This window comes from Ensifer sp. ENS06 (assembly GCF_014852205.1).
Lineage (GTDB): Bacteria > Pseudomonadota > Alphaproteobacteria > Rhizobiales > Rhizobiaceae > Ensifer > Ensifer adhaerens.
In genome coordinates, this window is sequence record NZ_JACVBC010000017.1 from 56561 (window position 1) to 112340 (window position 55780).

The 55780-nt window shown below is 58.4% G+C and carries 56 protein-coding genes and 7 pseudogenes (1 of these 63 only partly in view); 28 read left to right on the top strand and 35 right to left on the bottom strand.

What is annotated here, in order from left to right:
* The first annotated feature begins 361 nt into the window (after positions 1-361).
* Positions 362-928: a TetR/AcrR family transcriptional regulator gene (locus IB279_RS32820; protein WP_113505577.1), complete on the top strand. Its 567-nt coding sequence runs from the start codon at positions 362-364 to the stop codon at positions 926-928.
* A gap of 55 nt (positions 929-983) precedes the next feature.
* A pseudogene (locus IB279_RS38030) lies at positions 984-1960 on the top strand (quinone oxidoreductase).
* Positions 1961-2251: 291 nt separating this feature from the next.
* Here IB279_RS38030 and IB279_RS38235 read toward each other — a convergent pair.
* The 10 genes from IB279_RS38235 to IB279_RS32870 all read right to left on the bottom strand — a co-directional run bounded on the left by IB279_RS38235 (position 2252) and on the right by IB279_RS32870 (position 12087).
* Positions 2252-2647, bottom strand: a complete 396-nt coding sequence (locus IB279_RS38235) for a DUF6894 family protein (protein WP_371590207.1) — start codon at positions 2645-2647, stop codon at positions 2252-2254.
* Positions 2648-2755: 108 nt separating this feature from the next.
* Positions 2756-4090: a sorbosone dehydrogenase family protein gene (locus tag IB279_RS32830; protein WP_113189690.1), complete on the bottom strand. Its 1335-nt coding sequence runs from the start codon at positions 4088-4090 to the stop codon at positions 2756-2758.
* 48 nt (positions 4091-4138) lie between these two features.
* Complete coding sequence (locus IB279_RS32835; RefSeq protein ID WP_063891187.1) at positions 4139-5206, bottom strand: c-type cytochrome; 1068 nt, start codon at positions 5204-5206, stop codon at positions 4139-4141.
* Complete coding sequence (locus IB279_RS32840; protein WP_113189677.1) at positions 5206-5835, bottom strand: cytochrome c oxidase assembly protein; 630 nt, start codon at positions 5833-5835, stop codon at positions 5206-5208. The genes IB279_RS32835 and IB279_RS32840 overlap by 1 nt, the downstream gene beginning before the upstream one ends.
* The gene (locus IB279_RS32845) at positions 5832-6212 is read right to left on the bottom strand and encodes a hypothetical protein (protein ID WP_034800322.1); all 381 of its coding nucleotides are present in this window, start codon (positions 6210-6212) and stop codon (positions 5832-5834) included. Before IB279_RS32845 ends, IB279_RS32840 begins: the two co-directional genes overlap by 4 nt.
* The gene (gene ctaD / locus IB279_RS32850; RefSeq protein ID WP_113189676.1) at positions 6212-8728 is read right to left on the bottom strand and encodes a cytochrome c oxidase subunit I; all 2517 of its coding nucleotides are present in this window, start codon (positions 8726-8728) and stop codon (positions 6212-6214) included. The genes IB279_RS32845 and ctaD overlap by 1 nt, the downstream gene beginning before the upstream one ends.
* A complete protein-coding gene (gene coxB / locus IB279_RS32855) occupies positions 8725-9597 on the bottom strand; it encodes a cytochrome c oxidase subunit II (RefSeq protein ID WP_234798837.1) in 873 nt (290 codons plus the stop codon). Before coxB ends, ctaD begins: the two co-directional genes overlap by 4 nt.
* 597 nt (positions 9598-10194) lie before the next feature.
* The gene (locus IB279_RS32860) at positions 10195-11130 is read right to left on the bottom strand and encodes a DUF3618 domain-containing protein (RefSeq protein ID WP_060606898.1); all 936 of its coding nucleotides are present in this window, start codon (positions 11128-11130) and stop codon (positions 10195-10197) included.
* Positions 11127-11546: a phage holin family protein gene (locus tag IB279_RS32865; RefSeq protein WP_034800315.1), complete on the bottom strand. Its 420-nt coding sequence runs from the start codon at positions 11544-11546 to the stop codon at positions 11127-11129. The genes IB279_RS32860 and IB279_RS32865 overlap by 4 nt, the downstream gene beginning before the upstream one ends.
* Positions 11539-12087 carry a nutrient deprivation-induced protein gene (locus IB279_RS32870; RefSeq protein ID WP_113294193.1) on the bottom strand — a complete coding sequence of 183 codons (549 nt, stop codon included), beginning with the start codon at positions 12085-12087 and terminating at the stop codon, positions 11539-11541. Before IB279_RS32870 ends, IB279_RS32865 begins: the two co-directional genes overlap by 8 nt.
* 638 nt (positions 12088-12725) lie before the next feature.
* Here IB279_RS32870 and IB279_RS32875 point away from each other — a divergent pair.
* The 5 genes from IB279_RS32875 (at position 12726) to IB279_RS32895 (ending at position 16366) form a co-directional block, all read left to right on the top strand.
* Positions 12726-13103 carry a hypothetical protein gene (locus tag IB279_RS32875; protein ID WP_034800313.1) on the top strand — a complete coding sequence of 126 codons (378 nt, stop codon included), beginning with the start codon at positions 12726-12728 and terminating at the stop codon, positions 13101-13103.
* A gap of 368 nt (positions 13104-13471) precedes the next feature.
* The gene (locus tag IB279_RS32880) at positions 13472-13792 is read left to right on the top strand and encodes a PepSY domain-containing protein (protein ID WP_029742951.1); all 321 of its coding nucleotides are present in this window, start codon (positions 13472-13474) and stop codon (positions 13790-13792) included.
* A 22-nt stretch (positions 13793-13814) separates the two neighbouring features.
* Positions 13815-14420, top strand: a complete 606-nt coding sequence (locus IB279_RS32885) for a general stress protein (RefSeq protein ID WP_029742952.1) — start codon at positions 13815-13817, stop codon at positions 14418-14420.
* A gap of 225 nt (positions 14421-14645) precedes the next feature.
* Entirely contained in the window at positions 14646-15539 is an 894-nt protein-coding gene (locus IB279_RS32890; protein ID WP_113189025.1) for a Ku protein, read from the top strand.
* Positions 15540-15553: 14 nt separating this feature from the next.
* Positions 15554-16366: a Ku protein gene (locus IB279_RS32895; RefSeq protein ID WP_112977423.1), complete on the top strand. Its 813-nt coding sequence runs from the start codon at positions 15554-15556 to the stop codon at positions 16364-16366.
* Positions 16367-16412: 46 nt separating this feature from the next.
* Here the strand turns inward: IB279_RS32895 and IB279_RS32900 are convergent, their stop codons facing one another.
* From IB279_RS32900 to IB279_RS32910, 3 genes and pseudogenes are all read right to left on the bottom strand, one after another.
* Positions 16413-16970: a DUF4334 domain-containing protein gene (locus IB279_RS32900; protein WP_113189024.1), complete on the bottom strand. Its 558-nt coding sequence runs from the start codon at positions 16968-16970 to the stop codon at positions 16413-16415.
* 484 nt (positions 16971-17454) lie between these two features.
* Positions 17455-17592 (bottom strand): annotated as a pseudogene (locus IB279_RS32905) (hypothetical protein); the annotation flags it as partial.
* 119 nt (positions 17593-17711) lie between these two features.
* Positions 17712-18605 (bottom strand): SDR family oxidoreductase, encoded by an 894-nt coding sequence (locus IB279_RS32910; protein WP_034800441.1) that lies wholly within the window; start codon positions 18603-18605, stop codon positions 17712-17714.
* Between the two features lie 147 nt (positions 18606-18752).
* Between IB279_RS32910 and IB279_RS32915 the strand changes: the two are divergent.
* Positions 18753-19222: pseudogene (locus IB279_RS32915) on the top strand (NUDIX hydrolase).
* A 358-nt stretch (positions 19223-19580) separates the two neighbouring features.
* Complete coding sequence (locus IB279_RS32920; RefSeq protein ID WP_113189022.1) at positions 19581-19769, top strand: hypothetical protein; 189 nt, start codon at positions 19581-19583, stop codon at positions 19767-19769.
* 80 nt (positions 19770-19849) lie between these two features.
* On the opposite strand, the gene IB279_RS32925 is transcribed toward IB279_RS32920, so the two are convergent.
* Positions 19850-20077 carry a hypothetical protein gene (locus IB279_RS32925; RefSeq protein ID WP_113189021.1) on the bottom strand — a complete coding sequence of 76 codons (228 nt, stop codon included), beginning with the start codon at positions 20075-20077 and terminating at the stop codon, positions 19850-19852.
* A 232-nt stretch (positions 20078-20309) separates the two neighbouring features.
* Between IB279_RS32925 and IB279_RS32930 the strand changes: the two genes are divergently transcribed.
* From IB279_RS32930 to IB279_RS32945, 4 genes are all read left to right on the top strand, one after another.
* Positions 20310-21617 (top strand): hypothetical protein, encoded by a 1308-nt coding sequence (locus tag IB279_RS32930; RefSeq protein WP_029742848.1) that lies wholly within the window; start codon positions 20310-20312, stop codon positions 21615-21617.
* Positions 21604-22383 carry an ATP-dependent Clp protease proteolytic subunit gene (locus IB279_RS32935; protein ID WP_113505555.1) on the top strand — a complete coding sequence of 260 codons (780 nt, stop codon included), beginning with the start codon at positions 21604-21606 and terminating at the stop codon, positions 22381-22383. Before IB279_RS32930 ends, IB279_RS32935 begins: the two co-directional genes overlap by 14 nt.
* Before the next feature lie 422 nt (positions 22384-22805).
* Positions 22806-23042, top strand: a complete 237-nt coding sequence (locus IB279_RS32940; RefSeq protein WP_060607017.1) for a DUF6894 family protein — start codon at positions 22806-22808, stop codon at positions 23040-23042.
* Between the two features lie 148 nt (positions 23043-23190).
* On the top strand, positions 23191-24285 hold the full coding sequence (locus tag IB279_RS32945; RefSeq protein WP_113505554.1) for a PHB depolymerase family esterase: 1095 nt from the start codon (positions 23191-23193) through the stop codon (positions 24283-24285).
* Between the two features lie 234 nt (positions 24286-24519).
* Here the strand turns inward: IB279_RS32945 and IB279_RS32950 are convergent, their stop codons facing one another.
* The 12 genes and pseudogenes from IB279_RS32950 to IB279_RS33005 form a co-directional block, all read right to left on the bottom strand.
* Positions 24520-25287: a hypothetical protein gene (locus IB279_RS32950; protein ID WP_146243026.1), complete on the bottom strand. Its 768-nt coding sequence runs from the start codon at positions 25285-25287 to the stop codon at positions 24520-24522.
* A gap of 536 nt (positions 25288-25823) precedes the next feature.
* Entirely contained in the window at positions 25824-28256 is a 2433-nt protein-coding gene (locus tag IB279_RS32955; protein ID WP_246802216.1) for a PAS domain-containing protein, read from the bottom strand.
* The gene (locus IB279_RS32960) at positions 28253-28891 is read right to left on the bottom strand and encodes a chemotaxis protein CheX (protein WP_113189018.1); all 639 of its coding nucleotides are present in this window, start codon (positions 28889-28891) and stop codon (positions 28253-28255) included. Before IB279_RS32960 ends, IB279_RS32955 begins: the two co-directional genes overlap by 4 nt.
* On the bottom strand, positions 28888-29334 hold the full coding sequence (locus IB279_RS32965; protein ID WP_309142327.1) for a response regulator: 447 nt from the start codon (positions 29332-29334) through the stop codon (positions 28888-28890). Before IB279_RS32965 ends, IB279_RS32960 begins: the two co-directional genes overlap by 4 nt.
* Positions 29331-29579: a hypothetical protein gene (locus IB279_RS32970; protein ID WP_060606930.1), complete on the bottom strand. Its 249-nt coding sequence runs from the start codon at positions 29577-29579 to the stop codon at positions 29331-29333. Before IB279_RS32970 ends, IB279_RS32965 begins: the two co-directional genes overlap by 4 nt.
* Positions 29576-31522, bottom strand: coding sequence for a chemotaxis protein CheA (locus tag IB279_RS32975; RefSeq protein ID WP_192340593.1), 1947 nt, complete (start codon positions 31520-31522; stop codon positions 29576-29578). Before IB279_RS32975 ends, IB279_RS32970 begins: the two co-directional genes overlap by 4 nt.
* Positions 31515-32390 carry a protein-glutamate O-methyltransferase CheR gene (locus tag IB279_RS32980; RefSeq protein WP_113189017.1) on the bottom strand — a complete coding sequence of 292 codons (876 nt, stop codon included), beginning with the start codon at positions 32388-32390 and terminating at the stop codon, positions 31515-31517. The genes IB279_RS32975 and IB279_RS32980 overlap by 8 nt, the downstream gene beginning before the upstream one ends.
* The gene (gene cheB / locus IB279_RS32985; protein WP_060606936.1) at positions 32387-33451 is read right to left on the bottom strand and encodes a chemotaxis-specific protein-glutamate methyltransferase CheB; all 1065 of its coding nucleotides are present in this window, start codon (positions 33449-33451) and stop codon (positions 32387-32389) included. Before cheB ends, IB279_RS32980 begins: the two co-directional genes overlap by 4 nt.
* Positions 33448-34872 carry a chemotaxis protein CheW gene (locus IB279_RS32990; protein ID WP_113189016.1) on the bottom strand — a complete coding sequence of 475 codons (1425 nt, stop codon included), beginning with the start codon at positions 34870-34872 and terminating at the stop codon, positions 33448-33450. The genes cheB and IB279_RS32990 overlap by 4 nt, the downstream gene beginning before the upstream one ends.
* A gap of 3 nt (positions 34873-34875) precedes the next feature.
* A complete protein-coding gene (locus IB279_RS32995; RefSeq protein WP_060606942.1) occupies positions 34876-36807 on the bottom strand; it encodes a methyl-accepting chemotaxis protein in 1932 nt (643 codons plus the stop codon).
* Positions 36808-36925: 118 nt separating this feature from the next.
* A complete protein-coding gene (locus tag IB279_RS33000; RefSeq protein WP_060606946.1) occupies positions 36926-37303 on the bottom strand; it encodes a response regulator in 378 nt (125 codons plus the stop codon).
* Positions 37304-37981: 678 nt separating this feature from the next.
* Positions 37982-38254, bottom strand: a pseudogene (locus tag IB279_RS33005) (cytochrome P460 family protein); the annotation flags it as partial.
* A 262-nt stretch (positions 38255-38516) separates the two neighbouring features.
* Here IB279_RS33005 and IB279_RS33010 point away from each other — a divergent pair.
* Both IB279_RS33010 and IB279_RS33015 read left to right on the top strand, forming a co-directional pair.
* Positions 38517-38771, top strand: a complete 255-nt coding sequence (locus IB279_RS33010) for a type II toxin-antitoxin system HicA family toxin (protein WP_060607022.1) — start codon at positions 38517-38519, stop codon at positions 38769-38771.
* Positions 38768-39124, top strand: coding sequence for a type II toxin-antitoxin system HicB family antitoxin (locus tag IB279_RS33015; protein ID WP_060606947.1), 357 nt, complete (start codon positions 38768-38770; stop codon positions 39122-39124). Before IB279_RS33010 ends, IB279_RS33015 begins: the two co-directional genes overlap by 4 nt.
* Before the next feature lie 246 nt (positions 39125-39370).
* On the opposite strand, the gene IB279_RS33020 is transcribed toward IB279_RS33015, so the two are convergent.
* The 3 genes from IB279_RS33020 to IB279_RS33030 all read right to left on the bottom strand — a co-directional run bounded on the left by IB279_RS33020 (position 39371) and on the right by IB279_RS33030 (position 41058).
* Positions 39371-40024 (bottom strand): hypothetical protein, encoded by a 654-nt coding sequence (locus IB279_RS33020; RefSeq protein WP_110819440.1) that lies wholly within the window; start codon positions 40022-40024, stop codon positions 39371-39373.
* Between the two features lie 306 nt (positions 40025-40330).
* On the bottom strand, positions 40331-40657 hold the full coding sequence (locus IB279_RS38240) for a hypothetical protein (protein WP_192340595.1): 327 nt from the start codon (positions 40655-40657) through the stop codon (positions 40331-40333).
* A gap of 158 nt (positions 40658-40815) precedes the next feature.
* Positions 40816-41058 carry a hypothetical protein gene (locus tag IB279_RS33030; protein WP_113189015.1) on the bottom strand — a complete coding sequence of 81 codons (243 nt, stop codon included), beginning with the start codon at positions 41056-41058 and terminating at the stop codon, positions 40816-40818.
* A gap of 438 nt (positions 41059-41496) precedes the next feature.
* Between IB279_RS33030 and IB279_RS33035 the strand changes: the two genes are divergently transcribed.
* A complete protein-coding gene (locus tag IB279_RS33035) occupies positions 41497-42033 on the top strand; it encodes a YidB family protein (protein WP_113189028.1) in 537 nt (178 codons plus the stop codon).
* Between the two features lie 204 nt (positions 42034-42237).
* Here the strand turns inward: IB279_RS33035 and IB279_RS33040 are convergent, their stop codons facing one another.
* Positions 42238-43158, bottom strand: coding sequence for an adenylate/guanylate cyclase domain-containing protein (locus IB279_RS33040; RefSeq protein WP_113189027.1), 921 nt, complete (start codon positions 43156-43158; stop codon positions 42238-42240).
* Positions 43159-43414: 256 nt separating this feature from the next.
* Positions 43415-43717, bottom strand: a complete 303-nt coding sequence (locus tag IB279_RS33045) for a DUF982 domain-containing protein (RefSeq protein WP_162741325.1) — start codon at positions 43715-43717, stop codon at positions 43415-43417.
* Between the two features lie 329 nt (positions 43718-44046).
* On the opposite strand from IB279_RS33045, the gene IB279_RS33050 reads away from it, so the two are divergent.
* From IB279_RS33050 to IB279_RS38245, 5 genes are all read left to right on the top strand, one after another.
* On the top strand, positions 44047-44250 hold the full coding sequence (locus tag IB279_RS33050; RefSeq protein WP_029742764.1) for a CsbD family protein: 204 nt from the start codon (positions 44047-44049) through the stop codon (positions 44248-44250).
* Positions 44251-45969: 1719 nt separating this feature from the next.
* Positions 45970-46152, top strand: coding sequence for a hypothetical protein (locus IB279_RS33055; RefSeq protein WP_029742765.1), 183 nt, complete (start codon positions 45970-45972; stop codon positions 46150-46152).
* Between the two features lie 264 nt (positions 46153-46416).
* Complete coding sequence (locus tag IB279_RS38040) at positions 46417-46800, top strand: hypothetical protein (RefSeq protein ID WP_309142328.1); 384 nt, start codon at positions 46417-46419, stop codon at positions 46798-46800.
* 784 nt (positions 46801-47584) lie between these two features.
* On the top strand, positions 47585-47839 hold the full coding sequence (locus IB279_RS33065; RefSeq protein ID WP_060606996.1) for a hypothetical protein: 255 nt from the start codon (positions 47585-47587) through the stop codon (positions 47837-47839).
* Positions 47840-48067: 228 nt separating this feature from the next.
* The gene (locus tag IB279_RS38245) at positions 48068-48274 is read left to right on the top strand and encodes a DUF6766 family protein (protein ID WP_375292970.1); all 207 of its coding nucleotides are present in this window, start codon (positions 48068-48070) and stop codon (positions 48272-48274) included.
* A gap of 223 nt (positions 48275-48497) precedes the next feature.
* Here the strand turns inward: IB279_RS38245 and IB279_RS37495 are convergent.
* Positions 48498-48686 (bottom strand): annotated as a pseudogene (locus tag IB279_RS37495) (hypothetical protein); the annotation flags it as partial.
* A gap of 385 nt (positions 48687-49071) precedes the next feature.
* Here IB279_RS37495 and IB279_RS33075 point away from each other — a divergent pair.
* The 3 genes and pseudogenes from IB279_RS33075 (at position 49072) to IB279_RS33085 (ending at position 50645) form a co-directional block, all read left to right on the top strand.
* Positions 49072-49266, top strand: coding sequence for a hypothetical protein (locus IB279_RS33075; protein WP_060607002.1), 195 nt, complete (start codon positions 49072-49074; stop codon positions 49264-49266).
* Positions 49267-49658: 392 nt separating this feature from the next.
* The gene (locus IB279_RS33080; RefSeq protein ID WP_029742772.1) at positions 49659-50048 is read left to right on the top strand and encodes a hypothetical protein; all 390 of its coding nucleotides are present in this window, start codon (positions 49659-49661) and stop codon (positions 50046-50048) included.
* A gap of 81 nt (positions 50049-50129) precedes the next feature.
* Positions 50130-50645, top strand: a pseudogene (locus IB279_RS33085) (DUF4142 domain-containing protein).
* A gap of 188 nt (positions 50646-50833) precedes the next feature.
* On the opposite strand, the gene IB279_RS33090 reads toward IB279_RS33085, so the two are convergent.
* Positions 50834-51451 (bottom strand): flavodoxin family protein, encoded by a 618-nt coding sequence (locus tag IB279_RS33090; protein ID WP_112975839.1) that lies wholly within the window; start codon positions 51449-51451, stop codon positions 50834-50836.
* Positions 51452-51526: 75 nt separating this feature from the next.
* Entirely contained in the window at positions 51527-52123 is a 597-nt protein-coding gene (locus tag IB279_RS33095; protein WP_192340597.1) for a cysteine hydrolase family protein, read from the bottom strand.
* A gap of 404 nt (positions 52124-52527) precedes the next feature.
* On the opposite strand from IB279_RS33095, the gene IB279_RS33100 reads away from it, so the two are divergent.
* The 4 genes and pseudogenes from IB279_RS33100 (at position 52528) to IB279_RS33120 (ending at position 55059) form a co-directional block, all read left to right on the top strand.
* A complete protein-coding gene (locus IB279_RS33100) occupies positions 52528-52821 on the top strand; it encodes a hypothetical protein (protein ID WP_162728758.1) in 294 nt (97 codons plus the stop codon).
* A 796-nt stretch (positions 52822-53617) separates the two neighbouring features.
* Positions 53618-53932, top strand: coding sequence for a hypothetical protein (locus IB279_RS33105; protein WP_029742638.1), 315 nt, complete (start codon positions 53618-53620; stop codon positions 53930-53932).
* Positions 53933-54195: 263 nt separating this feature from the next.
* Positions 54196-54488: pseudogene (locus IB279_RS33115) on the top strand (DUF892 family protein); the annotation flags it as partial.
* Positions 54489-54756: 268 nt separating this feature from the next.
* Positions 54757-55059, top strand: a complete 303-nt coding sequence (locus IB279_RS33120) for a hypothetical protein (RefSeq protein ID WP_029742639.1) — start codon at positions 54757-54759, stop codon at positions 55057-55059.
* A 176-nt stretch (positions 55060-55235) separates the two neighbouring features.
* Here IB279_RS33120 and IB279_RS33125 read toward each other — a convergent pair whose 3' ends face one another.
* A protein-coding gene (locus tag IB279_RS33125; RefSeq protein WP_113189012.1) for an AI-2E family transporter crosses the window boundary here: on the bottom strand, positions 55236-55780 show its final stretch. 562 nt of this gene lie beyond the right edge of the window; only the last 545 of its 1107 coding nucleotides appear in the window; its start codon lies beyond the right edge, outside the window; the stop codon is at positions 55236-55238.

Below are 55780 nucleotides of genomic sequence, written 5' to 3' on the forward strand. Positions count from 1 at the left end.
GGCGCATGTCCGTGAGGACTGGCGCTGCCAGGCGGCAGGCTGCCCTTCACGCAAGATCTGGTCGATGCGACGGCGATAAGAGGTGACCTAGACCTCGCTCAGAAAATTTGCCCCCAAGCCAAAGGATCATAGCCAAAGGCGGGGCAAAGGCGAGGTATCTTGGCCGTGGCATTCCGCCGATCGCCAACGAGAAAGGCCCGCCCCTCACCTACTAGGGGCCTCGCCGTCGAGCGATATCGATGACGTTGTCCCGCGACGCGCTCGACTCCTCGAAATCAAGATCGCCTGTGCGTTGCCGCATAGACTACAGATCACAATGTCATTTCTTGACAGATCGTTCCAGAATAGCTATTTCACGGCGATGGCGCGAAAAAAGGAATTCGACAAAGACAAGGCGGTGGGTGCCGCAATCGATGTGTTTCGCGAACACGGCTTCGAGGGCACATCGACCGAGATGCTGGTGCGCGCCATGAAGATCGGACGACAAAGCCTCTACGACACCTTCGGAGACAAATGGGCACTCTACCAATCGGCGGTGGAACGTTATGCATTCGAAGAAACTGAAGCCCACGTGACGATGTTGCGCAGCCAGCGACGGGCCGTCGACGGGATCGCGGCAATGATAGAACGAGTGGTTGAGCGCGCCCATTACGCCTGCCTCGGCGTCAATTCGATTTGTGAATTTGGCCAGAGCCGGCCGGAACTTAACGCGCTCCATCATGCTGCCGACAATCGCTTGAGGAAAGCGGCAGTGGAGTGCATCAAGCAAGCCCAGACCGAAAACGATGTCGAAAAATCGCTGTCGGCAGAGGCTGTTGCCTCCTTCCTCATTACCAGCATCGCTGGCATTCGTATCGCGGCCCGTGGAGGTAGCCCTCGCGCGGAATTGGAATCTCTCGGAGAACTGGCAATCCGTGCAATCCGGTAGCACCCCAAAAAAATTTGCACAATTCTGGAACAATCAGTCAAGAAAGGAGCTGACTATGAAAGCTGTGGTCATGAACGGCATGGGCGATAGCGACGTTATGGAATTCGTCGAGCGCCCAGAGCCTGTGGCAACGCCCGGACACGTTATCGTTGAGGTCCGCGTGGCAGGTGTGAATTTCATGGATATCGGCGTTCGGCAGGGCATGGCGTGGACGGAAACCCCGAACCCGAAAGTGCTTGGCGTCGAGGGCGCCGGCCGCGTGCTCAGTGTTGGCGACGGCGTTACGGATCTTGCCGTGGGCGATCACGTCGCCTGGGTCTATGCCCCCGGAAGCTACTCCGAGCGGCTGTCGATCCCGGCAACGTCGCTCATCAAGGTCCCCGACTTCATTGATGACCGAACGGCCGCAACAATCATGATGCAGGGCCTGACCGCCAGCCACTTTGCCACCGATTTCTATCCCGTCCAACCTGGGACATCGCGCTCGTTCATGCTGCAGCGGGCGGCGTAGGACTGCTCCTGACGCAGATCATAACGCTCCGAGGCGGGCGCGTCATCGGGCGCGTGTCATCGAAAGACAAGGTCGCCATCGCGCAAAATGCCGGCGCCGAGCACGTGATCGTCGATACAGAAGGAGAGTTTGTCAACGAGGTGCTCCGCTTCACCGGTGGTCGGGGAGTGGACGTGGTCTATGATGGCTCCGGTCCCAAGACATTCAAAGCGTCCCTCGAAGTACTGCGGCGGTCAGGAACGCTCTGTTGGTATGGCCCGGTGCTGGGTGGGCCGGGCCCGCTCGACATCATGAGCCTGCCGAAAAGCGTCAAGATCGGCTATGGCGTCTTCTTCGACCATATCCACTCACCCGAACTCTTTCGCGAGCGCGCCGGCCGGCTTTTCGATTGGATCGCGGACGGGTCGTTGAAGGTCACTGCAGGGGGAAGCTACCCTCTCAAGGATGCTGCGCAGGCACATAAGGACATGGCCAGCCGCAAGACAACTGGCAAGCTGCTCCTGATTCCAGGAGGGTCGTGAACAACCCACGTTTGGATGAGCAGTCGACAGCCCCGACAACCATTCTTCCGTGTCGCTTGTTTGTAAATTGGCCGCGATATCCTGAGAGTTACATCCAACAGGTCGCGACGGGAAACAGGCGGACTGCGAGCATCGCTCCTCGGGCGGGGTCGCCAGGTTAGGTACCGCCGCCGCGCTCAGCTCACTTTGACACACCAGTGAACGAGCAATATCGATGATCTCCCCGGAGATGCTGCGAAAACTCCATCCTGTCCCTTAGCGATCGGGAGAGATTCTCACTGAAGATAATGCTCAATGCAATGAAACTTGGCGCGTCGGCTGGCTCACGGGACGCATGGGCGGAGCGTTGCGCGATATAAGTCGCGCAACCAACCGTCCAGATGCCGTGACCACATCTATTATGGCGTCGTAATATTCCTCATCCTTGGTCAGCTCATCTACGACCCGTTGACCGTAAGCGACGGCAGCCCCATCCGATGAATACTTTCGACCGACTTCGTCGCGGCTAACGACGCCTGCTGTATGGATATTAAATAGATAGCGGCGCATGAGATCCCACTCCGTACGTGATGCCGCTGCGCTGATGAAACAAAGCGCGCTGCCAGCGACAATTCGAGGCTTGACATGAGCGCGCAACTTATCGGGCCCTGACCGCCTTGTCGCGTGACAGGAGCGTGACGGTGACATTTACGGCTATCGGGCCATGGTGCACTGGAAAAGCGGTGACCACCGTGCAACGCCGCATTCCTCCAGCCCAGGGGCAAGGTCAGCCGAACGCTGCGGTGATCCCGACACTCAATTGGCGTGGGGTGCTACGCGCCACACCTTGTTTCCGACATCATCGGCGACCAGCAACGCGCCGTCGCGAGCAATCGCAACGCCCACCGGCCGACCCAAAGCCTTACCTTCGGCGCTTAGGAAACCCGTGAGGATATCGCGCGGCGGGCCGGACGGCCGGCCGGCGGCAAAAGGCACGAAAATGACCTTGTAGCCGCTGCGCGGGATGCGGTTCCATGAGCCGTGTTGACCGACAAAGGCACCGCTTTTCATCTCGGGCCCGAACAGATCGCCGGTGTTGAAAGTCAGGCCGAGTGACGCCGTGTGAGGCCCGAGCGCGTAGTCAGGCTTGATAGCGACGGCCACAAGCTCCTGGTTCTGGGGTTCGACGCGATCATCAACATGTTGGCCATACCAGCTATAGGGCCAGCCGTAGAAGGCACCATCTTGTACGGACGTCATATAGTCGGGCACGAGGTCAGGGCCGATCTCATCGCGCTCGTTGACGACGACCCAGAGCTGGCCTGAATCAGGCTGCCAGGACAACCCATTGGGGTTGCGAAGACCGGATGCGAACAGCCGCGTCTGTCGGCTGGCGAGGTCGATCTCGTGGACCGCGGCTCGTCCTTTCTCCTCATCCATGCCATTCTCGGCTACGTTGGAATTGGAGCCCACGGTGGCATAGAGCTTTGTTCCGTCGCGGCTGGCGATGACATCCTTTGTCCAGTGATGGTTGCGACCTGAAGGCAGGTCGACGATCTTGTCAGGCGCCCCGGTGATTTGCGTTGCGCCTTCCTGATAGGGAAAGGCGACGATGGCGTCGGCATTGGCGACATAGAGTGTGCTGTCGAGCAATGACATTCCAAAGGGGGAGTAGAGCCCAGTGATGAACGGTGTCTTGGTTTCCGCAACGCCGTCACCATCTGAATCACGCAGAAGCGATATGCGGTTGGCGCTCTTCGTCTCGGCACCGGCTCTAGCCTGGAAGAGGCCCATGAAGAAGGCCCGGATCGAAAAGCCCGCGTCGGGCTTCGGCGGCGCATTGCTTTCGGCCACCAGAACATCGCCATTGGGCAGCACATGAAACCAGCGTGGATGCTCCAGATCGCCGGCGTATTCCTTGACTTCAAGCCCTTGCGCCGCGACGGGCATTTGCCCATTGGGCCAGGGCGTGGCCTCGGCGACGTTCACGGAAGGCAACCACTCCGCTTTCGGTTCAACGAGAACCGGATCCGGTCCATAGGTCTGCTCGATCGGCACCGTGGCTTCATGCCGGGACAGCGCAACTAAGCCCCCACCCGCGGCAACCACAAGCGCAGCGACAACAAGAACGGTGATCAGCAGCTTTTTCATGACCGGCTCCTCAATGACCGAGCCAAACGATTTCGGCACGAAGGTGTTTCAATCCTCAGGAGGCAAACTCGAAAAATATGCCGAAACATTCTCGATATCTGCGTCAGACAGGTATTCTGCCGCACTCTCCATCAAATGGCTGAACGGAGTTCCCGATCGCGAGCCTTCGCGAAAGAGCTTCAGTTGTGCCGCGAGAAATGCCTCGGGCTGACCGTCAAGCCTTGGGTAGGACGGGTTACGTTGCGAATTTTGGTGGCAGCCCAAGCATGCCGGAACTTTTTGGGCGGGACGGCCGTGCTGCGCAATCTGCTCGCCCTGCCCCACCCGATCGTCTTTTAGTGGTTGCACCACCGCATTGCGCTTCAAAGCTGCGAAATGGCTGGCAAGAGCGCGAAGATGCCCCGGATCCACCGACTGCACGGGAAGTTGCATCATGCCGCTTGGTCTACGTCCCTCGAGATAGGCGTTGAGGCTTTCGAGCAGATAGGCCTCCTTCTGTCCTGCAAGAACAGGCGTGAGCGGGCTAAAGCCCATCCCATCGGTCCCATGGCAGCGGGTACATTCTGCCAATGCATCTTCGAATCGGAACGCATGCATGGGTGGCTGTGGCCTCTCGCGATAGGCGAGCAAACGATAGGTGGCCGCATCCATAGCCGGAAGCTTTCGCAGGAACGCAACCATGCTCCAGATTTCGTCGTCGCGCGCCTGGGTCGGCCACGCCGGCATGCCGGTGAAGCGAACCCCGTGCTTCACGATGCGAAACAGTTCTGCGTCCTCCCATTGCTCGACTACAGCGGAAAGATCCGGCGGTCGCGGCAACATCGCAAGTGCTGCTGGGGACCGCGGTTCGCCCGGCGCACCGTGGCAGGTAGCACAGCCACGGGCAAAGTGACCGGCTGCCGGTGGGATGCCGTTATCAGGTAGCCTCTCCGGGGCATCAACGGCGAGCGCATAGGTGCGAACGGCCGAACGCATGGCAAAATGCAAAAACCACTCGGTTATCCTCCAATGGCCGGAAGACGCACCGACGTTGAAGAAGCCGATCCAGGTGGCAAAAAGGACGACGATCGGCAGGATGGCGAGCCCGACGGCCAGGTGCTTCCATCGAACATGCATCAGGCGACCCTCCGGTTTGGCTCTGCAAGCAGACCGGAAAGCAAGGCGACCCCACCTGCGAGATAGGCTGCGGCGCCAACCATCAGCATGACAACGGCGCCGAGTTGCTGATCCTGAGCCGCCGTCAAGGTCGTGCCGAAACAGGTGACATCGCCAAATTGATAGAGCGTGCGTGGGCTGAGCGCCAAGAGGGCGCCGAGGAGCGTCATATGAACGCTCGTCAGCAGCAAACCGAAGGCGCCTGCCGCATTGCTTGAAGACCTGTTCGTGCTCCCGGCCGCAAGACACGTGGACCATAGGAACAACCCGGCGGCTAGAAAGCAGGCCTGCTCAAGGGCGGTGCCCCAAAGCGAACTCTCCGCCAACCGACGTGCAGCCGGTGCATGCCAACCCCAGACCACCAGGAGTTCGACGAGCGAGGCGACGATCGGCAACCCGGTGAGCACGGGCCGGCGACAGCTGGCGAGACGGGGAGCAACACCTATAGCGATCAGAGGTGCTGCGACTGCTACGACCCCCATGTGCGCGAGCATGTGGGCGGTAACCGAGCCGCGCCACGCACTCAAAAGCGGGCCAAGCCAGATAACGGCCAAAAGGAGGCAACCATTCGCAAGCCAGAGCACCCTCATCGCAAGCACTCCGAAACAAAGATCGTCGGCAGTGCCGTCATCAGGACGGCGACGAAACTCAAGCCGGCAAGCAGCAAGGTTGCAAATCCCTGAAACAGAAGGCGATCGTGGCGCGTCGGATCGTCATGCGGAGGATCGTGCGCGCCGAAGCCCCACTGGCGCCACGCAAGGAACGCCGAAAGCCCAATGGCTGCGAGCGCTAAAACCGTGATGACGGCGATGCCTAGGCGCAAGGATTTGAACTCCATCGCGAACAACGCTGGTTTGGCACAGAAAATCGCCGCGCTGGCGTAGCATATCAGGAAGTGCCCGGCCCAGATGGCCGGCCCCGTGAACAGCGTCCAGAACGTTTCGATTTCCCTTGGCAGCAGACGCATTAAAGTGCCTCCGGGAAAAGACCGATCACGAAGAAGGTGATGAGCGCCGTAATTGCCAGGAAATGCCAGTAGAGGGCCACGTTGCGCAGGTCCATGTCGTGGGTTTTCGTAAGGCGCCCGGCAAGGCTTCGCGCAAGACAATAGGCTAGCATGACAGCGCCGACACAAGCGTGAACGACTGTCCAGCAAACCAGCACCCAGACGATGGCCGGGTAAACATGGGCGGTCGGGTTCATGGCGTGCAACCAGGGGCCCGCGATGCCAGCCGCGGATGCGACGACCGTCAGGGCGAGCGCCACGATCAAAGCGGCACGCGCGAACGCCGTACGCGCGAGGGCGTTGAAATGTCTTGCAGCTAAGGTGGCGAGCCACGCAAAGACAAAGAGCGCTGCCGAAACCAGTGGCCAAATCATTCCGGGACCAGCTGATCCCGCCGTGAAGTCTTCGTGTATCGTCCAATAGAAAAAATAGCCGAAGATCAGGCTCGCAAAGGCGGTGCTGTCGCCCACCATCGTGATGAACATGGCCCACCAGCCGACTGAGGACGGACCGGATGCGTAAAGCGGCAAGGCGAGCCCAACGCCGACGTCCTTCTGCGGCTTCTCGGGAATTTCCCCGGTCCCCGTCCAGAGCCAATAGAGGATCGCACAGAAACAGGTGAAGGCGGCGATTGCCCCTGCGATCCACCACTTAAACGTCAAAGCGATGAACACGGCACCGAGCGAGAAAGCCGAGAGGATGGTGACCTTTGAGGTGCCGCCAACGCGCAAGACCTGTTCCGGCCGTGCATCGAGCACGGAGGTGACCAGACCTTCGCGACGCCCTTCCTTGGCGTCGGGAAGATACCATCGCCCCTCGCTGATCTCGCGAGCAAGCGTCGGTTGATCCCAAAGTGGATAGCGGCTCGAAACGAAGGGAACGGAGCGCACACCCCAGTTTTCCTCAGGCTCGCTGACCCATTCAAGCGTACCGGCATTCCATGGGTTTTGTTCGGCGCGAGGCTCCCGGTGCTTAGGGCGCAGGACATCCCACACCACGATCAAAACGCCGAAGGCAAACACGATGGCGCCGACAGACGACACAAGGTTCAAGAGGTTCCACCCAAGGTCGGCCGGATAGGTAAAAACCCGACGCGGCATGCCGAAAAGGCCGGTCAGATGCATTGGAAAGAAGGTGACGTTGAACCCGACAAACATCAGCCAGAAGGCAATGCGTCCGAGCGTATTGGACAGGCGTTTTGCATCGATAAGGGGGTAATAGTAGTAGATCCCCGCAACGACCGGGAACAGCATCCCTCCAATCAGGACATAGTGGAGGTGGGCAACCACGAAGTAAGTGTCGTGCGCTTGCCAGTCGAAGGGCGCAATTGCCACCATGACGCCGGTTAGCCCGCCGATGACGAAAATGGCGATGCCGCCTGCCCCGAACAGCATTGGAGTAGAAAGGATGACGCGGCCAGCAAGCATGGTGGCAATGAAGACGAAGACTTGAACCGCCGTTGGGATCGCCACTGCCTCGGAAGCGGCCGAAAAGAAGGCAAGCGATATCTGGGGCAGTCCTGTCGCGAACATGTGGTGTACCCACAAGCCGAATGACAGGAAGCCGGTGCCGACCGCGGCAAGCACGATCCAGGAGTAACCCACGATCGGACGCCCCGAAAAGGTCGGAACGATCATCGCCATCAAGGCAATCGCCGGCAGGAAGATGATGTAGACCTCCGGATGGCCGAAGATCCAGAAAAGGTGCTGCCACAGCAGCGGATCGCCGCCGCGTGCCGGATCGAAGAAGGGCCAGTCGAACATGCGCTGCATTTCAAAGAGGATATCGCCGGCAATCAGCGGCGGAAATGCAAAGAGGATCATGCCGGCGACAATCAGCAGATACCAGGCGAAGAGCGGCATCAGATTGATACGCATGCCGGGTGCGCGACATTTCATGATCCCGACGATGAGCTCCACCGCCGCTGCAATCGAAGCCACCTCGATGAAAGAGAGGCCTAGCAGCCAGATGTCGGCGCCAATGCCGGAAAGTTTTTCGTCGGTTGCCAACGGCGGATACATAAACCAACCGGAGGAAGGCGCTGCATCAAAGAAAATCGAGCCGCACACAAAGATGCCACCGAGAAAAAAGCTCCAGAACCCGAACGCGCCCAGTCGCGGAAACGGCAACTCTCGAGCCCCGATCATCGGCGGCAACAGAAAAATCGCCACTGCCTCGAAGATTGGCACGGCAAACAGGAACATCATGACGGTCCCGTGCAGCGTGAATAGCTGATTGTAGAAGTCCGCCGAAACCAGATCATTGTCGGGCATGGCCAATTGCGCCCGCATAATCAATGCCAGCGCGCCGGCAAAGAGCAGAAAGATGAAGGCGGTGGACGCATACCACAGCCCGACCTGCGTGTTGTTGACGCTCGTCCAGTAGCGCCAGCCGTGCGGATTCTCCCAGACTTTGCGCAGCCGCTCGCTCTGCGCTGCGCGCTCCTCTTCACTCGCGCGGGCGCCCGGCTCGGTCATCTCAGTCCTTTCAGCCAGGCGGCGATTGCACGGATATCTTGCGGCGCCAGCATGGAGAAAGCGGGCATGGCCGCACCAGGCTTGATCGCACCCGGGTTCGCGATGAAGCCAGCAATGTTGTCCTCGGTGTTGGCGACGATCCCGGCTCCTAGCATCTGCCGAGACCCTAGGTGAGAAAGATCGGGTCCAGCCGCGCCTGCGGCCTCCGTGCCCGCAACGCGATGACAGGAGCCACAGCCATGGCGCAAGAAGAGAGCACGCCCCTCTCCCGCGACGTTTATCGAGGCTTTCGCCTGGCTGGCAAGCCATGCGTCGAACGCGTCGGGTTCCATGGTCACTGCGGTGAGCGCCATGAATGCGTGAGACGTCCCGCAAAATTCGGCGCACGCGCCGCGAAATACCCCCGTTCTTTGCGCCATCAGCGAAAGGCGGTTTTCGCGACCCGGGATCATATCCATCTTGCCCCCGAGAGAGGGTATCCAGAAGGAATGGATCACGTCATCGCTCTTCAGTAAAAATTCTATTCGCCGACCGACCGGCAAGCGGATCTCGTTTGCCGCTGCGATTGTGAGGCCGCGATGGACATAGACCACCTGCCACCAATATTGCCTGCCGGTGACTTCGACCCGAAAATCCGTAGCATCGCGAAAAGTCGGCGAAGGTCTAAGCGTCGGCATTAACCAGAATGCATATGTCAAAAGGGCAAAGAGCGTCACAGTTGGGAACACGCCGCCGCCCCACAGGACGAGCCGGCTTGCGGCAGGCTCTGCGAAAACTCGTCTTTGACTGCGCACGGCAAAGCAGACGAAGGCGACCACCGCGAACCAGATCGCAGCTGCGCCGAAGGACATGACGACAAACAGGGTCAACGTCGCCTCTGCTTCCGAACCCGCAGGGCTCAACGCGGATTGAGTGCCCTGGCAGCCAGGCAGAGCAACCGCGATTAAGGGCAGCCTTTGGAGCAATTTTCGTCTTTGAGATCGGAGGCGTGGCGTTTTACTGTCCTTTCCAGAAGAGTTGATCGCTTAACCCGAGCCTCCCCGCAAAGTTCCAGAAAGCGTTCCCGCGCCGATTTTAACTTCTCGGGATTGGTAGGTGTTGAACGGTGAGCTACGCACCGCTCTCGACAGGGAGGTTCCGATGCTCGTTGCCGCTTACGGCCTGATCGGCAAGGATACAATCTGCGATTGTGCGATGGGCACAATCAAGAGCGGACAAATTCGTGCGCGTTATCGAAGTTGCCCATCGCATGAACGGCGTTTCGCTCGATTGAGCGAGGCGCGCCGCATTGCCGCAGGAACCGAAGGACGGCTGCCGCCACTCCCAAAAGCAGAGAAGACTTCGCGACGCGATCGGCATTCTCCTGAACGCCAAGATCGCAAATCCTCAGCGCGCGCGGGGATCGCCTCTGCCCCTAGCAAACAGCGGGCGTCCGCAAGGTTGCGGTCAGTGACAATTTCCAGCCGTCAGCCAGAAGGGTTTTCGTTTTCAGGCTTGTTGGCCTCTCCCAAGGCGTTCTTGGCACCCTCGATCGCGCCCTCGGCAGCTGCACCAGCCGTTGCTTGAAGCTGGCCGCGAACGCGATCCGAAACCTCGCCAGCGGTCTCATCCTCAAAGTCCGTTGCGGGGAGTGCCGCTCCGATGGCCGCACCGATCGCAAAGGCCAGCGCTCCGCCAACCAGAGGCTGATCTCGAAATGTCTTGAGCATGGCGGCGTTCAGCTGCGCCCCGTGATCCTGAGCACTCTCATGGGCGCTCCGAATGCTGTCGGTTGCTGACCGGGCGGCATCTGAAACGGCACCGGAAACACCACTGGCCGCCCCCTTCACCTCACGCCATGTCGCTGATGCCCAGCCGGTTGTTTCATCGAACAAACTGCCTGCCTCATCCCGGATTTCCGCAATCGCCTGGCCCGACGTATCGGCGAAACCGCGATAGACGGTTCCACTCGGATCGACGAAGTGACCGGCCCTTCGGCCGGCCGCATCGGTCTTCGCGCGAAAACGACTGCCGTCCTCATCCTCAAAATGGCTGTAGCGCTCGCCAAAATTTGCCTCGATCGGTCCCACACGTCGCAAATTGCCCTTTACTCGCGCAAGCGGGTAATCATCCACTCCCTTGTCAACGCCCGACGCTTGAGGCGCTCGCGAGGCGGGATCGGCAAGGAGCCATGCAAGACCGATCCCTGTCAATGCGACTGGGATCGGGTTCGCCTTCATTGCCCCACCCAGATTGTTGAGGAAGTCGGCACCTCCACTCCTTCTGGCATAGGCGATGAATTCATCCATTAATTCGCCAGGCGACATTCGCTCTTGAATGGCATGCAGTTTTTCTTCAATCCTTTGACGGTCGGTCTCGATCTCCCGTTGAAGGTCCGCGGACGAATGCATGTCGACGTTCATTTAACTGTCTCCTTGGCCACGTCGAGGTCGCGCTGGAGCGACGCCGTCGTTTTTTCAAACCGAATGCTGCGGTTTCCGAGCCTGGCAAGGCTGCGCGAAATCATAACCCACGCGAGGACGCCGACGACAAGACCAACGGCGACCGCTGAGAGCGCATGGGCATTTGCCTCTTGCATTCCCTGCTGCATCAAAAAGGCGCCCAGACCCTCGACCACAGCGCTCAGAAGCACGCCGATCGCGGCAATAGCAAAGATAAGGCCAACCATGAGCGTCTCGATGCTGCCGATCGCCCGGTCAATATTCTCGCTTGCCTCGGCCTTGGCGAGGTCGATCTCCTTGCGAAACAGTCCGGCTATATCGGTCACCAGTCCCGTCATCAGGTCGGGTAAAGAGCGGTCGTCACGGGGGTTATGCATCGCGGAAGTCCTTTTCAAATGACCAATCGTCGCCTGCGCGTGGGGATGACGAGGAGTTCGATGTCTTGGTGGCCGTTCGCTTTGCCGAAGCGATCAGAAATCGGCTCGCTGCCAGTCCCGCAATCGCTGCCATGCCAAGAAAGGCAAGGGGCTGCTTCCGCCCATAGTTTTCTGCAATCGACGCGATTTCACCGAGATCCCGGTCTTCGCATTCGCGGGCCAGCCGTCCGATCGAATTTCCAAGGTCCTGGGTGTAGCGGCCAAGCCCCGGTTGATCGGAATCGCGAAGTTCAGATCCCACCTTCTCCATGGCGCCAGCAAGACCACGTAATTGGCGCGCCAATGCCCCCTTTTCGTCATCCACGACTTTGGCTGCCGCCGCTTTTGCCTGGCCCGAAAGATCGTCGCTCGCGACGTTCTGGTCGACGCGGGGCCCACCTGCATCGCTCTCGCCCCCCCCAGAATAAGGGCCGCCTTCTTGTGAGGGCGAAATAGGTTGCTGTTGTTGTTGTTGAATACGGTTCTCCGGGTTTTCGATCATCACAAACCTCCTGGTTCTCTGACGCGGGCCCTTCGTTGCGATCCAACCAGCGGATCGCTATCTTGTTCCCTGCCTCATACGGCACTCGGCTTGGCGTTTGTTCGATCCGAAGGCGCTGCCCAATGAAGACGCTGGGCGACTGCGATCGATCTCGTGGAACAACCCCGCCCTGCGCAGGGACTCCCTCAGCCCCTGCACAGCACCGCAGCGTCCGCCAACGGACGCTGCGGTGCTGCTAGCGTAGGGCTCTACTGTAGAAGGGCCTCAACCCCCTCGATGAGGGCCTAGCTCGAAAACGGCTTGGAGAGAATTGGGGCAGTTTGGGCGCTCCCGAACCTCAAGATAAGAAACGCTATCGATTTCTCCTTGCAGGCGTCTGCTACCGGAAGCCGGCTATCCCCTGAAGGTTCTTGTCCAGCATGACGACATCGACTGGCGGCCCACCTTGAACTAAGCTCGGCGTCCCTCCATTCGCTCCTTGAAACCTCGATGAGGTCGTGGTGGTAGGAGATTTTCTTGGACCAGGCGTGGGTTTCTATCGGTTGTCCGCATTTTGCTGATGGACTGGAACTTTTCCCGGTCTTTTCGGGTTCACGCAACAACCTTTTCGTGTGGACCAGGTGCGAATGGAGAGGAAAATGAAATGGCTTCCTGTCACCGCAGTTCTTATCGCTGGCCCAGCCTTTGCCCAAAGTGCCGAACTTGAATCGGCCTGCACGTCGGTCGCAAGGAATTTTTTCATGACCGACACGCTGAATGTCGGGGTCGTGCAATCGTTCCCTGAGCTTAAGCCCCCTGGCGTCCGCTTCAAATATTCTGAGAGATCGGATACGAAGAAGGCCGAAATGTCAGATACGTTCGACTGCGAATTCGATCAGCCAAATCCGATCACAAAACTCCTACGCTTCTGCGTCTCCCGGACTTGCTACTCTTCCGACCAGGAAGATGGCGAACGCCGACGCCGATTTGAAGAAATGCAGCTTCTTATGCAAAGAGGCAAAAGCGCCAGAAAATAAGCATGGCACCTTCTAACTGATGGGTCTCGGCGGACGGCGTTCGAGGGCCAACGCTAAACGAGATTTGCGGCGCCAGGCCATCGGGCGTGCCAGTGAGGCTCGGCTCACGATGGCACGTCGACTATCCGCAGCAATCACATTTCCTACAAAACAGAGAACGTCCGGCGTTGACTCTTGATGCTAAAAGCAGCTCCCACCCGACTTCGGCAAATGCAACTTGCGTAAGCGCAAAGAATTGCGGACTAGCCTCGGCTCATGGTTCGAGTGCTCCGGTCGGGAGTGGAAAAGACCAAATGCTTAGGAACCAAAAGCGTTTCGCCGAGTTTGAACATTGCCTTTAACGGGCTGAGAACAAGGAACCGAACATCATGAAGAACGTACTGCTCGCCGCGGTCTTCCTCGGCGCATCGAGTTTGGGCGCGCTCGCGCAGACCGCCACACCTCCGGCTACGGCAGATGGTGATACGCCTGCCGTTGCAACACCAGACACCACCAATCCAACAGCGCCCGTCGCCGGCGCCAACAGTTTCACTGAAGAACAGGCCAAGGATCGCCTTACTGATGCCGGCTACACCGATGTGACCGGTCTAAAGCTCGACGACAAGGGCGTCTGGCGTGCAACTGCCTCGAAGGACGGCAAATCCATGCAGGTCGCGCTCGACTACCAGGGCAACATTGTTGCCAACTAACTCCAGCAACGAGGAAATTCCCATGAAAACCGTTAGTGGACTTTTTGACGACTATTCGGACGCCCAAGCAGCAGTGTCAGCCCTTGAAGATCGCGGCGTGCCGTCGGACGACATCAGCATCGTTTCCAACAATGTTGGCGATTGGTACGGCACTGCAGACGAAAGCAACGCGGCTGAAGGCGCTGGGACGGGCGCCGGTGTCGGCGCTGCGGTCGGTGGCATTGGCGGCCTGTTGACTGGTCTCGGGCTCATGGCCATCCCGGGTGTCGGGCCGGTGGTCGCAGCCGGTTGGCTTGCCGCGACCGCGGCGGGTGCTGCCGCCGGCGCGGTAGCAGGTGGTGCCGCCGGCGGGATTATCGGAGCGATGACGGATTCGGGCGTTCCGGAAGAACATGCCCATGTCTATGCGGAAGGCGTACGGCGCGGTGGCACGGTCGTCACGGCACGGGTCGACGACGCGCTCCAGGCGGATGCCGAAGCGATCCTGCGCCGAGGGACCTGGGTGGATCCTGTCCAACGCCGCGCCGCCTACACGGAACAGGGCTGGACACGCTTTGACGAGACGCTCGATCCCTACACCGCCGACGAAGTCGAGAAGGAACGTCAACGTCTCGAGAGCATGCGCTAGTTTGAACCAAGGCGGCCATGATGCGTTCAGATCACCTGAACCGTAAACTGGCCTTCGCACGTTCCTGATGATTGGCAGGCTCTCTCGTCCCGGCGCCCAACTCAGGCGCAACAACGGCACCTGACAAAAGCGCTTAGACGTTTGGTAGAGTTTGACGAAATTGACCGTGGAACGATTTGCATACCGACAGGTTGCGTCCTCCCGGGTGTCGAAAGGAATGGAGCCATGGTTGCCCCGCGAGCGAACTGGAAAGGCTACATCAAGTTCGGAGAGGTCACCTGTCCAGTGGCACTTTACACCGCCGCGTCCTCGTCCGAACGCATCAGCTTCCATAGGCTCAATCGAAAAACAGGCAACCGGGTAAAGCGCGAGTTCGTTGACAGCGAGTCGGGAGAGCCCGTTCAGGCCGACGATCAGGTAAAAGGCTATGAAATCGAGGGTGGACGATACGTCGTCCTGGAACCTGAAGAAGTCGCAGCGGTGGTTCCGGAAAGCGACAAGACCCTGAAGATCGAGGCCTTCATTCCCTGCTCGCAGATCGACACAACCTATTTCGACAAACCCTACTATCTTGCACCCGACAAGATGGGCGGGGAGGCTTTCGCACTGCTCCGTGATGGGATGGCTAAGGCCAAGGTCGCCGCGATCGCCAAGACCGTGCTTTTTCGCCGGCTACGAACCGTACTTATCCGCGCACACGGCAAGGGGCTGGTGGCGGCAACCCTCAACTTTGACTATGAAGTGCGATCTTCGAAAGAGGCGTTCCAGGAGCTTCCCGACCTCAAGATCGAGGGCGAGATGCTGGAACTTGCAGAGCACATTATCCGCACCAAGAAAGGCAGTTTTGACCCCGGCGACTTTGATGATCGGTACGAGGCGGCTGTTGCCGAGCTGGTCAAAGCCAAAATCGAGGGGCGTGCCCTGCCGAAGAAAAAGTTGCCCGTAGCATCCAAACCCGGCGATCTGCTCAAGGCGCTCCGCGAGAGCGCGGGCGTCAATGCGAGCAAGTCGAAGTCCAAGCGTCAAGCGGCCAACGCAAACAAGGGCGCTCGTCGGCAAAAAGAGTCGAGCTCGTCTTTCAAGTCGAAACAGGCGGCAACGTCGCGTCGCACCGGCTGACGGGAGATTGAGCCATGGCTGTCCGCCCCTACTGGAAAGGCTATTTGAAACTCTCGCTGGTGACGTGCCCGGTTGAGATGATGCCGGCCACGTCCGAGAGCGAAAAGGTTCGCTTTCACACGCTTAATCGCGAGACCGAGAACCGTGTCGTCAGTCACTTCGTCGATGCGGTAACCGGGAAAGAGGTCAAGGAAGACGATGAGGTCATGGGTTACCAGCGCGGGGAAAAGGAGTATGTCGTGATCGAGGACGAGGAGCTTGAGACCGTCGCACTCGAAAGCACCAGGACCATTGATATCTCGACGTTCACCCCGCGCGACAGCCTCGAGTGGATATGGCTCGATACGCCTTACTACCTTTCTCCGAGCGAACCGGTCGGCCAGGAGGCCTTTTCTGTTATCCGAGATGCGATGGAAGCTCAGAAAATGGTCGGTATTTCACGACTGGTCATATCGCGTCGGGAACGAGCCGTCATGCTCGAGCCGCGTGGCAAGGGGATCGTGCTCTGGACATTGCGCTACGGCGACGAAGTTCGTGGCGAAGAAACGTACTTCACCACCGCGAGCGACGCCAAGGCGGACCCCGAAATGATGCCGCTTGTGCAGCGATTGATAAAGAAGCTGACGAAGGATTGGAGCCCCAGCATGGTGGAGGACCCCGTGCAGGAACGCCTGGTCGACATCATCGCTGCCAAGAAGAAGGCGATAAAGAAACCGTCCAGGGCCAAGTCCAAATCGTCAACCACACCATCGCCACCCAGCAACGTCGTCAACATCATGGACGCCTTGAAAAAGTCGGTCGCAGCGGAGCGTCGTCCCCGGAAATGAACCATCCGCGACCCTTAGACCTTGACGACGGCACGGCTGGCTCTCGTCAGCCCACGGGCAGGTTCTGCGCCAGCGCGATGGGATCGATGACCCTCTCAAGTTCAAAAACATAAAACCGATCGTCATCTCGCATGGCCATCAGTCCCATCAAGCTGTCGTCATTGATCCGTCGAAAATGGTCGACGATCGACTGGTCGTCAGAGATCATGGCCGCGCTTGCGACGCCTTCAAAGGCAACCGTTTTGATCGAGGCGACGGGACCCTTTGCCTGAAGGCACCGTTGAAGACCGGCAAAAAGCACGGCGGCAAGGGCCGTTCTTCCAAACGCATGAAAGCGAAGTGCGAGGGCAAGCGGAACCCACCTCGGATCGATGGCTCGCAGTTTTCGCCCACCGACGTGAAAAAGAAGGGCATCGGCCCGCAGATCCGGATTGAACCGTTTGCCGAACCAGCCGAGGTTCTCCACGACGCCATCGAAGGGATGACCAGTTGGAACTCCCCAACCTTGCCAGAGGCCGGCAAGCTCGCACGGTTCCAGCGGCGGAAGCCGCAGAAACTGTTCCAGCGCCCGTTGCTGATCATTTAACGCATTGTCTCTCCTCACCTCTACGCCTCCCGGCTTCTCGTTTCAATCTGCCCCCGCGACGCGCCTGCCGCAGATCTTCCAATGTCGGAAACCATCAGCCCGGCTTGAGTTCAGAGGTCGGCGACGTTTTTTCGGACCAGGTCCTTACCAGTTCATCGAGTGAACCCCGCGGCCAGGTAGCCCAGACAAGTTCATCGCACCCATGGAGGGAAATAGAGATTACGGACCGTTCTGATATCTGCTATTTCGCCGTAAGACCTGGTTAGAAGGACTACTCCAACATGCGTGGCGATCGCGCGCTCGTAGGGGCGATCTCCCATCGAGGAGTATCGGATAGCGCGCCTGTATTTTTTTCCTTGCCCTTTGCCTTTACATCCTGCTCCTCGTCACTAATTGTGCCTGTCCACGTGCCTTCCTTGTCTCCGGTTCGCTTCGCTCGGCTTCCGTTTCTGCCCAGCGTTGACGAAGTTCTAACCGCGAACGTCGCTCGGCGGTTCGGCCCTGATTTTGGTGAGGGCGCCGGGACCGTGCGCGCTATGAACCGCTTCGGGCCGAGATCGGATTTCACTTGCGCCCAATTGAGAGGCATTGAGGCAGTCGCCCCTGACCGGGCTCGCGGCGATAGTGGAGCGACCGCCGTCGGGCCGGCTTTTCTGCCTTAATTTCGGCAGCTGGCTTATCCTCGCGGAGCCCCTTGAAGGCGGCTTGCCGCACCAGCCCGTCGGCCGTCGGAACCGGCCGCGCCGAAATCATACGGCATCAATCAACGCCTTTTCCGCCGGTCGCACCGTAAACTTCACCATTGACGAAACTTGCCTCCTGCGAGGCGAGGAAGACGTAAATAGGGGCCAGCTCAACCGGCTGGCCGGGCCGACCGAAATCGCTGTCCTTCCCGAAGTTCTTCACTTTCTCGTCAGGCTGGCCGCCGCTTGGCTGCAAGACCGTCCAGAATGGACCCGGTGCCACGACGTTGGCCCGGACACCCTTCTCGATGAGTTGTTTTGCGAGTGCCTTGGTGTAGGCGACGATCCCAGCTTTGGTCGTGGCGTAGTCGAGGAGAATTGGCGATGGCTGATATGCCTGGATGGACGCGGTTGTGATGACGGACGCACCTGGGGGCAAATGCGGCTCGGCGGCCTGAGCAATCCAGTGCAAGGCGTAGAGGTTGGTCTTCAGCGTGGCGTCAAAGTCCTCGGACGTTACAAGCGAGACGTTCTTGCGAAACTGTTGTCGGGCCGCGTTGATCACCAGGATATCTATGCCACCAAGCTCGGACAGTGCCCGCGACACCAACGCGCGGCACCAGTCTTCATCCTTCACATCACCCGGCAAGGCGAGCGCCTTGCGGCCCTCGGCCTCGATCAACTCGATAACCTCTTTCGCGTCCGGTTCTTCCTCCGGCAGGAACGATATGGCGACGTCGGCACCCTCCCGTGCAAACGCAATCGCTGCGGCTCGTCCAATGCCAGAATCTCCTCCGGTGATCAGGGCTTTGCGCCCTTTCAACCGACCTGCCCCTTTGTAGGTTTTCTCGCCGTGATCGGGCTTTGGATGCATCCTACCAACAATACCGGGCATGGATTGTGGTTGAGGGTCAAACGGCGGCGAGGGGTACTGTGTTCGGGGATCTTGCATCATCAGACGATCGGTCATTGGTAAATCCTCATGTGGCGATAATCGGTTAAACTCGTCGATTGGTTTCGGGTTCCCGTCCAGCAATTCGGAGGAACCAAACGACAGGCTCCACCGTTCATTTGACGTCTCTTCAACCTCTTTTCGCGCCGAGGGAGAAAACGTTCCATGCAATTGCTGCACAGGGTCCTTGCCGACGTGCAGTTGATGCTTCGTCGTCCGCCGAGGTTGCAGTATGCGGCCTTGTGCTACCGTGTCCGCACAGGGCATTCGCTCGAAATACTTCTCATCACCAGCCGCGATACCGGTCGCTGGGTCATCCCAAAGGGGTGGCCCATGAAACGAAAGCTGCTCATGAGGTCGCGGCAAGGGAGGCGTTCGAAGAGGCCGGCGTAAAAGGGAGCTGTGAGAGGGCTCCAATTGGCCACTACGTCTACAGGAAGAAGTTAGATAGTGGCCTGAAAGTTTCTTGCAAGGTCCACGTTTTTGCGATGAAAGTTGCTGGCCTGCGCGGGAACTTTCCGGAGAAGGGCGAGCGCAAACTTGTCTGGTTCGAATATCGAGAGGCCGCCCGTCGCGTCGCTGCGCGATCCCTACGCGACCAGATTTTACGCTTCGGCAGTGCGACTTTGCCTTGAAGACGCAAACTGCGACGATCCATTCTCATCCACTTTTGAAGTTTGCATCGTCGTCTGTCGTATCTTGGAGAGCGCTGGCGGACCGACCGTCGCGGGAGCGGTGGGTAGCGAGCTCGACTGCCCTTGTGTGGGCCAAAAGGAGAGGGCGGAAAAATCCGGATGTTCCGGTCGGCTTGACGCGGCCTGCGACCGCTTATCGGCTCGGACCTCAAGTCGACGCCCGAGGCCGCGCGATGGCGCTCGATCTCCCTCTTCGCCAGACCGCCGGCTTGTCTTTCAAGACCGTGATCAGCGCTCGTAGCGCGAGTTCGTCCAGCTTCTCGATACCGACATGCTCGTTTACGCCTTGGAGGTCTGAATGCTCATCGAGTTAGGGCTGCGTAGCTATGCTGTCGCGATCTTGAGAGTTCTCCAGGACGAACACGAAAAAGTGATGATTGTCGTGCTGTTTATGACGGGCGCCAAACGTGTCGCTGAAAGCAAAAAGCGCCCGGTAAGCCGAGGCAATGACGAGGACAACAGCGGCGATCACACCGGGTTTACATGAAGGTAAACTGCGGGCCTCATCACTTCTCAGGCAGAACGAACTCGTGAATCCTATCGATCGCCGAGAACCGACCGTTCCCCTTACCCTTGCGAAGCCAAGCTCGTTCTGATTCCGGCCTCAGTAAACCGCGTCAGCTGCATTTGAGTTGCGTCTTCAGTATAAAGGACATGAACCGGCAAGCCGCTTTCGGTGAGCCTTTGAGCCTCCTCATAGGCCTCTTCGAAGCCAACCGGAACCGCGTCTGTTGGCGCGGAGGGATCGTCCTGGGTCAACACATAGAACGTGGAGTTTCGAATATCTGGGGTCATCGGCGCTCTCCTTTTCGCACACCACCAACTGCCGGAGGACGCAATAGTTCCTAGGTGATTTACGTGCGTGCGCTTCCGCTTGGTGCCGTTGAACCTTATCCGCGACCGGCGCGCTTTGGTTCGTCCCAATCAATTAGAACGGATGTCCGGGACGCGGTGTTAAACCGGCCTTTATTCCGCCCGCTTCTTGATCCTCTTTTAAGGAATACTTTCCTTCTACGGAGACTGGCCCATGGCGACCGGCGCATCCCAGCGATTGCACGACGGGGTCGCCGCCGTCGAAACGATGACGCGGTTTGCCATTGCCGTCCTAGCCCTTGCCTCCGGCGTGTACACTTATCTCGGCGTGCGCAGCATCCTGGACGGTTCGCCAACGGCGATCTTCTTCGCAGCGATTATCTACTCGGCCTCCGTCTCGGTCGGCATCTACGCTTTCTGGTCCTATATGGCGCGCTTCTTTCCGCATATCACGACCCATACGGGCCGCGCCGCCATGCTCGGTGTGATGGCCATCGGCGCGGTCATGATCATGGCCATGTCAAGCTGGCTAAATGCTGCTGCACTAGCAGGTTCTGCGGCACTTGAGCAGCACCTGGCCGAGACGGTGGAAGACTATACCGCCGACCTCGACCAGGCGCACCAGAACGCACTTGCTGCCCAGAGTCTTCTGCCCGATATCCAGCGCGCCTCCGAGCGCTTTGCTCAGCTGGCGCTTTCGGAACGGCAATCGGGCGCTCTGACCGGTACGACCGGTTCAGGAAGCGTCGTTCAGTTGCTGTCGCAGATGTCAGCGCAGATGAAAGATCTAGAGAACGGCATCAACGCCTCGCGCGAACAGGTAACGACGTTGTTCGAACAAGGACAAAAGCGGCTTGAGACCATGCGTACGCTGGTATCGGCGCCCGGCGCCATTGAACCGCGTGCCGACCAGTTCTCCTCGGAAGTCGTGGCGCTCACCGGGGTCATAGCCTCGCTCGGACAGACTTCAATTGCCCCTTCGATCCGTCGCGCGGCCGATGATCTTTCGCTCGGCTTTATTGCACCTGTCGCCGACGGTGGCGATGCCGACCTAGTTGACCGCCAGGACAGGGTAATGGCGACAGTGCGCGCTTCAGTAGCGGCCCAGTCGAAGGTTCTGTCCGACGCCGCTGACGAGATCCTTGCGCGCGCACCGGTAAAGGAGCGAAGGTTCGTTCCACTATCGTCCGCCGAAGCAGTTTTGCGCTACGCTTCGGACTTTATTCCAGCATGGGCTGGCGCCATCTCCATCGATCTCCTGCCCGGTGTACTCGTGTTCATTCTTGCAGTCGTGCACGGCGCGATCCGAAAACAGGAAGAGAGGATGCCATTTGCCGAACGCATCACGGCAGCCGAACTCGTGCAGGCAATAGAATTGAAGCGTGCGCTGGCGGAAAGCGGCTCGGATCTGATGGAGGTTGCCGCCGAGCTTGAAGCGCAGAAAACTACGGAAGAGGCAAACAACATCACAAACCTCGACCCGAGAATACGTCCCAAGGATCGCCCACATGAGGATCGATGAACCGATCAAGGCCTTGAAGCGCCTCGACGATGGCACCGCGATGCGAGGCGTGTTCTATCTATTGCTGTCGTTGACAGCGATTTTTCTGATTATCGACGTTCGCAACATGGAAACCAGCCCCAAGCTGTCAACCGCCGACCCAGCCTACCAGGTCCCGTTCCTGCCGCCTGCAGGAACCAAGGGGGATCCGAGCGATGCTGCGCAAAGCCCATCGAGCCCGGCCGAAGTGCTGAACAAGCCGATGACATTGGAACTTGGCCCCGGCGGCGTCCTGCTTGTCGAAGGCACCTTCGATCCAGGCGCGTCTTCGCGCTTTGCTAGAGAGATCGAAGTTCGCGGCGAGTATGTAAGAACCGTCGCGCTCAACTCCCCAGGCGGCTCAGTGGACGACGCGCTGGCAATTTCCAAGCTGATACGCGAAAAATCGCTGACGACGAAAGTGGTGTCGAGAGCACTTTGCGCATCCTCATGTCCAATCGTGCTTGCAGGCGGCGTTGAACGCCTCGCGGAAAAAGATGCGGTGGTTGGAGTGCACCAGCTATTTACCGTCAGAAACGTCATACCTGCCGCAGACGAGCTCATGTCGACCACACAGTCCGCCACCGCACGTGTCGCCCGCCATCTCGAGGCGATGGGCATTGCTGCTGAACTCTGGTTCAACGCTTTGGAAACGCCTGCGGATCGCCTTTATTATTTGACGGCGAAGGAAATGGCTGATTTTCGACTGACGACTACGCCAGCTGCGAGTCCCAAGAAGAGAAGTTAGGTCTCTACCGAGCGGATCAGCTCTACGCTAGGGCATGGACAATGGCGGGCCTCTTTGGTTGGATTAAACACAATCGGACACAGGAGGACTTAACACCGATCTTGAAGGCGGGCGTAGAAATCAGCGCGGGGCCGTGCCTCTTGACGCCCATTTCCTGGAAGCCCCGTCATAACGTTTCTGGGATCGTGACCCCAGACTGCGTGTGCTTTGCATAAATGCAATTGGCGCGATCTGCAGCGTCCGCGGTAGATGAGAGGTTAGGCATGGCTCGCAACTCAACCGGTGAGAGAACTGTCGGGTTCGAGCGCACAAAGGCTGTGCACTGGAGCTTTGGCTGTCGAAGAAATACGGAGCGCTGATTTACTTCTGGGAACAATGGCTTCCTTCCGGGCTTTTCTATGGAAGAGGAGGCCGGAGTGGTGATGACGCGCTATTTCTTCGATCTTATGAATGGTGACGGACAGACGCGGGATGATCTGGGGCTTGAGCTACATTCCCGCGAAGCCGTCATGCAGGAAATCACGCGCATCCTCGTTGATGTCGCACGCGACGAATTGCCCGAGGGCTATGGCACTGAAATTTCAGTTTCTGTGCGCAGCGAAGAGGGCAAACCTATCTCCGTTGCCAGCCTCACGTTTCGCAACCGCTGGCTCGATTGACGGATTTGCGTTCGTCTGGCGAAATCTCGCGCCTTCCATTGAAACACTGCTTCGCAGCATTATATTGTGCACTGCAGCAATGATTACCGAGTGCTGTATGAGGCCGCTATGATAGCCATCCTGGCCGTTACGGCCTGGAGGTTTCGTTATGCGCTCCTTGTCTAACACCCTCGCTTTGCTCAAGCAGTTCCGCACACATCCGGTCGACCCTTCTCGGGAGAGCCACTTGTCGGAATTCGAGGCCTTTGGACCGAATCCTGGCCAGCTTGAGGCAAAAGTTCATGTCCCATCGACAGTTATTCCACGACCGGCGCTCGTCGTCGTCTTGCACGGCTGCACCCAGACGGCGTCGTCATACGACGCAGGCTCGGGATGGAGCAGATTGGCCGACGACTATGGCTTTGTCGTCCTCTTCCCGCAGCAGACCCGCAGCAATAACGCCAATCTTTGCTTCAACTGGTTCCAGCCGAACGATATGGCGCGCGGCGATGGTGAAGCGCTTTCAATCCGCCAGATGATCGAGACCGCCGAAGAACGTTATGACATCGATACCTCGCGAGTTTACATAACCGGGCTTTCAGCAGGTGGAGCGATGGCCAATGTGATGCTGGCGACCTATCCTGAAGTCTTTGCCGGCGGCGCAATCATAGCCGGCCTCCCCTATGGCACGGCACACACGATACCCCAAGCGTTCGACCGCATGCGCGCGCAAGGCATTCCCGACACTAACACGCTTCAAAAGCTGCTTCGGTCCGCTTCCAAAACAACGGGCCCATGGCCGGCGATATCGGTCTGGCAGGGAACGCAGGACATGACCGTCAACTCGGCCAACGCAGATGCGATTGTCGACCAGTGGCTGGGCGTTGTTGAAACCCGAGGATCGCCCCGGGTAGAACAACCGACGTCGCGGCTTGAACGCCGGGTCTGGGTCAATGCCAACGGGGAGGAACGCCTTCAGCTTTACCGCGTCAAGGGTATGGGCCACGGCACACCGATCGATGCGAAAAGTGGGTACGGTCGGGCAGGGCCCTACATGCTTGACGTCGGCATTTCGTCGACCGAGGAAATTGCCAAATCGTTCGGGGTTGCGGCGCCATCCTTGAGACAGGTGAACCCGGGCGTCGCCACTGACGTCGCTATCCCCAAGGCTCGGAGCAACGATAATCCGAGTCCCAAGGGACCGGCGGACGGCATTCGGCGGACGATCGAAGACGCGCTTCGTGCAGCGGGTCTGATGCGATAACACCGCGCACACTTCCTTCGTGGCCACCCGCCCTTTCGATCTGACGACTCACCGCGTGGAGATGCCTCAAACGGCGAGTGACGCCGCCGCAGCGAACATCCAATTTACAAGGTCGCCCACCTGATGGGCCATACGCTCGGCCCTCAAGCTATGCGGTGGGTCCAGACGATTTTTTTGAAGAGCGGCCACATCGAGCGGCGAAGTTGCGCACCACCTGATGTTTTCGCGCTGCCGTCACTCCATACTGCATACCCCGCGACTGAGCCGATACGGACGGTTGCACTCCCAGCCGTTTCCGGAACGATCCAGATGTGCGTTTTCAGGAAGATTGATCTGTGAACATACCGATCCTTTTGCTTCAAATCCGCGGTCACATTTCCATTTCTGGCCATAGGAGTTGTCCGCGAAGGTTGCATTTTCGGGAACCTTTACAGCAACACAGGCCTGATCTTTCATTTCAAATCCACGGTCGCACAACCATTCATTGCCGCTGGTGGTCAGGTAGGCATGGTCAGGAACGATCAGTGCGACGCATTTGCTACCGATGACCTGGTACCCCCGTTCACAGATCCAGCCCTCGCCATAGCTCGAATCCGTCAGATACGCCTTGTCCGGCACTTCGATGAGGTCGCATTCAGTATCGCGCTGACGATATCCGTGCATGCACTTCCAGCGGTCACCAGAATAAGAGTCGAGAAAAGCATTGGCGGGCAGCCGTACCGCAAGGCACTGGCCGTCCTTTTCGGCAAACCCGTAATCGCATTCCCAGCCGTTGCCATAGGAAGCGTGTGTCAGGAAAGCATTGTCGGGAGCCGTCACAGCAACGCAGGAATCGGCCTCTTGTCGGAATCCACGATTGCACTCCCATCCCGATCCGTAGCGTTTTGCTTCGGAATTTGCTGGCACCGACCCTTGACCATATGCCCCGGGGATCAAGAGCAGAGTTGCGGATAGAAGAACGCTCGCCTGTAGAGCCAACGCTAGGAAGAACGGTTGAGGCATGTCCTTATGTCTCCAAATGGGCGGTTGAGTGGTCACAGAAGTGTGAAGCCATTGCGGCCGGCGCTTACCTGCGCCCATCGGTTCGTCCCAACCAATGCCAGATTGTCGTGGCTGGGAACATACTGCGCACAGCGCTGTGCAGTTCGCAGCCTCAAGTGTCTAGGACCGACCGGAACTTGCTGGATCACAAGGCGAAAATGTCTGTTCGGTGTAGGACATGGCGCCCCCTTGATTGGGGCCAGGGTATCGAACCCTCATACAGCAGCGCCCGTGACATCTGCTACTGGAGACTGGACACTGCGCCTTTGTCATTCGAATAGCAACCGCTCTTCACCGTTATTTGATGTGCCTGCCGAACGCCCCCTAGCAATCATGATTTCCATGTTTCCATGCTTTGATCGAGCACGAACCGGGTCGTTCCAAGGCGGTCGGTCGTTTTCCGTGGAGAGAGGGGTTGTCGCGACGGAGGCACGTCAGAGGCCGCACACCTTGCCGGCTAGTCGGCGCTGACTGTCGGCATGAATTGCGCCGGCGTCTCAATCTTTTGCAAGCATTTCTCGAACTTTTCGCGCCAGATCGTCCATGGAAAACGGCTTGGTCATCATGTCCATGCCTGGTCCGAGAAAGTCCGCGCGTGAGGATGCTGTTGCTGCATAACCCGTTAAGAACAGAACACGGAGGCCCGGCCTCCTTGCCAGAGCCACTTCGGCCAACTGACGCCCGTTGATCCCTGGTAAGCCGACATCGGAAACCACGGCATCGATGCGCTGCGCGCTTTCGATTATCGGCAGCGCATGTTCTCCGTCTTCGGCTACGATCGTCCTGTATCCAAGTTCCTTCAGAACGTCGACGATCAGCAGCCTCACGGCGCTGTCGTCTTCCACAACGAGCACGACCTCACCTTCACCCATCAGACTCCCGTATTGGGACGGAGCCGAGCCGATGCTTGCCTTGTCGGCGCCTGACCCATCCGGGAGAAAGAGCGTGACTGTCGTACCCGTTCCCAGCTGGCTCGTTATTCGTGCGTGGCCGCCCGATTGCTGGGCAAAGCCGTAGATCATCGACAGACCAAGTCCCGTTCCTTGCCCGATCGGTTTCGTCGTGAAAAACGGATCGAATGCCTTAGCGATCGTTTCTGACGTCATGCCAGTTCCGGTGTCGCTTACCGCGATCACGACATACGGGCCGGGCTGGATTTCCTCGTTGCGCGAGATGTCAGCCTTCGTCAGGGTTACGTTCTCCGCCTCGATGGTCATCTTCCCACCCTTCGGCATCGCGTCGCGCGCGTTGATTGCCAGATTGAGAATTGCATTCTCAAGCTGATTTGCATCAGTGAACGCGTAACACGTCTCTGGATGTACCAGGACAGAAAGGGAGATTTTTTCGCCAAGCGTGCGAGTGAGCAAGTCCTCCATGGAATTGACGAGCTTGTTCACGTCGACCGCCTGTCGGTCGAGCGATTGGCGCCTCGAAAACGCCAACAGGCGATGGGTCAAGGAAGCGGCTCGATGGGCGGAGGTGGTCGCAGCATCGATGAAACGGTCGAGGTCGTCGAGACGCCCAGCCGAAATACGGCGGCGCAGAATCGAGAGAGCGCCGATAATCCCTGTCAGCAAGTTGTTGAAGTCGTGCGCTATGCCACCGGTCAGTTGGCCGACCGCTTCCATCTTCTGCGACTGGCGCAATTGTGCTTCGGTATCTTTCAGCGCCTCGGCTTGCTCCCGCTCCAAAGTGACGTCGCGGCCAAATCCATAGATCGCTCCGTCTTCCTGGGATGTGCGCCAGGAAATCCATCGTGGAGCGCCATCCGCATGCTTCAGGCGTAGTTCAAAGTCGCTTCGTCCGCCCTTGGATGCAACCTCAATGGCTTCCAGCATCGAGGCTTTGTCTTCCGGCCACGTAAAGTCGACGATCGAGCGGCCAAGAGCGAGGCTCGGCGACGCTCCGAGGATTTCGCGCCAGACGGGGTTGGCGTCCTTAATCTCTCCCGAGCCGCTCAGAACCAAAACCAGGTCCCGGGAATTCTGCCACATGCGATTGCGTTCGCGCATGCTGCCCCTTGCGCGTTCGGCCAAGGCGAGGTTGGCTGTTCGCAGTTGCTCCTGGCTCGCCTTTGTTTCCGTGACGTCATAAAGAACGCCAATGTACCGCTGGCTGCCCTGAGCGACCTCGACATACTCGCCGCGTTGCGCCAGCCATCGCACTTTGCCGTCATCTGCACGGGTGATCCGGAATTCCCTGTCCGCTATGCTCTGTGGCCCGTCGGGACGCGCCAGATCGATGATCAGCGGGTCGCCTTCGTGGATGAGGTCGTTGAGTGTCTTGATCGGCAGCACCTTAGTCGGGTGAAGTCCGAAGAGTCGGCAGAGTTGGTCCGAAACGTTGACAGTCGCAAATCCCGCGGCATGCTCGAACGTACCGATGCCACCGGCCTCCTGCGCTATTCGAAGCCTCTCTTGGGCAAGCCGTTGGTCGGTGATGTCGACAAGCGTACCAACAAACCGGACCGGCTCTTCATCGTCGTCTGCTTCGCCGCGACCTTCTGCACGAACCCATCGGATGCTCCCGTCCCTTTTGACCAGGCGATAATCCTTGGAGAATATTTCTGCGCCAGCGAGGATCCCCGCCACGGCCAATCGTATTCGCGGCACATCATCGGGGTGAATGGCGGAAAAGAAGTAACGTGTGGGAACTCCGGCTTTGAGATCAAGCGGATCGAGTCCGACCATCGCCGCAAATCGTGTGTCAGCGAAAAGCCGATTGCCGGAAATGTCCCAATTCCAGCTGGATGCTGCACCGGCGGCCTCAAGCGTCAGGTCAAGCCTTTCTCGGGCCGTCGCAAGCTCGTTCGTGATCTCCAGAAGCTCTGCTTCAGCCTCTCGCCTCCCGGTCGCATGCTCGACATCTACCGGGTCAGCAGTCGGAGATGCGCTTGCCTTCGGGAAAAGACCTGGTCTCGACGACTTCAAGGCGCCTCCTGCGTCACGCGCTCGATAAACGCTGCGACCAAGGTTTTGAGGACCTCCAGCGACGGCAGATCCATGATCATGGCGATGTATCCGCGGATGTCATGGTCCCTGACGGAAAAGTTTATGTAAAGGAAAAGCACGAACCCCTCATTCGTATCCTCAGTGCCGACATGAAACAGCGACGCGCTGTTTCCACGCCTGACATCCGGAATTGACATCTTGAGGGACTTCTTGAGCATGTTTGCCATCGAGCCCAGGCAGCCATTCAGTATGACGTTGCCGGTCTCGGCCAATGCCTCGGCCTCCATTTCGAGGAGTTCTTCCTCGCTCATTTCGTCTCCAACGATCGCTCGTACTAATGTGAGACCGTTGCTCTCTGGAAAGATAAGAAGGGCCCGGCCCGAAAAAGGTCCGTCAAACTCCTGCTGGACTGCGATCAGATTCTCGCTTTCGCGCTGGCCAATCAGTGCTGCGGCTGATTTTCGCGTGATCACCTCGACAGAAGGCACAGACAACAAGACCTGCTTGTGAACCATCTTTCGCAGGCTTGCGGCCGCTCGACTGACCCCGATGTTGACGAGTTCAGTCAAGGCGTCGCGTTCGAGCTCGTCCAACTCGATGTCGATCTCGCTCATATCTGGGACTTCTTCAAACGAAGCGCTGCGCCTGTGATGAAGGCACTCATGCCCTCCTGCGTCACAGGTTTGCCAACAAAGGTCGCGTTCAGTGCCCTCACGCGCGCAATCACTTCGTCCTGAACATTCGCCGTGATGATGGCGATGGGCAACGTCGGGTTCGCGTCACGCATCTCGGTGGCAAGATCAAGTCCGTCCTTGTCCGGCATGTTGAAGTCGACAACCGCGACATCGATCTGGCGCTCGGCCAGGATGCGAAGCGCCTCATCGGCGCTGCCAGCCTCGACACGTTGCCAGTCGGGCTTGAGGGCAGCAATCGCTTTGCTGGCTACGATGCGGGCCAGCTTGCTGTCATCCACGACCAACACAGTCACACCCATTTCGATCTCTCCGTGCTCAATTTCGTCTGAACGGCTTGTCCGGCGTTGTTCTGCGTCTGTCATTTAACTTTCCTATTCTTGAGCGTTGGCAAGAGGTAACGCACAGCAAAATCCGAAGCAGGCTCACCTTCGAGATCGCGTTCGCAGAGAAGTATCAATTGCCAGACTGCCGTGTGGATGTCGCCAGCATGCACGAGCGAGACGGGCAATCGCGGTTTGGCTTCTAGGGCGGTCAAAAGCTCTTCGGCGTCCTCCACCCCGCAAGCACCGTGAAGCTCAATTGCTCTGCCAGAAAGTACGATCGTCATGTCATCAGACCTTCGATATCGAGCACAAGTACAATACGCCCGTCGCCCATCAGCGTCGATCCGACAATTCCCGGCGTGCCCGCAAGCAGGCCGGTGAGCGGTCGCATCAGTGCATCCGACCGGTCAACGATCCGATCCACCGCGACGCCGACAGGCTCGCCTCCAAGCGAGACGGCTAGAACGGTCAGCTCGTTCTTTCGTGGCGTTTGCGGCAGGCGCAGCAATTGGGAGAGTTCCAACAGGGGAATCGTCTGCTGACGCAGCACGAACGCCTCGCCGGCACGAACCGGCGTCACTGCGTTGGCGGAAACGCGCACCGTCTCGTGGATCTTTTCTATCGGTATGCCGTATTGTTCGCCGCCGACCTCAACCACCATGAGGCGGCTCATCGAGAAGCTTATCGGCAGAACAAGTCCAAAGATCGTTCCTTTCTCTGGGGTGCTTGAGAGTTCCACTCTGCCACCGAGCGCCGACAGGGTCGAGCGAACCACATCAAGGCCGACCCCTCGGCCTGACACGTCCGTGACGCCCTCAGACGTGGAGAACCCAGGCAGGAAGACGAACTGAAGGACTGCGTCATCGGAAAGCCCGTCGAGACCCTCGTTTGTCGTCAGACCGGCGCTCAAGGCTCTCGCACGAATGGTTTGCGGCGACATTCCGCGTCCGTCATCCCGCAACTCGATCCTCAATTGCTCGCCAAGGCGCATAGCCCTCAGCTGGATCAGCCCTCTTTCGGGCTTGGCGACCTTTGTACGCTCCACTCCAGCCTCGATGCCGTGATCGATTGCGTTGCGAATGAGGTGCACCAGGGGCTCGTACACGTTTTCTACAATCTCCCGATCGGCTTCAATCGTCTCTCCCTCCATGACGAGGTCGACGGCTTTTCCCAGTCTGGCCGCTGTTTCGCGGACAAGTCTTGGAAAGCGCCGGAAGGTCTGACCAATAGGAATCATGCGTGTGCGTGTGACGGCCGCATAGAGCGACCCGACGAGCCGGTCAATTTCGGCCTGGCTTTGCAACAGGTACCGCACAGGCGAGGTGTTTCCTGGGAGAGGGGGAAACAGGGCGGCAGCACTTCGCAGGCGGTTCTTGGCAGCGATGAGCTCGCCGGTGAGGGTAACGAGAGTGTCGAGCCGGTCCACACTGACGCGAGCAACACCGCCGCTCGAGGCAACGTTCGAATGGGTTGAGGCCCTGCTATTGGTGACCGCGGGCTCCGCCAGGATCTCCACCAGGCGGACCTGGTCTGGAATAAGCCGAAATATCGCCTGAAGTTCGCTTAGCGACGCCGTCGACAAGACTTCGATCACAAGATTGCAGCGGAAGGGATCATAGGGGGTTTCAGGCTCAGGCATGTTGCGCGCGAACACGCGGAGATAGGCAATGCCAGGCACCTGCGAGACCGTCTTCAACGGGTCATCGCCGCTAAAGAAGCATTCCGCGTGGGGCTCGTAACGCGCTGCGATCACAGAATGGTCAATCGGCAACGAACTGTGTTTACTCAGGAGGTCGCGTGCCCAGCGTGGCGTCGGTTCATTGGCATCGAGCCCCTCGCTTAACACCCCGGGGGAGAAGGCCAATGTCTCCTGAAGTTGTGGCCCCTGCGAAAGGGTCTGCGCAGATGGCGCTCCGGTCGCAGCGATCTCCTCCACGCATTGTTCTGTCCATTCAACGATGACCACGACGGCATCGATGAAACCCGCGTCGATATCGATCCCGCCCGCCCTCGCAGCAGAAAGATAGTCCTCGCAGCGATGGAGTATCGCCTCCATGGGTCCGAACTCGAAAAGGGCGACGGAACCCTTTAGCGTGTGGATGGACCTGAACAGGCTTTCAAGCTGGCGCTGGTCAAGAGGATCTTGCTCCAACGCCAAAAGCGATTCAAACGCCTGGTGAACGAGCTCGCGGGCTTCGATCCCGAATTGTTCCGTCAATTCATCCATCGGACGCCCCATCGCCTCTCCGGTAGACAATGGCGTCGGGGAACCGAATGAGGTCGAACCGATCGGAAATCCTTGCCATAGACTCCGAATGCCCCAGGCAGATGTATCCGCCCGGATTCAGCAACTCATGGAGATTGTGAGCAGCAAGCTGCCTGCCCTTGTCATCGAAATAGATGAGGAGGTTGCGGCAGAATATGACGTCGAACCGACCGGACGCGGCCAGGCTTGCCGGGTCCAAAATGTTTGCTTTTGTGAAACTCACGGATTCCCTTAGGTCGGCAATCAACGTGTGTTTGCGCGCGTGCTTGGGTTCAAAGTAGCCCTCGATCAATTCACTCGGAAGTTTCGACAAGGCCCGCTCACCATAGCTTGCCTCCCTGGCCTGGTGCAGCACTGCCGTGTCGATATCCGAGCCAACGATTTCGACGTGATACGCATCAACGAGCTGCCAGTTCTCCAAAAGCCATATCGCGATTGAATAGGGCTCTTCCCCTGTTGAACAGGGCATCGACCAGATTCGGATGCGGTCGCCGGGGCGTTTCGTGCGTACGATTTCCGGCAGGATCGAATGGCTAAGGCAAGCCAGTTGGTGCTCTTCGCGGTAGAAATAGGTCTCATTGACGGTGAAGCTGTTGATGATCTTTTCGACTTCCGTCTCGTCCGCTCGCAACACCGCCAGATAGTCCTGCGGCGTAGCGCTGCCCCGCACGCGCATCAGTTCGCAAATGCGCCGCTCGACGTAGTATCGTTTCGTTTCTCCGAAGATCATCCCTGTGCGCGCATGAACGAACGCACAAATGTCCTTCAAATCGGCGATCGACAGCGGGCTAATGAGCGCTCCTCCTTCTGGCTGCACCGGTATGGTCATTTGACGTAATCCAGAAGCTTCGAAGCAATCCGTCCAAGCGGCAACACATCGCTTGCCCCGTCGCGGGACACCAACTCGCCTGGCATACCCCAAACGACGGCCGTCGCCTCGGCCTCCGCGATCGTCCGGCCACCGGCTTTCCTCAGATCGACCATTGCCAACGCACCGTCGCTGCCCATTCCCGTCAACAGGATCCCGATTAACGCTTCGGGCGCGACAACGTTCATTGCAGACAGAACCATGCGATCGACGCTTGGATGCCAGATCCACCGCCCATCAGACGGAGCAGGCATCACGACCAGCCGTTCCGCTCTTTTGGATAGGATGATGTCGGCATCTCCCTTGGCTATGTAGACATGCCCCGGTTCGATCGGCCGCTGCTGGTCGGCTTCGACCACGCAAAGCGCGCACAGTTTGTCCAGCCGGCGCGAAAGTGGTCCGGTAAACGTCGCCGGCATGTGCTGCGCTATGACAATTGGTAAGGGAAAGTCAGCTGGCAACGAGGAGAGGATCACCTCAAGGGCCGGCGGCCCTCCGGTCGAAGACCCAACCAGGACAAGCCGCTTGTCTGCGGGTCGTCCTCTGGCCTCAGTAGAAGATCGTGGAAGGTCGGGGGCGCGAGATGCAGCCCGGCTGATGCGCTCTTTCAATCGTCGGCTGCGCCGGATTGCAATGCTTGAGGCACCTCGAACTTTTTGGACGATCAGCGGGCCAAGCGCGTCGATCTCGAGCGAAACTGCTCGCGTCGGTTTGGCAACGAAATCGACCGCTCCCATCTCGAGCGCCACCAGTGTCTGTTCGGCGCCCTCCTCCGTCAATGCCGAAATCATCACGACAGGGCAAGGGCGCTCCAGCATGATCCGGTCGAGGCAAGCAAGGCCATCCATGTCAGGCATATGGATATCGAGCGTGATGACATCCGGCTCAAACCTCGCCGCCATGTCCAGCGCCTCTTGCCCGTTGCGAGCATATTCCAGGACAAAATCACCGGCTTCGGCAAATACTCGGCCAAGCAGTCGGCGCATCAGCGCGGAATCGTCGACGATCAAGAGCCGGATCAAGATGCCTTCTCTTCGGATCCAGTCATGGCCAAGGCCGCAACGACATCCTGTTCTGCGCGCGTGAGCAGTTCTTTTGGATCGACCAGTAGTATCATTCGGCCGTCTGCCTTCAGTCGAGCCACCCGGTCGAACACGCTTGTACGTTCCGATATGTCGGGAGCATCCAACAGGTCTTCGGCAGCTATCTCGACGGTCTCCGACACGCGATCAACGACAAAACCAACGCGTGTCTCTTCAAAGTTCACAATGATGGCGCGCTGCCATGCAAGGGGGTTGGTATCCGCTACCTCAAAGCGCATGCGCTGATCGATCAACGGGACCGCTCTTCCCCTAAGATTGACGACGCCGGCCACAAAACTCGGCGCCTTGGGTACGCGCGTAACGGATTGAGGAACGCGTACAACTTCTTCCACGCATCGCATCGGCAGGCCGTAATCCTCCGATCCAAGCGAAAAAATCAACAACTGCTCGCCTTTGGCAACGATCGAGTTTTCGCTCATGTCATGTTCTCCCACCGGCGACGCGACCCGGTTGACGGCCTGATTTCCAAACAATTTTTCGGTTGAGAGAATTGCAACGAGCGACTGCCCTTCACCGGGGCGCCCAATCGCCTCAAGTTCCGCGGGGCCTTGTCCATTCTTGAGAACCGTTGGAACGGCATCAATTTGTGACGATGCCAGACGCAGGATAGTCTGGACTCGCTCGACGGCCAGACCGATCCTCGTTCCCAGATAATCCACGACGACGACCCGATTTGCAGCGCGCTCTTTATCACTGCGCAAGCCAAGTAGGTTGCGCGCATCTGCCACCGGCAGCACGGCTCCGCGATGTTCGGCCATGCCAAGTATTACGTCCTGTGGCCGGCTCGCCGTAAAAAACTCTTCCCCAAGAGCCAGCACCTCGTGAACGTCAGCGAGCGCAATCGCAAAGCTCTGCCCGGCGACCTTGACGGTCAGGAATGGTTTACCCGCATCAACGGGGTTTGCATGTCGGCTGCTCGCGCCGAAATCACCCGATCGTCGGGCGGCGCCTGTGTTTTGCCTCCTGGGGCTTGTGGGGCGTACTTGCGCGGTCAGACGCGCATCGAGATCGCTTATCCTGTCGTTATCGTCGGCTACGATTTGCAGGACTGCGTCCACCATCAAACCGATGCGTTGGCCTCGCTCGTATACAATGCAGCATCCATCAACAACTCGGCCATCTCCTTCGTCGCCGAGCACGTGGCCAAGGTCGAAGATCGGAACTGGTTCTCCGCGAATGTTGGCAATTCCCAAAAGGCTCTCAGGCCCGTGGGGGACCCTTGTGATGCGGGGAGCTCGTACGACTTCCGCCACCTTGTTCGCATCCAAAGAGAGGTATCGGTTGCCCAACCGGAACTTCAAGTTCCGGCTTTTCTGCTCCGATAAGCCAGATCGCATCATCGTTCAGGCTCCAGCGAGCTGGAGTTCATCCGCAAGCGAAGCTATCTCTTCAATCGCTGCGGCCAAATCCTCTGCTCCACGAGATTGTTGACGGGCGGCGGCAGCAGCCTCAATGGTGGCGGCACTTGCCTGCTGCGCGACTGTTGCGATCTGTTCCGTGCCGGCGCGCACCTGTTGAGTTGCGCTGAGGACGCCTTGAGCCGCTTGCTGGATCGCGCTGTTTCCCGTCGCGATAACCGCCACCTCCGCTTCGATTGCACCCAGGCGCTCGACGAGTTGCATGTTCTTGGCCACCTCGCCGTCAAGCGACAGTACGATCATCTCCAGATCGCGAAGGACCACGGCGATCTTGATCTGGATGATCCGCACAATGTCTTTGACGCCATCGATATTTTCAGCCGCATCGGAGGCGAGTTTGCGGATATCGCTGGAGACAATTGCAAATCCCCGGCCAGCCTCACCTGCGCGCGCTGCCTCAACCGAGCCGCTGACGGCAAGCATGCTGGTCTGGACCGCCACCAGAACTATGCGGTCGACGGCACGCTCTATCTGGAAGGCAACCTCATTGAGATCCGAAAGCACGCTGAGCGCTGCGCGCGAGTGGGCGAGCGCTTCGCCAAGACCGGAGGCGACACTGGAAATCCTGGTTCGGCTCTCCTGCAAGAGCTTCAGGACCGAAGCGATGGATTCTCCAGACCCCTGCGCACTTCGATGGGCACTCGCCCCACTTCGTTCGATCTGCGCCATTGCTGCGTTGGCTTGCATGGTCGCTGCGGCCTGTGCCTCCGCACCGCGGCTGATCTGTTCGACCGCGATCAAGATCTCTCCGGCAGCGTTCGCAAGTTCCTGAACCGTGGCCGACAGTTCCTCGGCTGCCGAGCTGACCTCGACGGATTTGAATGACGATCCAGAGCCCGACATCAGTTCGTCGGCAAGCGCTGCAAGCGCCTGGGCGGTTTTCTGGCTTTGATCCAAAGCGGTACTTTGTTGCTGGACGGATCGATGCGCCTCGGCCGCAGCTGTGGATTGTTGTTCAGCCGCGGCCGAAACGGTTTCCGATCCCCGTTGCGCCTCGCGTGCGGCAATTTCGGCTTCGACCGCAGATGTGAGAATGGACTGACTGCTGTCGAGCAGATCCGTCAGGCTCGTTCGCACTGCGGCGAGATTTGTGCTTATTTCCTGCCCCGAGAGAGCCTGAGCCTTTGCGATCTCCGCGGCATTCCTAACCTTTTCGGACACAGCGGCGACACCAGCCACGATGCGCCCTGCGTTTTGGGTAACGTCCCTCGAACCCCGTTCGGCGATTTCGGCAAGCGCCCTGACTTCGTCTGCTACGACAGCGAAACCTTTGCCATCGTCGTCGGCCCGCGCAGCCTCGATGGCGGCGTTCAGCGCCAGGAGGCTTGTGCGGTCAGAAATATCGGCCACGGTGAGGGTCGTCGAACCGATTGCTTCAGCCTGGTCTTGGAGTTGCGCAATGACGTCCACAGCCGAAAGCTGACGATCGGCGCCCGAAGCCAATGTCCGTACCGACACCTCAATTTGGACGGCAGCGTCGGTGATTGTCGTCTGCAGTCCTTCGGCGCGCCGGCGCGCGTTTTCGGCCTCCATCCGGGCGTCGGAAAACTGGAGCAGGAGCTGCCCGGTCCCAGCAAGTGATTCATGAGCTGCACTGGCCGCTTCTTCCGCACCACTTGCAATCTGCTCCAGTGTCCGATTGAGCTCGTCAGCGGCGGATGCAGCTTGCGCAACCCCGCTTGCAAGCTCGTCGCTCGCCGTTGCGATACGCTCTGCAGCTTTCTGCTGGCGAAGCCGGGATCGGTCTTGGGCGCGACGCGATGACGCCGTCTTTTCAACGGCGGTCACTGGCTGTGGGGATACCACTTTTGCTGCGCTGCGCTTTATCGCCAATTCGGTTGTTTTCACCAGTGCCATCAAGAGGGTCCGTCTGTGTTGATGATCGGACGGCATGCCGAACCGATAGCGGTTTGAATGAGGCGAGGACGAAGGATCGCGACGACTAGTCGTCGAAGTTCAAGATCATATGCGGACCCTACCCGGTGCGCAGTGTCTCGGTCGCGATCGCATTCAACAGTATATCCGGATGGCAGGGTTTGGTAAGAAAGATACCCTTGCTGAAGACACTCGACGCTTCATCGTCGGGCGCAGGAGCTTGTCCCGAATAGACGACAAACGGCACGGATCGTTGCAGAAGGGTCTGTGCAATCGATGTGCAAAAACCGTCTCTGACGCGGGGGTCGAGAATGCCCACCTCCGGGGTATTCGCCTCTAGCCATACTGCGGCATCCGCGCATGAACTGAAAACCTGAACAATCTCAAATCCCGCTTCTGCCAACAGTTCTTCCAGATCAAGTGCAATGATTGGCTCATCTTCAAGCACGAGAACGGATCGAGCCTCAGTCACGAACATTCTCCAACCCCATGTGTCGGCAGCGGCAAGCCACAAAAATCACAAGGGTTAACTAGGGTGCCACTGTCATTCGTCAACGAGCCGCAGGCAACGATTATTACCACCCTACGTTCGGCCGGCTGGCCAGTTCCCATGCGATGGCAACTAGATGAGAGAGGAAATCATCGGGCACGCGTGTGGTTACCACCGGTTTCGCAATTGGGTGCCACAATGCGCGTTAGAACGGGTTCGACCCTCGCGCGAACTTGCGGTGCGGGCACGCCTTATGACGATGGAAAGAATTCGACAAGCTCATCCATGCGTGGGTGAATACGGGCGCTGCCTGTAGGGCGAGCGCCTGAAGGAAAACTGGCGCCTTCCTTCCAACAAATCCAGGATTGCCCCGAATTTCTCATCCCACCAGAAAGCGGAACTGATTATCGTCACCCGATACGGTCCACCCACTCGGGCAAGCCTCTTCAATCACCCGCTCTATCTCGCGAGGGTCATATGGTTTTCTTTTCAGGGTCGGCGTGCCGCGAAACTCGTTCGAAAGGCCTGCCGAGCAATGGCCGTTGGCGGACACGAACGGTATTTTGCGACGGCGTTAGATCGTCGCCGCAGGAAAGGAGGCGGCAACAAAATCAAGAAGGAGGCGAAGGCGGATCACAGTCCTCATTCCGCGCCTCCGGAGTGCTTTCATTCGAACTCGAACCGACGCATTTCGTTGAACGTGTACAGGAATTCCCGGTCCGACCGTGAGGTATGGCATCGCTGACAGCGCGCAGTGTTCTCGTCCATCTTGATCGTGCCGTCTGGCTTAAACCACTGAAACTGCCAGTCGGCGGTGCGACGGCTTTCGTCGTAGTCCCGTCCCCAGTTCTCGCCTTTTTCCATGATGAAGTAGCGGAAGACCTCGCCGTCGCGGTAATCGACCAGTGCGACTTGAGTGCCATTCGGAACTGGCCGGCCCGCTCAAAGCTATTGTCGGCGTTGGGCCGAAAGTTAACCAACGAACCTCTGTCCTAGAAGAGAATCGAACCCGCAGCCGGATCTTTCCGGGCGTGCGACTTGCAAATGACTATGCCAAAAGTCACGAGCGCACGGATTTTCGCAGCATCACGGGTGCACGGAAATCGGACAGCGATTCGCACCCAGGGCTCTAAACACACGGATCGTATTTGCATGAGAAATAATGCTTGCAGAATTAGCAAGCATCACTATATTTGCTAGCATGAACAGCAAGCAGAAAAAGACTCTCGTGGCGGTTTTCAAAGATCCGATCTCGGGAACCATCGAGTGGGCCGCTATAGAAAACCTGCTTGTCGCTGCCGGCGCGAACGTCATCGAAGGAAACGGCTCGCGCGTTAAGTTCGAAAAGGACGGCATAATCGCGAGCTTCCATCGTCCTCATCCCGACAAGGAGGCAAAACGTTATCAAGTTCGCGATGCTCGCGAATTCCTGACGCAAATTGGAGTAGAACCATGAACACCATGACTTACAACGGTTATCACGCTCGCATAGAATTCGACGCGGAGGACGAGCTGTTCTTCGGTAAGATTGCTGGCATTTCTGACGTAGTCGGGTTTCACGGGGACAGCGTTGCTGAACTGAAGAAGGCGTTCCATGAGGCTGTCGATGATTACCTTGAGACCTGCAAGAGCATCGGCAAAGAGCCTCAAAGACCCTATTCCGGCAAGATGATGTTTCGAGTTGCTCCCGAAGTGCATCGCCGAGCTGCTCTGGCTGCCGAACTTTCGGGGAAGAGTCTCAATCAGTGGGCCGAGGAGGCATTAGAAGAAGCCGCGGCGCACTTCGCAGAGGCCCGCCTTTCGGCATAGGCCATTCGCTTCCCCGCAAGGTCGGCCGGCAGGGCTCTCGTCCGGGTCGAGGTCAACGGTCGTCACCAACACTAGAATGAACTTGGGCGTAAGGAACCCTCAATTCATCCGAGGTCGGACGAAACTCGCGACGGGGCGATGATCCAAAGGTGCAGTTCAGTCGTTAGACAACTTTAGGTGGCGCAGAGCCTTTGCAATGATCGCTTGCGGAGAAAGCCTGTCCAAGCAGGCCGATGGCAGTTGTTGCTACCTCAGTAGAAAATCCATGTTCGCAACGGGCCGACTCTGTCTGCGCAAGCCGGCTACCGGGATGCGGCGATTGTCGCCAGCTAAAACCTGAACCGCCTGCGTCGGGGTCATGATTACGGCGTTGGCAAATTCAAGTTTCTTCGGAAGGCGCGCAAAGCCTTCGTTGGTGGTCACGAACACATGGCGCCCGCCATTTTCATGTGCCCAGAACGCCTGAGCAGCGCCCAGGCAATTGCGCCAATGCCAAGCAGCGGCGCTGGACAGATCCTTTTTGTCCAAGCCGTAGCTCACCGCGTAGTCCGACCATCGTGCTGGCGTCGTCGGAAAAAGGGTTCTGAAGATAAGTCGCTCGCGCTCAATCGCCGCTTCATCACTCATAATAGAGAAACCATGGAATGAAAAACCGTGTCGCCCGATCGGCCGCAAGAGGCTGATGTGACCAAGTCCGAGCGCGCTCATTCGGCTTTCAAAGTCTGCAAATCGTTTTAGATGTGCGCCACCGGGCTGACGTTCATATGCGCTCGAAGCCAAAATGGCGATATCCGCCTCTCCACGCCTTGCGGCCTCAATCAACGTGCGAATGTCGCCGTGGGCCGATCTCTTCTCATCGATGTTGATGAGACAGTTGTTTTCGAGCGTAAAACTCCGCATCACTTCACCATGTTGCTCTAGTCACTCAATGCTCGCCATTTGCGAACCAAAGCCCCACATAACTCTCACTCTGGTTCTTAAAGCGATGCGCGCATCGTGGACATTCGGCTTGGCAGTAAAGAACAAACGAACAAGCGATCGCTCGAAGGTAACAAGGACACAAATCGCCATGGCGGTCAGTTCCCAAAGGAACATTAGGCGACGACAAACGCAAAAATCATGAACTCTCTCCGCTCAGCGGGGAGCTGCTTGTTCTTGTCCGCACGGGTCGGCTCGATCGGCGACAATCGCCTGAGAGGTTGGATCTTACCAAGCCTCGAAGGCTGCCTTAAACCACATCGTGCGCACCGCTTCAGGCGAGATGAGCCGCACGCGCGCCAAAGCGGCGGCGGTCAGCCGCGTCATCGATCGGCTGTCGAAGAACTCGAATTCCATGCCAAAACGGTCCGCAATCGGCTTAAACTCATCCTTCAGCACTTCTAGCTCCCGCCCCCCTTCGGAGCGGAAACTGACACGCATGAAGTGACCGGTATCAGCGTCATCGAACTGTGCGCTGTCGGTGATGTTGCATTCATCTTCCGCCAGGAAGGAGGAGATAGCGGCGACGATGCCGCGGGTGGATGCGCAGCGCACGCGCAGGGCAAACTCGACATTGGTGTTCCTCTTTGTGGATCAGGATGCGGCTGGTGTTGCCAAGCTGCGCCTGAACGATGCCGGGACAAATCTTGAGACCGACACCGCACAAAGGCTTCGCTGCTCCAAGCCCATTTTTGATCACTCAGGCAACCCGGCTAATCGGTTGGATAAATGGTCCGCGATAAGTCACCCTCTGCGGGTGGGGAAATTGCTTCGTCCTCATCCAGAAGGCTCAGCCTGGCGATCGCGGTGTCCGATATGCTCGTCAGAAATTCAGCCTGGGTCCAACCCAAAAGGCAAGCTTCCTCGACAAGGACCTGGATTGCATAGTGCACCGTCTGCTGGAGTTCGACCTTGCGCTCAAGCGTCCCAGGGGGCTGATTTGGACGTTCAATCATGGCTTTTCTCTCGTTTGGAGATTAAGGTACTGGCGCGGCAGCAGATCGGGCCCGGCGGATAAGATCAAAACACCGTGCTCAGACTATCGTTCCCCTCTTTCGACTGAAGACTGGCGTTAACATCATGAGCCTCGATTTTGAGGCCGCCCCCAGTCCACTTTCGCTCGTCAGTAAAGTTGATACGCAGTGCCATCGGGGCATGGAACATCAGCTGACCGGAACAAGAGATGCCGGGTGGAGTTTAAGCGTCTACCGATGCTCCTTCTAACCCAAAGGAAAAGCCATGACCAACCCAGCCTCGGTCCGCGCCATTGGCGATCCATCCGCCACAAATTCGACGATGAGCAGGCCACCGACCTCGCGTTAACAGCGATCGCGACCTCCGTCGTAAATCAGCAGATGCCTGAACGGGCATATATGACAGAAGAGGAGAAGCACATGGTAAGCACTGCACTTAAAGCCCTGCTAAGTGTCCTTGCGGTGGCAGGATACCAGAATAGGGACAAGATCGGCGAGCTTCTGAAAGGTCTGACCCAGAACCGACAAGACCAAGGACCAACCGGTCAACAGGAGGCCGGAGGAGGTTTGGGTGACCTGCTTGGCGGTCTGACTGGAGGCTCTGGTGGCCTCGGGGGCTTGCTCGGCGGTTCATCGACCGGCGGCGTGTTGAGGGGTGGTCTCGGCGATCTCCTCAAACAGTTCGAGCACAACGGACACGGGGAGACCGCAAAATCCTGGGTGCAGACCGGTCCAAACAGCGAAATTGATGATAGGCAGTTATCGGAAGCGCTCGGGCCGGAAGTCCTGGAGGATCTTTCCGCGCGGACGGGTCTTTCTCCTGAGGAGATTTTGAGCCGCCTCAGCCGAGATCTGCCAAAGGCGGTTGACGATCTGACCCCCAACGGCGTCCTGCCTCAAGAGGACGACCCTTTCGAAGGGCAGATCACTCCTCCACCCAAGACCCAAATCATATAGTCGAAGAGGCCGCCGCAAGGCGGCCGCTTCTTTGGCGTTTCTCAGGCGGGCGTTGCACAGGAATCAGACGCGCTACCCTAGCGGCACCTCCACAATCACGTTGCATACTTGGCTCGACCCGGAACATCGCACCCGTTCCGGACGCTGTCGGCGCTCTCATCTGCTTTTCAAGCCATTTGGTCGTGACGACGATCGTTGCGTGTTTTATTTGGCGTGAATGTCTGCCAACAAGATCTTGGCGAGTGCGACGAACTGACCCGTTGGATACTTTGATAAATACGCTTCAATCATCTCGGCGTTACCGGTGTCCCGCACCGTTTCCCAGAATGAAACCTCGATACCTGGCTCGCCCACCCCAGACCCACCTTGAGCAACGCGCGCGGCTGCGAGTTCGGCGAACTCGCCCGCAGGGTATCGCTTCAGATATAGGAGATATTCGGCCGGGTCATCGCTCTCCTGTACCGCCTCCCAAAAAGCCACCTCAACCCGGCGCGCTTCATCTTTGTCTTGGTCTTCCGGCAAGGCCTGATCGACCGAAGAGGATCGCTCCGGGTGTTGGACGGACGTTAGCTCTGCACTGGGGCCTGGTTCGGACTGCGGGTCAAACAGAACACGGAACACCCGGAGCGGGCGCGAAATGTTCTTGACCTGGTGCTCACCCAAATCCTCAAAGGTGGTGTCGACGCGATCGCGCAGATGATCTCGTACTCCTCGCGTTACACAGATGCCGCCGGCATCGGCCAGGCCTTCAAGCCGAGCGGCGATGTTGACCCCATCCCCGAAGATATCGCCGTCTTTCACCAGAACATCGCCGACGTTGATCCCGATGCGGAAGTACATCTTGTGTTTGTCGGCAAGCGGCCGGTTGGCACGCCACATGGCCTGCTGGATGGCGATCGCACAGTTGAAGGCATGCACAATCGATGGGAATTCCGCCAACACGCTGTCCCCCGCGGTCCCGAAGATCTCTCCATGAGCACTTTCAATAAGGCCGTCGATGATAGTACGATGCGATGTCAAGGTCGCCAGGGTCTGCTCTTCGTCGGCATTCATCAACCGCGAGTAACCTTCGATATCGGCAGCCAGGATCGCTGCAAGCTTTCTTTCAAGTGGTGGCGCCTCCATGTGAACGATCCGATCCAACGCGTGCGTTTCGATGTGCAGTCGATCATCAACCGATGAGCACGCGGCTTTGTTCCTTCCGTAAACGTTTGATCTCATCCGCGGGCGTATCACCCAAAGGCCGAATTTTGCTCGACCGAAATCTGCCTCGACGTGGGGTGCCGCGAGGGTTCGAACACGGTACGTTCCACTCCGCTTCCCCTCGCACCAAGGCATCGGCCAGAGGGTGAAAGGCTTCAAAGTTGACGTCCTACAAGCCTCAGCGCAGGACTCCTGCTTCACGGGCAGCTTCTTCAAAGGCCAATCGGGCCATGTAACCAGGCAAGTGACCATTCATGGCTTCGAGACAGGTGGTCAAAGCAGCCTGATATGCTGGACCGGATCTGGATCCGGACCAATTGTTTCGCAAAACCGCTACCGCTTCACTGGCTGATCCAACCAACACCTCGTGATCCGCATTGGGCAGGCTTATCACAACGCTTTCGTTCCAGGGGGCCGGTTGTTTTGCTTTCTCTAGATCGCGTCCGTAGCGTTCCTCGCGTTCCCACCGATCCTCTGCCATGGCGTTCTCCTTCTCGAACACCTTCAAACCGGAAAAACAGGAATGTGTTCCCAGTTCGAGCAACGAGGTTGGGCACGGATCCGCCCCCTTTTTTAGCCGGTCTGCCTTCTTCCCGTTATCGAGGTGCCCCCGCAAGGCTCCTTGTTCGGAAACTGTTGATGGGGTCGCGAAGCGACAGCCCCCCCCCGCACTTTCACGCGGCGTCTTTCAACGCGTCAGGACGTTAAGTCGTCGCACCGTTGTCCCCGTAACCATCGCCGCAGGCACATTTGAACAAATGCGCAGCCAAGGCGTTTAGCTGCTACCCACAATTCACAGGAGGAAATGACATGGATTGGGACCGTGTTGAAGGTAACTGGAAGCAATTCAAGGGACAGATCAAGGAACAGTGGGGGAAACTGACCGACGACGACTTGGACCAAATCGCTGGCAAACGCGATCAGCTCGAAGGCAAGATACAGGAACGGTATGGCCTCGAAAAAGATCGGGCACGACAAGACGTGGATGACTGGTTCGGCCGGCAAACCTGGTAATCTTCAGAGCGCCCCGCCCCAGGCGGAGCATCTGGTGTGCCCCAAGCGGCCCGACGGCTACGGCGCGTCGGGCCGCTAAACTGCCCTCCAGCTACCGGTCGGGAAAACTTGCTTCAGATAAACTCGCGCGCTGTTCGCCGCGAAAGAGTATCCATTTTGTCTTAAAGGCGATACGACTCTCGGGGGGAAAGGGTGCTCGATCGGGCGGCAGTTCGAGCTGCACAACTGAAGCGAATTTCTCCAACCTCACCTCAAGATGCCGAGTGCCTGCCACGCGCCGGCTTCCGGTGATAGACCCCACAAGACCGTGTTCGGATCCCATGACGAGTTGTATATCGTGGGCCGAAAGTAGAGGGCCGCCTGACCATCGTGCTCAGTTGTCGGTAGCCCCGTAGATCGGCCCTCAAGCCAGATCTCGCGGAGATCTCGTCCGGCGTGCCCGTCTGCTCGTTTGACCGTTGTTCAGCACCACAATACGGTCGGCTAGCTCAAGCGCCTTCCCCTGGTCGTGCGTGACAAAAACAGTCGTGTATCCAGTTCGATCGTGGATGTACTCGACGAGGGTGCACTGTTCGAGAGTGCCATGTGGCTCGAGCACACCGACGCGGTGCGGACGCATAGGGAACTTTTCGGATCGATGGCCGTTTGTGATTTGCCGATGATCCCGACGCCGGATCATCGACCGGGCTGCGACGCGAAGGCGTGCGGAACCCGCCAGGTACACGCTCGCTTGGCCCCGTTATCGCCTTTCGGGGCCATTTTTTTGTGTTCGCTCCCTGCCGACAGGAACCTGTTCAGCCCCGTGCGTTTTTTCGCTTGTCTTGATGCCAAGTGTCCCCCGAAGTAGCCCCTCGCCTCGTCGCGCCCGACGGGGCCACTTCTTTATGAATTGATCGACAGGGGATTCCCGGACCTGCGATGGCTTTGGCCCACTAGGTGCCCGACGGATGAGCCGCACGCGCCAGCGCGCCGCCTGGCCATTTCTTACGGTGTAATGGAACCGATACGAAGTCTCGACGTTTCTGGCTTCGTGAGACCCTGAGCCCCCGATCAGGGTGACACCTTCACAATCCGCCCGGAAGTGAAGTACTCTCTCTGGCCTCGTCCCGACGGGGCCATTTTCTTTATGATCCCTAGTCGCCGCGGCCATTACCACGACGGGGCCCGCGGTCGCCGATGAGGATTATCGTCGTGGGTGGACGAAGGCGCCCGATTTAGCGGCGAATGCATTGAGCAGGATCGGCGCGGCGCCGTGGGAGTGGACCCCGTTCCAACACAGCCTGTTGGCTCTGTCGACGGAAGGGGCCTTTTCCTTTTTAGTCGCTTCCTGCGTGCGTCCATTAAAAAAGACAGCCCCATCGCTGGGGCCGTGAGGTAAAACATCTGACGCTTCTGTTGAACGGTCCGCAGGCAAACCGCGCTCGATAGGCCCCATCTGCGGAGTTGAGGTTGAAGGTGGGGCCTAGAGGCGCTTTCGATCACCAAGCGGCGGTCGAGCAACACGTTAGAACGTAGGAAAGCGCCAACGGTTCCACCATGGGACTTCAGTCCCATAACCCCCGCGCAATGGTCCTAATCCCGTGGAGAACTGACCCCGATACGCTATTTCTAAACCTCAGCCTATGGCGAACTATTCGGCATAGGCCGACAACGACACCAGGGCAGCCTGCCCGTCCCTTCGGTTCGCTCTGGTGTCGTTGCCGACCGGAGGAATGGACTATGTACGAACAATACCGCTACGGCGGGCCACCGAAAAAATTCTCGACAGGGTTTCTTATCGGCGTGATGCTCTTGGCGATGCTCGTCATCGGCGGATACCTCGTCGTGAACAGCGCGTTATCGCACGAACCTCAACAATCCGTCGCCATCGTCCTTCCGACACCTTTGGCATCCTCAAAGTAGTTCTCGACTGAAACAGGAAAGCAGCCATGAGACTGATGCACTTAGGGCGAACCCGCCTTGAAATGCTCTGCCACGATATCGCCCTCAGCCAAGCCAGAGAGCGCTGCCTACTCGATCTCTTCGAGGCTTACGCGTTCGTCTCCTCAACGCGAGCTTCTGCGGGAATACCCGGCCCGTAAAGAAAGATTGCCGAACTCCAACAGATCTTCGCCGACAAGGCAGAGTCGTCGCCCTACTCACGCTAACCGATGAGCTACTATTTTCATGAGCATGGCCAAGCGCAAGCGTTATCCCAGTATCCCCGATAAGGGCGGAGACAGTTTTGCGCCTGATAGCGAAGTGGGTCGCAGTATGGCTTCACGGCCTCAATGGAGGAGCGGCTCTACTGAAAACAATCGACGTCAGATGGACCCCGGTGAAATCCCGGCCTTCGTCGACGACGTCATCGAGGCAGGCTGCGACATCTGCGCCGTGGGGCATGACAGCTACGTGATTAGCGAAATTGAGGAGCAGACCGCAACTAAGGAAAAGCTTGACCGAATAGTAGAGAAGTACGGCAATCGCGACGCCCTGAGGTGGGAGATCGTCGCCTACCTTTGGTCGATTGGCCGGTTCCTGGAGCTTGCGTCCGAAATCACCCGTCACTAGTTTCGCAAACTCCCGCGGGCAGACACAGTGCCGAGGCTACGGGTAGAATAAAAGCCTCTGCCGGGATCGGCAGAGGCCAATGCACGCTGGTGCAAGCGGCTCGTCTGAACGGATGGAGCACGCTTCCAAAGCTACTGATGAAGGGCGGGGCGACAATTCACCCCAATGGAAGTGCATGCTCCGCCGACATGGAAAGTTTCGCTTCTTGAGCTACCATTGGGAGAGCGCCATATGGGAACGGTTTAGGCTGCACGCCTCTGGGTCTTGATCGCCTTGGAACTTGGCTTGTCGCCCTTAGCCCTGACGCCATAATTTCGTATGTCCTCAACTGCCCGCCGTCGACCTCCCTGCAGAATCCCCTTCATCACGTGCCCGAATAGCCCGAAATGGGTATTTCCCCGGTGGAACCAGGCAAGCCCTGCCGACGTTTTGTGGACGCGAATACCACGAACGCTTTGCCGCCCTTCATGGGAGGTCCCAAATGTACTTTCATTCGGATGATCTCAACTGCGCTCTCGGCCCTAAAGACGTAGAAATGCTGCATCGAGTATTTGAGAGGACCTGCTTCTTAGCGGGATTTCCCAAACTTTCCAAGCGAGGCAATCAACTGGCAAGATTCCTGATTGACGAGTTCCGTGTCGGCCATACCGACGAGGCTTGCCTCCTGGAGTGCGCTCTCTGGTTCACAAAGCGGGATACGCGACAATCGGAGTTTTCGTCTCGTCGTGGGCTGGGTGAAATATCCCGTGTTCGTGGCCCGGCACATGAGTAATCTGGAGGCTACATGGGTTTAGTTCACCTCGGACGGGCGCGCTTGGCAATGGCTCTGCCCCCTCATCGCGAACGATTGCGTTCAGTCAAAGATCATGGTTTGTACGACCTCTTCGAAAAATATGCGTTGGCGGCAAATACACTCGATGCTCTTCAGCGAGAGACGCCCCGACGGGAGGAGCGAATCCATGATTTTCAGCAGCTTTGCCTGGATTTACAGGCTGAGGTCGTCGTCGTGCTTGACCGGCTGCACGAGGAGAGCTGGTAGTCAGACGCAAATTGCATTCACAAACGTGATACGTCTGATCGCCTCAGCGAAGCTCACACCGAATGCCATCACCGCTTGAGGGATGAGGTTACGGTCGGAATCAATTCCTCCCGCGCCACCTGAAAGGCGATAGCCCAACACGAAGCAGTCAGGCGGAGAACGCGGAAGTCTCGAGCCACGGGGATCCTCTGTTTCACTGACCGATCAGCTCGCCAGCTCTCAGTTCCGATTGGCGTCCTTCAGAACTGGCAAAGTGCATTTCTATCGACCGCCGTTCTCGTTACTCTCTCGATCTTCCCTAGGGTCCGTGGTTCCTCTTTCTGCCCCCCCGCAATGAGGCATAAGGACACCTTGGAGATGGCTACCAGGGCGTATTCGACAGCGGCAAGCCCGCGCACCTCAACTGGCCCGCGACCGGAGGGCAGGCCCCTATAGCGTGGCCGGAGAGGACATCGACGCTGCTCGCTGAGAGGCGCGGGAGCGGGTTCTGATTTCCCAACTCAACCAACGCGTTAGGAACATTCTCGTGGTTGTTGCGGCAGTTGACGCATGTTCTTGAGCTTCGTTGATTGAGCGCCGGGGATATTCGCTTGGAAAATCTCGCGGGTGCGACGGTCGTTCCCACGACCGCTCCAACCGCGCCCACTCGCCGAGCGAACTATTCTTTCGACCGGTCCGGTGCGGCCTGATCGAAACCCACGTCCCAGTCTTTCGGAGGTTCCCTATCTCCTGGCGGACTGCGGTGACCCGACGTATCCTCAGACCCGGTCATCACGGTCGGCTTGGCACTCGACACTCCCGTGCTCTTGCGGTTGCCTTGGGGCTCCGCAAACTGGCCCTTCGCGTCGGCCCTGGTCTTGGTCGCGTCAGAAGGGCGATTTCTCGCGGGTTCCCGATTGTTTTCGCCGGCCGCATCCCGATCCTTTTCGGGATCATTCGGCCTCGTTTTCTCCGGCCCTTCCCATCGCGGTGACTGGTCAGCGCTGCCCGGCGCGCCATCGTTCGGTTTGTTAATCGACATGTCTGCCTCCTTTTCGAAAGGCCGAACCGGCGATGCGCGTTGAAGTTCCCATCGGGATGCATCCGCACAGGCAACGGCGCGCTGCACGTATGCGGGTTCGACACCCAAGGTCGCGGGGCGATTTTTTGCTCGGCGGGGAACCATATCGATCCCCCACGCTTCTGTTGGTCCCCGCCGACTCTACGGCGGGGACCAACCGAGGAGAACGACAATGCCAAATCAACGCAGCCAGGGCGGCAGCAGCGAACAGCATCGCAAGGCTGGCGAACAAAGCCATAAGAACGACGACAAGCAGCGACAATCCGGCGGTCGCGAAACCGGGGCTGGCAAGAGTGCCGGTTCGGGCGGGGCTAAGAGTGGCGCTGGCACCACGGGCGGCGGTCGCGGCACTGACCGCAAGAGCTGAGGTTCCATGGAAAGGCGGCCAAGGACGTGCACGACTCGATGACGTCGACCGAACCCAGAGGTTTCGGGAAGTCGGCAGGTCACAGTGCCTCGAGCCCTTCCCGGGATCAGATGACGCGGAAGTCCGTCTGGAGACTGAGGACGAAATGCGGACTGTCTGCCCGGTTCCAGGCGAGGTCGCGAGTGCCGATTTGTCCACTCGCTAACCGGACGGGCTGGCTCATCCTGGTTTAGCATACCGGACGGGCTGGCTCATCCTAGTTTAGCATGATGACCGTCCGCCATCCCGGCGGGCGGTCCTTTTTGCATGAAAGCGTTGACAATCTTCGGAACCACCGGTCGCCGAACCGTGTTTTGCGTTGGCGTGTACCAACGAGACAGGAGACAGGAACCATGAACATCATCGCACAACAGGTGCTCACAGATCCCGGAGGCGTGATGACCGTCGAATGGGTTGCAGAAGGCGGAGATGTGATTTCCGTTCGCCTACAAAGCACTGGCGGAGACCTTGGCGTCGATGCGGCCGTGACCAAGGCCAAAGCTATGATGGTGCAAGTAGCCGCGTTCGAAGAGGGGGATGACCGCGAAATCGTCGGTGGCGATGAAACGGGATCGCCGGCGGTGGAGTCTTTGAGAAGCGCGCGCAGCGCAAAGGATACCGGCACTCTGGAAGAACAGCTCGACGAAGGTCTCGAGAGTTCGTTTCCCGCAAGCGACCCGGTTGCCGCGACCACCAGCTCTATTCCGACCGGACGCTCCGATCCCACGAAGAACGAAAGCTAGACACGCGGCCCGCGCGCACGTCTTCTTTGCTCGATCGCCAGCGCGTTGCCAGCGGGCGCTCGGCTGCACCCCGGATCCCGCATACGGCTTAACTCTTTCCACTTGGCAGTTGGACCTGCCGACAGGAGACCTATCATGGAAAAGTCCGGCATAAACTCGCTGATCGGCGCTGCACCTAAAACACAGGATTTCGTCTAGGAAGCGGCGACAAGCGATCTGTTCGAAGTTCAGTCCAGCAGGCTTGCTTTGGAAAAGGGCGATGCCGCAACGAAGGCCTTCGCTCAGAAAATGGTCCAAGACCACGAAAAGACGACTGCTGACCTCAGTGGCCTCGTCTCCAGTGGCAAGGTCAAGGCGACCCTGCCGAAGACCATGACGACCGCTCAAAAGGACATGCTCGCCAAGCTGAACGATCTCAAGGGCGAAGACTTTGGGAAACAGTACCGTTCCGATCAGCAGGAAGCGCATGAAGATGCGGTGGACCTGTTCAAGCGCTACAGCGAAGGCGGAGAAAACGCTGAGTTGAAGGCTTGGGCTGCAAAAACGCTTCCGGCCCTGGAGCACCATCTAGAAATGGCGAAGAACCTTATCAAATAGCGCAATGGCGGTTCGAGGGCACGGCCGCGACTATCCGAGATGAAGCTCGATGTGACGAGGATCGCGGTGCGAGCGTCCGGGTCTAACTGGCGGGGCGCAAAATTGCGCTTTGATCGATTGAGCCGCAGCATCATCCAGGTTTTAAACCCGGTACCGATGGGGCTTACTTTGGCGCTTGTTGGAGGGCCTTAGTTCTCGTCACCCGGATATGCAGAGTTCTTCAGCAGGGTGGCAACATGGGATGCATTGCGGGCAAGCATTGCAATCATCGTTTTTACCGGCTCAGGGGTCTTTCTCAGATCGACGAAGTTGGTAGAGCCCATCGCTTCGCCAACCCAGTAAGCGACCGCATTTGCCGGAATGGTGAAGCCGACGTCGTTGAGTGCCTGAAAAACTTCAGCGGAAACGTGATGGGCGCCGTCTTCGTTGCCGACGACAGCAACGACGGCAATCTTGCCGTAAGAAACAATGCGCCCTTTTTCGTCGGTTTCATCAAGGAATGCGTCCATCCTCTCCAGGGCACGCTTGCAGACACTCGATGGCTGCCCGAGCCAGATGGGCGTGCCGATGAGCAGGATGTTGGCATCGAGGATCTTCTTGCGTATATCGGGCCAATCATCCCCCTCACCTTCATCGGAAGTCACGCCTGGTTTTACGTTGTGATCGGCCAGGCGGACCGTCTCAGTGTCGACGCGATGCTTCTCGAATTCCGCCGCAATAAGACTTAGGATTTTATCGGTGGACGACGCCTCGGTGGCTGCGGAGGATTTTAAGGTGCAGTTTAAGGCAAGCGCTTTCAGGGGCATCGACGGATCCTTCTCACTCGGGACGGGTAACCGGGTTGTTCAAACGACCAGATGTCGTTGACGCTCCGGACTGCGTTACGCTTCACGGCGAGGCGTCGCCGCTAAGAATTCTTCGGTCTTCACGAGTTCGAGCTGGACTGAATACCGATCGCTGAGCAGATCCATGGCGGCATCGTGCGTTTCGTCGGCGCCGCTATAAACCGCATCGCAAAGCACGGTGACGCCAAACCCGAGATCGATCGCGCCGAGGATGGTCGCCAGGACGCAGATATCCGTCTCGCCGCCGGTAACGACGAGGGTTTCCACGCCTTCTTGTCGAAGGTGCGAAAACAACCGGCCATCAACCCAGGGCGAATAGGTCGTTTTGTCGAAGACGCGGGCTGGCGGCACAAGGTTTTGAAAGGAGGGCGGCAGCTCGAGCATTTCTTTAGGCAGGTGCTCGCCGGTCATCATCCACCATTTTTGATAGTAATCCCTCCAACTTCCCGCCGCGTCGCGTGGATTCTGGGGTGGCATAAATCGGGTGAAGATTGTGTTGCTCGCATGGCGTTCCGATATTTCGACAAGTTGCGGTAGTACGTTTTTCATCCACGGCACGTGCCAGGGCGTCTGCTCCAAAAACATCCGCTGGGCATCGACGCAGATATGCCGCCACTTGCCGACTGCTTTCATGCCCCAGTGCCTCCTTCAAGATCAACCGAACCCGCGAACGGCGTGACTGGTTCCCGGATGCCCGGAGTTTTCTGCCACAGGCCAATCACCACAGGCACACAGAACCTTCTTGCAGGCTCCGCGTTCTCTCCTGAGACAGGAGAGCATCAATAGCCTCACAAGCAGACACACCGATTTCGACCCGATTCTCGCCCCGCGAACGGGCATGACCAGTCCTGGGCTCAACAAGCGAGAATTCAGGCGACGATATCTCACACAATGAGAGGCCCCCAGCGTTTGAACACCTGAAGGCCCAGCTTAGTGACATCGCCAACGCCGCATGGGATGCCTATATGAGTCCAGAATGAGCCCCTACACCCGCAGGGCGGGACCCGGCTATAGAGATCCAGCCTACGAACTCTGTGTTGACTGGATTGCCGCGAAAAGCGATCGATGAGGCGAAAGTACGTCATGACGACAATACGTCGGCCATCTGGAATTCTGTTGGTCAACGCATCCGCGCGAAGCGAGCACACCTGTCCGGGGGAGAATCCAAGTTCTATCGCATGCTGGAGTTGGCTAAGGCGTCGATTGAAGAAAGAGGCGATGTTGACGTCGAATTCCTGTCGCTCGACCGGATAGCCTCTGAGTACGGTCGAAGCATTCACCCCCGCACGGCTTGCTTCTCCACCTCGCCAGCACTTTGTCATTGGCCCTGAGATGGACGGCTGGGCTTACCCGCGGCATCTCAAGGGCCGGATTTTCTCCGTCGTCGTGAGCGACACCGAAGGTGCGAAGAACACGCGGCGGGGCCGCGATCCACGTGGGCAGACAAGGGCGCGCCTTGAGATATGGACCGAGCCTCGTTGGTGAGCATGCAGAACCCGATGTTCTCGATGAGGTCGAGACCGTTTCGGTATCGCCTTGGTCGTGTATCAGTTTGCTTCACCTTTGATGATCGGATAAAACGGCGGCTGCCAGGCTGAAGTTCCACGAGCGCCCGATCACGCGGACGGCGCGCCGCCAAAACCGGCACTCCATCGGAGGCCAGACTACTTTGCTCTGCGTTGAGCCAGATGCATTCGAGCAGGTGCGCATCCACGGAACTTGTTTGGACCTGCTGGATTGACCAGGGTGGAGGCGCTGGTCTTGCCGAACACAATCGACGGGTAACGCACCACATACCATCGCTCTGCGCGAGGAATCTGCGATGTCTATGCTCGTCCTTGTTGCTGCTGCTTGTGGTTTCCTCGGAGTGCTGTCGCTCCTCTGGGAAGCACTGCGAACCCGGCCTCTCAGTGACTTTCACCGATCCGCCCGTTCAAGACCAACACTAGAGCCCAAAGGTCAGGCCTTCGCTTTGTCGGGCCGGTCAGAAACCGGATTGGCCTGAGCTTGATCGTGGCCGGCATCTTCATCTTTTTGACCGTCATGTAGATCGGCCGCTAGACCACGGAGCGGAACCTTGCCTGTTATCGAGAGTTTGAACGCGAGGTAGCGAGAAGGAGCGAAACCATGCCTCGAGGTGACAAGTCCGCATACACCGACAAGCAAAAGCGCAAGGCCGAGCATATTGAGGAGGGCTATGAAGACCGTGGCGTTCCGAAAAAGGAGGCCGAGCGTCGAGCCTGGGCCACGGTGAATAAGGAAAGCGGCGGCGGCAACAAGTCCGGTTCGGGCCGTGGGCACCCGGAGAGCAACGCCTCGTCTGAAAAGGGTGGAAGAAAAGGCGGACAAGCCGCTGCTTCGAGACCTAAAGCAGAGCGATCGGCCTCCGCAAAAAAGGCGGCTGCAACCCGTAAGCGCAACGCGGAAAGCGTCCATCATTGATCCACGACACAGGCGGCGGGTGCCGGTGTGGGACGTAACGTTCAAGGAGAAAACATGATGGACTGGGATCGCGTAAAGCGATCGGTCCGATCTTTACGCTCCTGGACCTCACGCCACTTGGCCGACAGGAAACCTGGCAGGACGTGCCGTCCGGCCGTACGCAGGGAGATCCATACAAGTGGTGGGGGCTTCACGACCACTACGGAACTGCGAACAAGCCTGACATCGTTAGCCCGTAGCCCCTGCTGAAGGAGGATGTCTAGCGGCTTGACGAAGTGTTCAGGATCATCGGCAAAAAGCCTGAAAAAAGATGTGGCGCAATCATGGGAAGGCGGCTCGATCATGGAAGTGTATCAAGGCTCGCCCGCGCTCGACGCCGGACTGCTTGCAGCCGCACAGGCTGTCGAACACTACGAACGGCTCGCTGAGGACCTGGGCGCTGCAGCTGGGCATGAAAGACGCCAAGCTGCTTATGACGACGCTTGACGAAGAGCAGGCGACGGAGATCGCCCTGACCGCGACCGCCACCAAGGTCGTCAATCAGACCGCCGAAAGCGGCCTGACGCAAACACCAGCCCGGCTTGATCCTTTTATCGAGCCGGGCAAAGGCTCCGGGCTCAAGCTTGGCGTCGGGACCGGGACTCTGGCAAAGCTTCCCGGCTAAAGCCGGGGGTCCAGTCTGTCGTCTCCAACTCATGATATCAGACTGCGATCACGAAAGTGCTTCCCATATCTTTGCAGCGGGATCACAGTGATGGCAGGCAAACTCTTAAGCAGCCCTCAAGTTCGGTCTGCGGATATGCCTCCAACCAAAGGAGGACAAGATGTCTTCCAACGTAGCCTCCCATGTCCCCGTTCCCCTCGATATGCTCAAACGGGTGCTCGACACCGTCGGGATATTCGATGTCGGGAGTGCGTGGCACCGCGCGAAAAGACGAGCCGCAGCTCGATTGCTGATCTCGGCTTTTCAACGCGGCACTTGCTCCGAAGCAGCGCTCGTCACCATTCTGATGAGCCAGATCGAAATGCTCTCGCCACCTTTCCCGTGTGAAGATGTCGACCGCTGGGAAAACGAAGGTGGCGGCGTACAGCCTGATCTCGCTGCAGCGCCGGAGACAGTCCATTGATCGGATGGGGCACCAATTGCCGTTTTCTTCTGCATTGCTCACTTTGGTGCCGGTAGCCGCTATCTCCTCGACAGGCAAAGCATGAGGTCACTGCCAGGCCATTGCTATCGCCGGGCCGCCGGTGAGAAGCGCCCAGCCAGACAGGAACTTCAGCAAGGCCAGATTTACAACGTTGCTCAGTTCTTCGAGTTGGTTTCCAAATCCACGGGCAAGCCGGAGGCTGCTTGGACCCGTCCCTCGATCTCGGCTGCCACCCACTCGAGAAACAGATTGTACGCGACCGCCAACAATGTGGGTCCAAGAAAGAGCCCAATCAACCCGAAGGCGAGCACCCCGCCAACCAGTCCAAACAAACTGAGCAACACCGGCAGATTGGTGTTTTGGTTGAGCAGGTACGGCCGCAGGAAATTGTCGATGCTGCTGACAAGAAGAAAACCCCACAAGCCGACGAAAATCGCCCAGCCCATGGAACCTTGGAGCAGAAGCCAAAGCCCCACCGGCACCCAAAGAAACGGTGGACCACCCGGCACGAATGACAGCGCAAAAGTTAGGCAACCCAACAATACGGGCTGGGGCACACCGGCGATCCAGAAGCCGGTACCGGCAAGCAAGCCCTGCGCAAGCGCGGTTCCGATCATCCCGTAGACGACCCCCTTTACGGTCGCACCGATGACCGTCAGCAGCCTCTTGGACCGCGGGCCAGCAACGCGCTCGCTGATCT

What these genes read in the sequence shown, in the direction of transcription:
- IB279_RS32820 (WP_113505577.1), top strand. Translation starts at nt 362, where the DNA reads ATGGCGCGAAAAAAGGAATTCGACAAAGACAAGGCGGTGGGTGCCGCA.
- IB279_RS38235 (WP_371590207.1), bottom strand. Translation starts at nt 2,647, where the DNA reads ATGTCACCGTCACGCTCCTGTCACGCGACAAGGCGGTCAGGGCCCGAT.
- IB279_RS32830 (WP_113189690.1), bottom strand. Translation starts at nt 4,090, where the DNA reads ATGAAAAAGCTGCTGATCACCGTTCTTGTTGTCGCTGCGCTTGTGGTT.
- IB279_RS32835 (WP_063891187.1), bottom strand. Translation starts at nt 5,206, where the DNA reads ATGCATGTTCGATGGAAGCACCTGGCCGTCGGGCTCGCCATCCTGCCG.
- IB279_RS32840 (WP_113189677.1), bottom strand. Translation starts at nt 5,835, where the DNA reads ATGAGGGTGCTCTGGCTTGCGAATGGTTGCCTCCTTTTGGCCGTTATC.
- IB279_RS32845 (WP_034800322.1), bottom strand. Translation starts at nt 6,212, where the DNA reads ATGCGTCTGCTGCCAAGGGAAATCGAAACGTTCTGGACGCTGTTCACG.
- ctaD (WP_113189676.1), bottom strand. Translation starts at nt 8,728, where the DNA reads ATGACCGAGCCGGGCGCCCGCGCGAGTGAAGAGGAGCGCGCAGCGCAG.
- IB279_RS32860 (WP_060606898.1), bottom strand. Translation starts at nt 11,130, where the DNA reads ATGAACGTCGACATGCATTCGTCCGCGGACCTTCAACGGGAGATCGAG.
- IB279_RS32865 (WP_034800315.1), bottom strand. Translation starts at nt 11,546, where the DNA reads ATGCATAACCCCCGTGACGACCGCTCTTTACCCGACCTGATGACGGGA.
- IB279_RS32870 (WP_113294193.1), bottom strand. Translation starts at nt 12,087, where the DNA reads ATGATCGAAAACCCGGAGAACCGTATTCAACAACAACAACAGCAACCT.
- IB279_RS32875 (WP_034800313.1), top strand. Translation starts at nt 12,726, where the DNA reads ATGAAATGGCTTCCTGTCACCGCAGTTCTTATCGCTGGCCCAGCCTTT.
- IB279_RS32880 (WP_029742951.1), top strand. Translation starts at nt 13,472, where the DNA reads ATGAAGAACGTACTGCTCGCCGCGGTCTTCCTCGGCGCATCGAGTTTG.
- IB279_RS32885 (WP_029742952.1), top strand. Translation starts at nt 13,815, where the DNA reads ATGAAAACCGTTAGTGGACTTTTTGACGACTATTCGGACGCCCAAGCA.
- IB279_RS32890 (WP_113189025.1), top strand. Translation starts at nt 14,646, where the DNA reads ATGGTTGCCCCGCGAGCGAACTGGAAAGGCTACATCAAGTTCGGAGAG.
- IB279_RS32895 (WP_112977423.1), top strand. Translation starts at nt 15,554, where the DNA reads ATGGCTGTCCGCCCCTACTGGAAAGGCTATTTGAAACTCTCGCTGGTG.
- IB279_RS32910 (WP_034800441.1), bottom strand. Translation starts at nt 18,605, where the DNA reads ATGACCGATCGTCTGATGATGCAAGATCCCCGAACACAGTACCCCTCG.
- IB279_RS32920 (WP_113189022.1), top strand. Translation starts at nt 19,581, where the DNA reads ATGCTCATCGAGTTAGGGCTGCGTAGCTATGCTGTCGCGATCTTGAGA.
- IB279_RS32925 (WP_113189021.1), bottom strand. Translation starts at nt 20,077, where the DNA reads ATGACCCCAGATATTCGAAACTCCACGTTCTATGTGTTGACCCAGGAC.
- IB279_RS32930 (WP_029742848.1), top strand. Translation starts at nt 20,310, where the DNA reads ATGGCGACCGGCGCATCCCAGCGATTGCACGACGGGGTCGCCGCCGTC.
- IB279_RS32935 (WP_113505555.1), top strand. Translation starts at nt 21,604, where the DNA reads ATGAGGATCGATGAACCGATCAAGGCCTTGAAGCGCCTCGACGATGGC.
- IB279_RS32940 (WP_060607017.1), top strand. Translation starts at nt 22,806, where the DNA reads ATGACGCGCTATTTCTTCGATCTTATGAATGGTGACGGACAGACGCGG.
- IB279_RS32945 (WP_113505554.1), top strand. Translation starts at nt 23,191, where the DNA reads ATGCGCTCCTTGTCTAACACCCTCGCTTTGCTCAAGCAGTTCCGCACA.
- IB279_RS32950 (WP_146243026.1), bottom strand. Translation starts at nt 25,287, where the DNA reads ATGCCTCAACCGTTCTTCCTAGCGTTGGCTCTACAGGCGAGCGTTCTT.
- IB279_RS32960 (WP_113189018.1), bottom strand. Translation starts at nt 28,891, where the DNA reads ATGAGCGAGATCGACATCGAGTTGGACGAGCTCGAACGCGACGCCTTG.
- IB279_RS32965 (WP_309142327.1), bottom strand. Translation starts at nt 29,334, where the DNA reads ATGACAGACGCAGAACAACGCCGGACAAGCCGTTCAGACGAAATTGAG.
- IB279_RS32970 (WP_060606930.1), bottom strand. Translation starts at nt 29,579, where the DNA reads ATGACGATCGTACTTTCTGGCAGAGCAATTGAGCTTCACGGTGCTTGC.
- IB279_RS32975 (WP_192340593.1), bottom strand. Translation starts at nt 31,522, where the DNA reads ATGGATGAATTGACGGAACAATTCGGGATCGAAGCCCGCGAGCTCGTT.
- IB279_RS32980 (WP_113189017.1), bottom strand. Translation starts at nt 32,390, where the DNA reads ATGACCATACCGGTGCAGCCAGAAGGAGGAGCGCTCATTAGCCCGCTG.
- IB279_RS32990 (WP_113189016.1), bottom strand. Translation starts at nt 34,872, where the DNA reads ATGATGCGATCTGGCTTATCGGAGCAGAAAAGCCGGAACTTGAAGTTC.
- IB279_RS32995 (WP_060606942.1), bottom strand. Translation starts at nt 36,807, where the DNA reads ATGGCACTGGTGAAAACAACCGAATTGGCGATAAAGCGCAGCGCAGCA.
- IB279_RS33000 (WP_060606946.1), bottom strand. Translation starts at nt 37,303, where the DNA reads ATGTTCGTGACTGAGGCTCGATCCGTTCTCGTGCTTGAAGATGAGCCA.
- IB279_RS33010 (WP_060607022.1), top strand. Translation starts at nt 38,517, where the DNA reads ATGAACAGCAAGCAGAAAAAGACTCTCGTGGCGGTTTTCAAAGATCCG.
- IB279_RS33015 (WP_060606947.1), top strand. Translation starts at nt 38,768, where the DNA reads ATGAACACCATGACTTACAACGGTTATCACGCTCGCATAGAATTCGAC.
- IB279_RS33020 (WP_110819440.1), bottom strand. Translation starts at nt 40,024, where the DNA reads ATGCGGAGTTTTACGCTCGAAAACAACTGTCTCATCAACATCGATGAG.
- IB279_RS33030 (WP_113189015.1), bottom strand. Translation starts at nt 41,058, where the DNA reads ATGATTGAACGTCCAAATCAGCCCCCTGGGACGCTTGAGCGCAAGGTC.
- IB279_RS33035 (WP_113189028.1), top strand. Translation starts at nt 41,497, where the DNA reads ATGGTAAGCACTGCACTTAAAGCCCTGCTAAGTGTCCTTGCGGTGGCA.
- IB279_RS33040 (WP_113189027.1), bottom strand. Translation starts at nt 43,158, where the DNA reads ATGGAGGCGCCACCACTTGAAAGAAAGCTTGCAGCGATCCTGGCTGCC.
- IB279_RS33045 (WP_162741325.1), bottom strand. Translation starts at nt 43,717, where the DNA reads ATGGCAGAGGATCGGTGGGAACGCGAGGAACGCTACGGACGCGATCTA.
- IB279_RS33050 (WP_029742764.1), top strand. Translation starts at nt 44,047, where the DNA reads ATGGATTGGGACCGTGTTGAAGGTAACTGGAAGCAATTCAAGGGACAG.
- IB279_RS33055 (WP_029742765.1), top strand. Translation starts at nt 45,970, where the DNA reads ATGTACGAACAATACCGCTACGGCGGGCCACCGAAAAAATTCTCGACA.
- IB279_RS38040 (WP_309142328.1), top strand. Translation starts at nt 46,417, where the DNA reads ATGAGCATGGCCAAGCGCAAGCGTTATCCCAGTATCCCCGATAAGGGC.
- IB279_RS33065 (WP_060606996.1), top strand. Translation starts at nt 47,585, where the DNA reads ATGGGTTTAGTTCACCTCGGACGGGCGCGCTTGGCAATGGCTCTGCCC.
- IB279_RS33075 (WP_060607002.1), top strand. Translation starts at nt 49,072, where the DNA reads ATGCCAAATCAACGCAGCCAGGGCGGCAGCAGCGAACAGCATCGCAAG.
- IB279_RS33080 (WP_029742772.1), top strand. Translation starts at nt 49,659, where the DNA reads ATGAACATCATCGCACAACAGGTGCTCACAGATCCCGGAGGCGTGATG.
- IB279_RS33090 (WP_112975839.1), bottom strand. Translation starts at nt 51,451, where the DNA reads ATGCCCCTGAAAGCGCTTGCCTTAAACTGCACCTTAAAATCCTCCGCA.
- IB279_RS33095 (WP_192340597.1), bottom strand. Translation starts at nt 52,123, where the DNA reads ATGAAAGCAGTCGGCAAGTGGCGGCATATCTGCGTCGATGCCCAGCGG.
- IB279_RS33105 (WP_029742638.1), top strand. Translation starts at nt 53,618, where the DNA reads ATGCCTCGAGGTGACAAGTCCGCATACACCGACAAGCAAAAGCGCAAG.
- IB279_RS33120 (WP_029742639.1), top strand. Translation starts at nt 54,757, where the DNA reads ATGTCTTCCAACGTAGCCTCCCATGTCCCCGTTCCCCTCGATATGCTC.